Origin of the sequence: Klebsiella sp. MBT K-1 (assembly GCF_002556465.1) — a bacterium.
GTDB classification, from domain to species: domain Bacteria; phylum Pseudomonadota; class Gammaproteobacteria; order Enterobacterales; family Enterobacteriaceae; genus Klebsiella; species Klebsiella grimontii.
Genome location: NZ_PDEL01000017.1, coordinates 57,672 through 115,342, shown reverse-complemented (window position 1 = coordinate 115,342; position 57,671 = coordinate 57,672). Strand labels below are relative to the sequence as shown.

Sequence of the window (57,671 nt, the reverse complement as noted above, 5' to 3'; positions counted from 1 at the left end):
CAAGGCGGGGCGCAGTTTGGCGGCGGTTCGCAGCAGCAATCTTACGGGCAGCGCGGCGGTAACGCCGGCTGGCAGCAGGCGCAGCGCGGGCCAACCCTGGAAGACGCCTGCAATGTGCTGGGGGTTAAAGCGACCGACGATGCCGCCACCGTCAAGCGCGCCTATCGTAAGCTGATGAGCGAGCACCATCCGGATAAGCTGGTGGCGAAAGGGCTACCGCCGGAAATGATGGAGATGGCTAAGCAGAAAGCGCAGGAGATCCAGAAAGCCTGGGAGCTGATTAAAGAGCAGCGCGGCTTCTAAACGACCGGCCTCTCCCGAACGGGAGAGGCGTCACGATGCGCTGTCGGCGCGGCGGTACATGCGCCGCGGATGGCCTATCTTGCCGTACAGCATTTCCACCTGCAGAAAACCGATTTCCACGCAGTGCTCCAGATAGCGCCGGGCCGTGGTTTTGCTCAATCCAGCCTCGCTCACCACGTCATCCACCGAAAAGCAGCGTTCATCTTCGCCGGTAAACAGACTCTGCACCAGCGCCAGCGTTTTTTCTTCAATACCTTTACTGCCGCTATCGGCTCGGTAGTTTTTAGCCTGCAGCTGATACAGCGAATCCACGTTCTGCTGGTCGACAATCTTCCATTCGCGCTGCTGGTCGTAGAACTGTACGAACCGTTCAAGGGACTGGCTCAGGCGCTTCCACGACACCGGTTTGAGAATGTAGTCGAAGGCGCCGTTGCGAATTGCCTGGCTACAGGTTTCCATATCGCTGGCGGCGGTGATAAAGATCACCGAGCAGCCAGCGTGGCCCATAATAGGGTCGTTCATCAAGGTGACCCCTTTGCCGTCCGGCAGGTAGTTATCCAGCAGCACCAGCTGCGGCGGCCTGGCGTTGAGTATCTGCCGCGCCTGGGCGAGAGAAGCCGCCGTGCCCGCCAGCCGCATACGCGGATGTTTCTGGATAAGCTCGGCGTGCAGCCGCGCCAGTTCGCTTTCATCTTCAACGATCAGAACATCGACCAGGTCATGATGCATAGTGCTTCTCTTCTTGCGGATGGGCTGGCCCGTCGGCGGGAATAAACAGCGTGAAAATCGCCCCGCGCGGCGCGTTGTCGGCCACTTCAATCGTGCCGCCAGCCTGGGTGACATAGCGTTCAATAAGATACAGTCCTATACCGTGATCGCCGCGAGTTTTGGTGGTGACGCCGCGCTCAAAGATATGCTCGCGGATCTCCGGGCGAATACCGACGCCGCGATCGGCGACTTCAATCATTAATTCCCGGGCGTTGAGCTGAATCAGGATCTCGACCGGTTCGTGCGGCAGTTCGGCGCGCTGGGTGGCCTCAATGGCGTTATCCAGCAGATTACCGATGATAGAGATAAGCTCGGACTCCATCAACGACGGCAGCGGACGGTCGATGCGGCAGGCCGGGTCAAAGCTCAGTTCGACCCCTTTTTCCCGCGCGCGGGCGGCTTTGCCCAGCAGCAGGCCGCACAGCGTCGGCGAATTAAAGTGCGATGAGATAAAGTCCAGTAGCTCCTGGGCATGCTCCGACTGCGCCTGAATATAGCGAATCGCCTCATCATAGTGGCCCATATGCAGCAGGCCGGACAGGGTGGTCATCCGATTGAGCTGTTCATGGCGCATGATGCGCAGATTATCGACGTAGCGTTTCACCTGGCTGAGCTGGGCGCTCAGCGAGTTGATTTCATCGCGGTCGCGGAAGGTGATCACCCAGCCCTGGAGCGAATTCTCCAGCATGATACGCACCCGGCTGGCGAGCACGGTAAGCTGATTAAAACGGCATAGCTCATCGTGGGTATCGTTTTCGAGCATCTCACCGCTGGCGAAAAACGGCTGCGGGGTAATGACGCTATCGATCGACTTACCGCGCAGCTGGTGCGCGGGCTGGCTCAGTCCGAGCAGGCTGCGGGCGGCGTGGTTTATCACTTCGATACGCCGGTGATGGTCAATCACGATCACCCCTTCGTATATCGACTCCATCATCGCTTTTTGCTGACGCACCAGCAGGCCGATTTCGCGCGGCTCCAGCGAGAAAATTTGCTTTTTAATGCTGCGGGTGAAGTACCAGGAGAAGATAAACAGTGCGATAAGCAGCAGCACCGCGGCGACGAAGATGTTGATGACTTTTTCCAGCGTGATGCTGTCGAGATAGCTGGTGAGATAGCCGACGGAGACAATACCGACCACCCGGCCGGCGTCATTGAAAATCGGCGCTTTGCTGCGCAGGGAAATACCGAGCCCCCCTTTACGGATAGTGGTCGTGCTTTGCCCCTCGAGCACCGGCTGGTTATCGCCGCCAACCAGTCGCGTGCCGACCCACTCCGGGTGTACCGAGTGAAACAGATGCACGCCCCGCTTGTCGCCAATAACAATAAAGCTGGCGTCGCTGTGGGCGGCGATATTTTGCATAAAAGGCTTTATCGCCTGCGCATCTTCACGCGTCACCTGCTGACGTAAATTAGGCATCAGCGCGATTTCTTCCGCCTGTATTCTCGCGCGGGCGCTCATTTCCTGATAAAGCTGATGGCTGGCGTCGAAATAGTAATAGACTCCCAGGAGCGCGAACAGCACTGAGAAAAAAGCGACCAGCGAAATGAACAGCTTAAACTGAAATGAAACCTTCATAAGTATAATGCACAGTATCAGGGATGCGGCAGCGTATCATTTTTTCGCTACCGGCATCGTGGCTGAGGGGGACCGGTGGACGTCCACGCGGGCGTCAGGGAACCACAATTATCCGCTGGCGGGGAATTTATCAAGGTTAATCAGGCGCTGGATTTAAAAACCTTAAAAACCACGGCTATAAATCAGAGCGGTTTCACAATAATAATAGAAACCATAAAAACCATAGTGACCATTAAAACTTCGTTTTTAATCTGCCGATCCTCACATTAACTCTGTGCATGGCCCTCTAACCTGAAAAATAATAATAACCAGAGGGCTTAATTATGAGCACCACAGACAATGCATTCCCTGCAACCATCGACCCTATTAATACGCCAAAAGCGCCGCTTAAGCAGCGTTGGTGGCATATCCTCGATAACTGGAAAGTCGGTATTATCCCGCTGCCGCTCTTCCTGCTGGCCGGCGGCCTGATCGCGCTGGACTGTCTGGGCGGCAAGCTGCCGAGCGATATCGTCGTGATGGTGGCGACGCTGGCCTTTTTCGGCTTTGCCTGCGGCGAATTCGGTAAGCGCCTGCCGATACTCGGTAAACTCGGCGCGGCGGCCATCTGCGCGACCTTTATTCCTTCTGCGCTGGTTCACTACGGCCTGCTGCCGGATGTGGTGGTGGAGTCGACTACCAAATTCTATAAGTCGACCAACATTCTTTACCTTTATATCTGCTGCATTATCGTCGGCAGCATTATGAGCATGAACCGTACCACGCTGATTCAGGGCTTTATGCGGATTTTCTTCCCGATGCTGTGCGGAGAAATCGTCGGTATGGTGGTCGGCGTCGGCGTGGGTACCGCCCTGGGGCTGGAGCCGTTTCAGGTGTTTTTCTTTATCGTCCTGCCAATCATGGCCGGCGGCGTCGGCGAGGGGGCGATTCCGCTGTCGATTGGCTACGCCGCGCTGATGCATATGGATCAGGGCGTTGCGCTCGGTCGCGTGCTGCCGATGGTGATGTTGGGCAGCCTGACGGCGATTGTGATCGCCGGCGGTTTAAACCAGCTGGGCAAGCGTTTCCCGCATTTGACCGGCGAGGGGCAGCTGATGCCGAACCGCCGCAACGAGACGCACCGCGAAACGCCCGCCGAGGGCAAAATGGACGTGACGACGCTGGCCTCCGGCGCGCTGCTGGCGGTGCTGCTCTATATGCTGGGTATGCTTGGCCAGAAGACCATCGGCCTGCCCGCGCCGGTGGGAATGCTGTTTCTCGCGGTGCTGCTTAAGCTGGTAAACGGCGTCTCTCCGCGTCTGCAGGAGGGCTCGCAGATGGTATATAAGTTCTTCCGCACGGCGGTGACCTATCCGATTCTGTTTGCCGTCGGCGTGGCGATCACGCCGTGGCAGGAGCTGGTCAACGCCTTTACCCTTACCAATTTGCTGGTGATTATCAGCACCGTATCGGCGCTGGTGGCGACCGGCTTCCTGGTCGGCAAAAAGATTGGCATGCACCCGATTGACGTGGCGATTGTCTCCTGCTGCCAGAGCGGGCAGGGCGGCACCGGCGATGTGGCGATTCTGACTTCCGGCAACCGCATGAACCTGATGCCGTTCGCCCAGATCGCAACAAGAATCGGCGGCGCGATTAATGTATCGCTGGGATTGCTGTTCCTCAGTCACTTTCTGGCGTGATTTAACTTTTATATAACAGCTAAGTCTGCTTTTTCGTGCTAAATAGCGCAGAAAATTTCTGCGCCCCGTCTCCAAAACAGGGATCGTTTAGCGATACAATCAGCGCCATTATTCGCGACCGCGACGGCAGCCTGTCCGCTGCCTTTTATTAAGTGAGGAGAGAAACAAATGTCAGTGGATACTCTCGCCCGTGAGGGCGTAAGCATGGAAGCGCTGCTGGCGGCGAAAGAGCAGCGTTCGGCTCGCCAGGCCGACTGGTTAGCCCATTATCAACGGCCGCTGATTTCGCTGACCCTGGTGACGCCGGGCGCGGTGAAAGACAGCATTCGCTACCGTAATATGATGGGCGTGGCGCTGCAGGCCTGCGATCAGATGCTGTGGAAACATCGCTGGCAGACGCTGGATCGCCAGGTGCTGTGGCTGCCGACCGGGCCGGAAGCGCTGTGGTGCGTCGATCACGCCGCCAGCGAAATCAAAGCCTTCTGTACCGACCTTGAGCATACTCACCCGCTGGGCCGCCTGTGGGATATTGATGTGATTTGCCCGAAGAATGGCCTGGTGGGCCGTCAGTCTATGGGGGAGAACCAGCGCCGCTGCCTGCTGTGCGACGAGCCCGCGCATGCCTGCGCCCGCAGCCGCCGTCATGATACCGGGGAGGTTGTTGCCCGCGTCGAGCAGATGATTGATGCGTGGTTTGCCCGCGACTAACGCCTGTTTCCCGTTGCGATGATGAGCGACGGATAGCCCGGGTGAGCCGCTGGCGGCACGACCCGGGACAGAGATAAGCGATCAGAAGTCGATCGGCGCGCGGAAGGTCATCGAATTACCGAAAGCGGGATGGGTGATGGTCAGCGTTTCGGCGTGCAGTAGCAGACGCGGCGCCATCGCCAGCGCTTCCGGCGACGCATAAAAGCGGTCGCCGAGAATCGGATGGCCCAGCGCCAGCATATGCACGCGCAGCTGATGCGAACGCCCGGTAATCGGCTTCAGGCGTACGCGGGCGGTGTTGTCCGCCGCGAACTCCAGCACTTCATACTCGGTTTGCGCCGCTTTGCCGGTTTCGTAACACACCTTCTGCTTTGGCCGGTTCGGCCAGTCGCAAATCAGCGGTAAATCCACCAGACCTTCCGCTTTTTCCGGATGCCCCCAGACGCGGGCGACGTACTGCTTTTTCGGCTCGCGTTCGCGGAACTGCCGCTTTAGCTCGCGCTCTGCCGCTTTGGTCAGGGCCACCACAATCACGCCGCTGGTCGCCATATCCAGTCGGTGTACCGACTCGGCCTGCGGAAAGTCGCGCTGAATGCGCGTCATCACGCTGTCTTTGTGCTCAGCAAGCCGCCCCGGCACGGACAACAGGCCGCTCGGCTTGTTGACCACCATAATGTGCTCATCCTGGTAAAGAATAACCAGCCAGGGATCCTGCGGCGGATTGTAGTTTTCCATCGCCATATTCGCGTTCCGTTACTGGTGGGTGACGACGATTAAGCGCAGCGCATCAAGACGCCAGCCTGCCTGAGCCAGCGCGTCCATCACCTGCTGACGGTTGCTCTCGATAGCTGCCAGTTCATCATCGCGGATGTTCGGGTTCACGGCGCGCAGCGCTTCAAGGCGCGACAGCTCGGCCGTCAGCTTGTCGTCGGCTTCTTTACGCGCGGCGTCGATCAGCGCCTGGGCCGCTTTGGCGACCTGGCCTTCGCCCTGCTGTAAAATCGCGTGGACGTCCTGCTGGACGGCGTTAACCAGCTTGCTGCCGGTGTGGCGGTTAACCGCGCTCAGCTGACGGTTAAAGCTTTCGAACTCCACCTGACCGGCGAGGTTGTTGCCGTTTTTGTCGAGCAGCATACGCACCGGCGTCGGCGGCAGGAAGCGGTTGAGCTGCAGATGCTTCGGCGCCTGTGCTTCAACGACGTAAATCAGCTCCAGCAGCAGGGTTCCCACCGGCAGCGCTTTGTTCTTCAGCAGCGAAATGGTGCTGCTGCCGGTATCGCCGGAGAGGATCAGATCCAGACCGTTGATAATCAGCGGATGCTCCCAGGTGATGAACTGTGCGTCTTCGCGGGACAGGGCGACATCACGCTCAAAGGTAATAGTGCAGCCATCTTCCGGCAGACCCGGGAAATCCGGAACCAGCATATGGTCGGAGGGGGTCAGGACAATCAGGTTTTCACCGCGATCGTCCTGGTTGATGCCGACGATATCAAACAGGTTCATGGAGAAGGCGATCAGGCTGGTGTCGTCATCCTGTTCTTCAATGCTTTCCGCAAGCTGCTGGGCTTTTTCACCGCCGTTGGAGTGGATCTCCAGCAGGCGGTCGCGGCCCTGCTCCAGCTGCGCTTTCAGCGCGTCATGCTGCTGGCGGCAGGCTTTGATCAGCTCGTCGAAGCCGTCGGTATTTTCCGGGGCGGCGAGATAGTTAATCAGTTCGTTATGCACACTGTCGTAAACGGTACGGCCGGTCGGGCAGGTATGCTCGAACGCGTCCAGACCTTCGTGATACCAGCGTACCAGCACCGACTGGGCGGTTCTCTCCAGATAGGGAACGTGGATCTGAATATCGTGAGCCTGGCCGATACGGTCAAGACGGCCGATACGCTGCTCCAGCAGATCCGGGTTGAACGGCAGATCGAACATCACCAGATTGCTGGCGAACTGGAAGTTACGGCCTTCGGAGCCGATTTCAGAACACAGCAGCACCTGCGCGCCGGTATCTTCTTCGGCAAACCAGGCGGCGGCGCGGTCGCGTTCAATAATCGACATCCCTTCGTGGAACACCGCCGCGCGAATGCCTTCGCGCTCGCGCAGGACCTGCTCCAGCTGCAGCGCGGTGGCCGCTTTGGCGCAGATGACCAGCACTTTTTGCGAACGGTGGCTGGTGAGATGGCCCATCAGCCACTCAACGCGCGGGTCGAAGTTCCACCAGGTGCCGGTGTCGCCTTCAAACTCTTGATAAATCTGCTCCGGATAGAGCATATCGCGGGCGCGCTCTTCGGCGGTTTTACGGGCGCCCATAATCCCGGAAACCTTGATAGCCGTCTGGTACTGGGTCGGCAGCGGCAGGCGAATCGTGTGCAGCTCGCGTTTCGGGAAGCCTTTCACGCCGTTACGCGTGTTGCGGAACAGTACGCGGCTGGTGCCGTGACGGTCCATCAGCATGGAGACCAGCTCCTGGCGGGCGGCCTGGGCATCATCGCGATCGCTGTTGGCCGCCTGCAAGAGCGGTTCGATATCCTGTTCGCCGATCAGATCGCTCAGCGCGTTCAGCTCGGCGTCGTTCAGCTTATTCCCGGCCAGCAGCAGGGCGACGGCGTCGGCAACCGGACGGTAGTTCTGCTGTTCTTCAACAAACTGAGCGAAATCATGGAAACGGTTAGGGTCGAGCAGGCGCAGGCGGGCGAAGTGGCTCTCCATCCCGAGCTGTTCCGGCGTCGCGGTGAGCAGCAGAATGCCCGGCACGCGCTCGGCCAGCTGTTCAATAGCCTGATATTCGCGGCTTGGCGCGTCTTCGCTCCACACCAGATGGTGCGCTTCATCGACGACCATCAGGTCCCATTCGGCATCGCACAGGTGCTCCAGGCGCTGCTTGCTGCGGCGCACGAAGTCCAGCGAGCAGATAACCAGCTGTTCGGTTTCGAACGGGTTAATGGCGTCGTGCTGCGCTTCGGCGTAGCGCTCATCGTCAAACAGCGAAAAGCGCAGGTTAAAGCGGCGCAGCATTTCCACCAGCCACTGGTGCTGCAGAGTTTCCGGAACGACGATCAGAACGCGTTCGGCAGCGCCGGAGAGCAGTTGCTGATGCAGGATCATCCCGGCTTCAATGGTTTTACCTAAACCCACTTCGTCCGCCAGCAGGACGCGCGGCGCGTGGCGGCGGCCAACGTCGTGAGCGATATTCAGCTGATGCGGGATCAGGCTGGTGCGCTGGCCGCGCAGGCCGCTCCACGGCATGCGGTACTGTTCGCTCTGAAATTTGCGCGCGCGATAGCGCAGGGCGAAACGGTCCATGCGGTCGATCTGCCCGGCGAACAGACGGTCCTGCGGTTTGCTGAAGACCAGTTTGCTGTCGAGCAGCACTTCACGCAGGGTGACGTTGGCTTCCTGGGTATCGAGGCGGGTACCGGTGTAGGCCAGCAGACCGTTCTCTTCATTAACTTCGTCAACCTGGAGCTGCCAGCCTTCATGGCTGGTGATGGTATCGCCCGGGTTGAACATCACGCGGGTGATCGGGGAGTCGTTGCGTGCGTACAGACGGTTTTCGCCGATGGCGGGGAAAAGCAGAGTCACCATGCGCGCGTCCAGCGCAACGACCGTCCCTAATCCCAGTTCGCTCTCTGTGTCGCTAATCCAGCGTTGACCAAGTGTAAAAGGCATATATGTTCGGCTCTTTAGTTCTTTGATTGCAGGCAATAGTTGATCATCTCCATGGAGAATCGGAGATACGTCAAAATTGGGTCCAGGAATGGAAAGGGCGCTATATTACTGGATGGCGGAACGTTCGTCACGTCCTCCTCACCCTTCATTTTACGGCTTTTGCGCCAGCGGAATGGGTGAGGAAAAATCAAAATAGCCCCAGTTGTCCCGTCACTATTGTAGCAAAATCGTCGTCGACAAAGGGAAGTATTCCTTCGGCGACAGGCTCTAATTGCTTAGAAAGGTAGTGTTCATAATCCAGCGGCGATTGCTGATAGTCCACCGGCTCCGGCCCGCCGGTGGTCCAGACGTATTTAATGCTGCCGCGCTGCTGATACTGCTGCGGCCTGCCCAGCCTGACGTTTTGCTCATCAGCGAGCCTGGCCGCGCGCACGTGCGGCGGCACGTTGCGCTGATACTCCGCCAGCGGACGGCGCAGGCGTTTGCGGTAGACCAGCCGATCGTCAAGCTCGCCGTTCATCAGCTTATCGATGGTTTCGCGTACGTAATCGCGATAGGGCTGATGACGGAAAATGCGCAGATAAAGTTCCTGCTGAAACTGCTGGGCCAGCGGCGTCCAGTCGGTGCGCACCGTTTCCAGGCCTTTAAACACCATGCGCTGCTCATCCGCTTCCTGAATCATTCCGGCATAGCGTTTTTTACTGCCGGTATCCGCGCCGCGGATGGTGGGCATGAGAAAGCGGCAGAAGTGGGTTTCAAACTCCAGCTCCAGGGTGCTGGCCAGCCCATCTTTAGCGAGCTCCGCCGCCCACCATTCGTTGACGAAGGCCACCAGCGAGCGGCCGATGCTGCTGGCTTCCTCTTCGCTGTGGGCCCGCTTGAGCCACACGAAGGTGGAGTCGGTATCGCCGTAGATAACGTCGTAGCCCTGGGATTCAATCAGCGCTTTGGTCTGGCGCATAATCGCGTGGCCGCGCATGGTGATGGAGGAGGCCAGACGGGGATCGAAAAAGCGGCAGGCGCTGGTGCCGAGCACGCCGTAGAAGGCGTTCATAATGATCTTCAGCGCCTGCGACAGCGGCTTGTTTTTATGCTGCTTGGCCTCGTCGCGCCCGTGCCAGATCTGCCCGACAATCCCCGGCAGGCAGTGTTTTTCTCGCGAGAAGCGCGCGCCAAGAAAGCCTTCGGTGCTGTGAGCGTCATCGGGATGCGCCAGCCCTTCAACCAGCCCCACCGGATCGATCAGGAAGGTGCGGATAATCGACGGATACAGGCTTTTGTAGTCCAGTACCAGTACCGAGTCGTACAGGCCGGGGCGCGAGTCCATCACGTAGCCGCCGGGGCTGGCCTGCGGCGGTACTGCGCCAAGGTTCGGCGCAACGTAGCCGAGCCGGTGCATGCGCGGGAAATAGAGATGGCTGAAGGCGGCGACCGAACCGCCGTGGCGATCCGCTGGCAGGCCGTTGACCGTCGCGCGCTCCAGTAAAAAGGGCATGATCTCGGTTTTATGGAAGATGCGCGTAACCAGCTCGCAGTCCTGCAGGTTGTATGTCGCCAGCGCCGGTTTATCGTGATGAAAGCGGCGGTCGATTTCATCCATCCGATCCCAGGGGTTATCGATGGCTTTGCCCTCGCCGAGCAGTTCGCGGGCGACCGATTCCAGGGCAAAAGAGGAGAAATTCCAGAACGCGGATTTCAGCGCCTCGATGCCGTCGATAATCAGTCGGCCATTGGCCTGCGCAAAGAAGACGCCATTTTTAAAACCGTGCTCGCGCCACTCCAGTTCGCTGTTGCCGCGCCCGAGCATCAGCGGGATGCGATAGCGCTCAGCGTGCTTTTGCAGAACGCGTAAATCGAACTGCACCACGTTCCAGCCGATCAGCACGTCCGGGTCGTGAGCGGCAAACCAGGCGTTAAGCTTTTCCAGCAGCAGCGGGCGGCTGGCGACGTACTCTAGCTGGAAGTTGACGGCAGGGGGCGAGGCGGGCTCCGGACCTAACATATAGACGACCCGCTGGCCGCAGCCTTCAAGGCCGATGCAGTAGAGCTCGCCGTGGCGGCTGGTTTCGATATCCAGCGAAACCCATTTCAGCGGTGGGCGGTAGTGGGGGTTGGGCTTCATTCGCGCGTTGACCAGCTGCTGGCCGCGCGCCTCGCCTTCCACCCACACCGGGGCGGTAATAAAGCGCTCCATCAGATAGCGCTCCGGCGGGCGGATGTCGCCTTCATATACCGTGACGCCGTTTTCACGCAGCTTTTTTTCCAGCCGCATCAGCTGGCGGTGAGCGCGGCAGTAAAGGCCAAAAACCGGCTGGCGATGAAAATCTTGCAGATTGAGCGCAGCAAGGCGATGGCCGTTTTCCCCCTGCAGCAGGCGTTCAACCTGCGGACGCTGGGATTCGGCAATGAACGCTACGGATTCCTGCGGCGGCAGCGTAACCTCAAGCGGGCCGTCATCGGTCGCCAGCCAGAAAGTCAGTTCGGTGCCCTGTGGGGTATCCCGCCAGTGACGGGTGAGTAAAAAACCTGCTCGTGGCTGCGTCACGCCGTGCTCTCATGAGTGAAAACCAGGCCTGATTATAGCCTGGTTCACGGAATGATGCTGGGGTTTTATACAGGTATAGTCCGGAGGTTGGGTTGCGCGCTGTTTCCCGGATTGCGGCGTAAACGCCTTATCCGGGCTACCCGTCTACCCGTCCTGCAGACGGCTGTGCACCTGTAGCCCGGCTAAGCGTAGCGCGAGCCGGGAAACCGTGGCGCTACTGCCCGTAATAGGCTTTCGCGCCGTGCTTGCGCAAATAGTGTTTATCCAGCAGCGTTTGCTGCATCTCCGGCAGCTGCGGCGCCAGCTGGCGGCAGAAGATGCCCATATAGGCGATCTCTTCCAGCACGATAGCGTTATGCACCGCGTCTTCGGCGTTTTTCCCCCAGGCAAACGGGCCGTGCGAGTGCACCAGCACGCCGGGCATTTGCGCTGGATCGATGCCTTTTTCACGGAAGGTTTCGACGATCACCGCGCCGGTTTCCCATTCGTACTCGCCGTTGATCTCCTCGTCGGTCATCAGACGGGTACAGGGGACCGCGCCGTAGAAGTAGTCGGCGTGGGTGGTGCCGGTGGCGGGAATCGACTGTCCGGCCTGCGCCCAGATGGTGGCGTGACGCGAATGGGTATGAACAATGCCGCCCAGCGTCGGGAATGCCTGATACAGCAGGCGGTGGGTTGGGGCATCCGAAGAGGGTTTTTTCTGGCCTTCAACCACTTCGCCGGTCTCCAGGCTGACCACCACCATATCTTCGGCGCGCATTACGCTGTAGTCGACGCCGGAGGGTTTAATTACCAGCACCCCCCGTTCACGGTCGACGGCGCTGACGTTGCCCCAGGTGAGGGTAACCAGATTGTGCTTAGGCAGGGCCAGGTTGGCTTCGAGAACCTGGCGTTTGAGATCTTCTAACATACTGTGCTCCGAATTGCTGGCGAGTCAGTTCCCCTCACCCTCTCCCTTGGGGAGAGGGTGAGGGGACGGTCTCTTAGCGTTTTGAACCGTAATACACTTCGTTCCAGCGCAGCGCATCCTTGAAGGAGGGCAGACGGGTTTCGTTATCAATCACGGTCAGCTCGATATCCTGCAGCTCAGCAAACTGGCGCATATCGTCGAGGGTCAGCGCATGGCTGAAGACGGTGTGGTGCGCGCCGCCGGCGATGATCCAGGCTTCGGACGCGGTGCGCAGATCCGGATGCGCTTTCCACAGGGCGTTGGCGACCGGCAGTTTCGGCAGCTCGTGCGGCGTTTTCACCGTCTCAATGGTGTTCACCAGCAGACGATAGCGATCGCCGAGATCGATCAGGCTGGCAACGATCGCCGGGCCGGTCTGGGTGTTGAAGATGATGCGCGCCGGATCGGCTTTACCGCCGATGCCCAGAGGCTGGACGTCGAGAATCGGTTTCTCCGCGGTGGCGATGGTCGGGCAGACTTCCAGCATATGCGAGCCCAGCGCCAGATCGTTGCCTTTCTCGAAGTGATAGGTGTAATCCTCCATAAAAGAGGTGCCGCCCTGCAGACCAGTTGCCATCACCTTCATGATGCGAAGCAGAGCGGCGGTTTTCCAGTCGCCCTCGCCCGCAAAGCCGTAGCCCTGCTGCATCAGACGCTGCACGGCGAGACCCGGAAGCTGTTTCAGGCCGTGTAAATCTTCAAAGGTAGTGGTAAACGCGTGGAAGCCGCCCTGTTCCAGGAAGCGCTTCATCCCCAGCTCAATGCGCGCGGCGTCGAGGAGGTTCTGCCGCTTATCGCCGTGGATTTGCACCGCGGGCGTCAGACGATAGCTGCTTTCATACTCATCAATCAGCGCGCTGATTTCGCCGTCGCTGACCGCATTGACGACCTGCACCAGATCGCCCACCGCCCAGGTGTTAACCGAGAAGCCAAACTTGATCTGCGCGGCGACTTTATCCCCGTCGGTCACCGCCACTTCGCGCATGTTATCGCCGAAGCGGCAGACTTTCAGGTGGCGGGTATCTTGTTTAGAGACCGCCTGGCGCATCCACGCGCCGATGCGCTGATGCGCTTCTTTATCCTGCCAGTGGCCGGTCACCACGCTGTGCTGCTGACGCATGCGGGCGCCGATGAAGCCGAACTCGCGGCCGCCGTGCGCGGTCTGGTTCAGGTTCATAAAGTCCATATCGATGCTGTCCCACGGCAGGGCCGCGTTGAACTGGGTATGGAACTGCATCAGCGGTTTGTTGAGGATCGTAAGGCCGTTAATCCACATTTTCGCCGGTGAGAAGGTATGCAGCCACACCACCATCCCGGCGCACTTGTCATCGTAATTGGCGTCGCGGCAGATATGGGTGATCTCATCCGGGGTAGTACCCAGCGGCTTAAGCACCAGTTTGCACGGCAGTTTGGCTTCCGCATTCAGGCTGTTCACCACATGTTCTGCGTGCTTCGTAACCTGACGTAGCGCTTCAGGGCCATACAGATGCTGGCTACCGATGACGAACCACACTTCATAATTATTAAAAATAGTCATTTTTATATCCTTAATGGGTGAGAGCTGCCTGCGATTGCGGCGCGGTTTCCGCCTTTGCAGTCGAAGGAAGATAACGTTGTTCCGCGCTAAGCGACCACTGCTGGTAGCGCTGGTAGAGTTGTTCGAAGCGTTGCGCCTGGGCCGGGCGGGGCTGCAGGGTACTTTCCACCTGGCTGGCCATGTTTTCCTGCGCGGCGGGGATATCGCGATATACGCCCGCGGCGACGGCGGCGAAGATAGCCGCGCCCAGCGCGCAGCACTGATCGGAGGCGACGATTTGCAGCGGGCGATTCAGCACATCGCAGCAGGCCTGCATGATCACCGGGTTTTTCCGCGCGATGCCGCCGAGCGCCATCACGTTATTGACCGGGATACCCTGGTCGGTGAAGCACTCCATAATGGCGCGGGCGCCGAAGGCGGTGGCGGCAATCAGCCCGCCGAACAGCGCCGGGGCGTCGGTGGCGAGGTTGAGATCGGTAATGACCCCTTTTAGACGCTGGTTGGCATTCGGCGTACGGCGGCCGTTAAACCAGTCCAGCACTACCGGCAGGTGGTCGAGAGACGGGTTTTTCGCCCAGGCGTCGGTCAGCGCGGGAAGTAGCTGTTTCTGGCTGGCTTTGATCTGCTCTTTGAGTTCCGGGTGGGCCTGCGCCAGCTGCTCCAGCGGCCAGCCGAGGATGCGGCCAAACCAGGCGTAGATGTCGCCAAACGCGGATTGCCCCGCTTCCATACCGATAAAGTCAGGCACAACGCTACCGTCGACCTGGCCGCAAATACCCTTCACCGTACGCTCGCCGACGCTCTGTTTATCGGCGATCAGAATGTCGCAGGTGGAGGTGCCGATCACTTTGACCAGCGCGTTTGGCTGCGCCCCGGCACCGACGGCGCCCATATGGCAGTCGAAAGCGCCGCCGGAGATGGCGACGGTTTGCGGCAGGCCCAGGCGCGCGGCCCACTCGGCGGTCAGGGTGCCGACCGGGACATCCGCAGTCCAGGTCTCGCTGAACATCGGATAGGCCAGATTCTGGTTAATAATCGGGTCGAGTTCATCGAAGAAACCGGCTGGCGGCAGGCCGCCCCAGCTTTCGTGCCACAGCGATTTATGCCCGGCGCTGCAGCGGCCGCGACGAATATCCTGCGGGCGGGTGGTACCGGAAAGCAGCGCGGGTACCCAGTCGCATAGCTCAATCCACGACGCGGCGGCTTCGGCGACGGCGCTATCCTGGCGGGTAACGTGGAGGATTTTGGCCCAGAACCATTCGCTGGAGTAGATACCGCCGATATAGCGGGAGTAGTCCTCTTTGCCCGGCTGGTGGCAGAGGCGGGTAATCTCCTCCGCTTCTTCCACCGAGGTGTGGTCTTTCCACAGGACGAACATGGCGTTGGGGTTGCTGGCGAATTCGTCGCGCAGCGCCAGGACGTTGCCGTCGGCGTCGATGGGCGCGGGGGTTGAGCCGGTGCTATCCACGCCGATACCCACCACGGCAGCGCGCTGTTCGGCGCTAAGGGATGCGAGGACGCTTTTCAGCGCGGCTTCCATCGATTCGATATAGTCGCGTGGATGATGGCGGAACTGGTTGTTCGGGCCATCGCAGAATAGCCCCTCCTGCCAGCGCGGATACCACTCGACGCTTGCGGCGAGCTCTTCGCCCGTTGCGCACTCTACCGCCAGGGCGCGTACTGAATCACTGCCAAAATCGAGGCCAATCGCAATTGCCATGCTGTTACTCCATGCTAAAAATCATTCATGGTGAAACAGTAGATATCTGGGCTGAAAACCGTCAGGCTGTATTCGCTAATCTTATGGACTATATTGCTGTGACGTCGCAAAGTGTGACGCCGTGCAAATATTCAATGTGGACTTTCCTGCCGTCTTTATAGACACTTCAGTTATGCGCTAAAAGTGCCTGAATTGTGCGCTGTGCTCAGTTTTTGCCGAGAGGCGGCGGGTTTTAATTCAATTTATAACCCGCGTCGCAGCACGCGCTGTCAGCCAGAGGATAAAATGCAAGGTATGGACAATTGGTGTCCTTAATGTCTCCAGGAGAGCAGAGTTTATGGCCGAAACGCAAAACGATCCTTTGTTGCCGGGTTACTCTTTTAACGCCCATCTGGTGACGGGCCTGACGCCGATTGACGCCGATGGCTATCTGGATTTCTTTATTGACCGCCCGCTGGGGATGAAAGGCTATATCCTGAACCTGACGATTCGCGGCGAAGGGGTGATCAATAACCACGGGGAGCAGTTTATCTGCCGGCCCGGCGATATGCTGCTGTTTCCGCCGGGAGAGATTCACCATTATGGCCGTCACCCCGATGCCCGCGAGTGGTATCACCAGTGGGTCTATTTCCGGCCGCGCGCCTACTGGCATGAATGGCTAAACTGGCCGACGATTTTCGCCCAGACCGGTTTTTTTCGCCCGGATGAGCAGTGGCAGACGCGCTTTGGCGAACTGTTCGGGCAGATTGTGGAAGCCGGGCAGGGGGCCGGGCGTTACTCCGAACTGCTGGCGATCAATCTCATGGAACAGCTGCTGCTCAGGCGCATGGAGGCCATCAACGAATCGCTGCATCCGCCGCTGGATAACCGGGTGCGCGATGCCTGCCAGTACATCAGCGACCATCTGGCGGACAGCCATTTTGATATCGCCAGCGTCGCCCAGCACGTGTGCCTGTCGCCGTCGCGCCTGTCGCATCTGTTCCGCCAGCAGCTGGGGATCAGCGTGCTGGGGTGGCGGGAGGATCAGCGCATTAGCCAGGCCAAGCTGCTGCTGAGCACCACGCGGATGCCGATCGCCACCGTTGGCCGTAACGTCGGTTTTGAGGATCAGCTCTACTTTTCGCGCGTATTTAAGAAGTGTACCGGCGCCAGCCCGAGCGAGTTTCGCGCCGGGTGTGAATAAAAAGTAAAGAAAGTGAAATGATAGCCCGGGTTATTAACACAGCCAGTAAACTATACAAACAAATGATGGCTTGACGAAGTATTAACGGCTCCGGAGAATCCGTGCTTCGTTTTTAAACCGGGTACATTATGCAAGCATTGCTGGAACACTTTATTACTCAATCTACGGTCTATTCCCTGATAGCCGTTCTGCTGGTCGCCTTCCTCGAGTCGCTGGCGCTGGTGGGGCTTATCTTACCGGGAACGGTGATGATGGCCGGATTGGGGGCGCTGATCGGCAGCGGCGAGGTTAACTTCTGGCAGGCGTGGCTGGCGGGGATTATCGGCTGTTTGCTCGGTGACTGGATTTCGTTCTGGCTGGGCTGGCGCTTCAAAAAGCCGCTGCACCGCTGGTCTTTTTTGAAGAAAAATAAAGCGCTGCTGGATAAAACCGAACATGCGCTGCATCAGCACAGCATGTTGACCATTCTGATTGGCCGATTTGTCGGGCCGACGCGCCCGCTGGTGCCGATGGTCGCCGGAATGCTCGATCTGCCGGTCGCGAAATTCATCCCGCCCAATATCATTGGCTGCCTGCTGTGGCCGCCGCTCTACTTCTTACCGGGGATCCTCGCCGGGGCGGCCATTGATATCCCGGCCGATGAGAATAGCGCCAGCTTTAAGTGGCTGCTGCTGGGCGCGGCGCTGCTGGCGTGGCTGGCGGCGTGGCTGTGCTGGCGGCTGTGGCGCAGCGCTAAAAATTCCGCCGATCGGTTAACCCGCTTTCTGCCGCGTTCGCGTCTGCTGTGGCTCGCTCCGCTTTCGCTGTGCGCCGCCGGGGCCGCGCTGGTTTTCGCCTTCCGCCATCCGCTGATGCCGGTCTATCTCGAGATCCTGCAGAAGGTTATTTTGCGCTAATGCCCAGCAGCGCCGAGGCGCTGCTGTTGCCGCTGAGCAGCGAGGCGGTGTCGCCATCCCAGGCGATTCGTCCCTCGGCCACAACTATCGACCGCGGCGCGATGCGCGCCGCATCTTCCACGCTGTGCGATACCATTAATAGCGTCAGCCGCTGCTGCTGGCAGACGTCGGCAACCAGCGCCAGCATCTCCTGGCGCAGCGCGGGGTCGAGCGCCGAGAAGGGCTCATCCAGCAGCAGCACCGGCTGCTTGCGTACCAGACAGCGCGCCAGCGCCGCGCGCTGACGCTGGCCGCCGGAAAGCTCGCCCGGCAGCCGTTCTAACATCGCATCGATCCCCATCTGTTCGGCGATGGTCCGCAAATGGGCGGTTTGTTCCGCGTTCAGCTTGAGCCCCGGATGCATTCCCAGAGCAATGTTCTGGCGGATGGTGAGGTGGTTAAACAGGTTATTTTCCTGAAACAGCATCGATACCGGACGACGCGCGGGCGGCGTGTGGGTATGAGGCTGGCCGTCGATCTCGATACTGCCGCTGGCAGGCGGCAGAAAACCGGCAATCAGGTTCAGCAGCGTACTTTTCCCGGCGCCGCTGGGGCCAAGCACCGCGATGCGTTCTCCGCGTTCGACGGCAAGCGTAAAACGCATCGGTAGATGCTGGTAAAGCCAGGTCACATCATTCAGTTTTAGCATCGCGCCCCGGAAGTTTTTCAATCACGCTAAAGAGTAAAAAGCACAGCAGCAGGAGCAGAAGGGCGGTCACGGCGCCGTCCTGGCTACGATAAGAGCCGATCTGCTGATACAGGTAGAACGGCAGGGTACGAAAATCTTCGTTACCGAACAGCGCCACCACGCCGAAGTCGCCAATCGACAGCACGCAGGCGAAGGCCAGCGCCTGGGCCAGCGGGCGCTTTAACGCGCGAAGCTCAACCACCCTGAGACGGGTAAAGCCGTGCATCCCCAGCGACTGGCAGAGGGTACCGTAGCGGGCGGCGATATCGCGCATCGGGTTCTCCAGCACCTTCAGCGCGTAGGGGATCGCCATCAGCGCGTTGGTAAAAATCACGATACCGTCGGCGGACTCGGGCAGGCCCACGCTGTTATTGAGCAGCAGGAAGAAGCCGGTGGCCAGCACGATGCCGGGCATGGCGAGGATCAGCATCCCGCTTAGCTCCAGCGCCTGCCCGGCCAGCGGGCGACGGCGGGCGCGAAGCTCGCGGCTGCTCCATAGCAGCATCATGGTCAGGATAACGCTCAAGAGTCCGGCGGCAAGCGCGATGCGCAGCGACGTCCCGAGCGCCTGCCACAGCGCGGGCTGATGCAGCACGCGAAACAGATTGCTGTTCAGACCGTCGAGTATCACCGCCAGCAGCGGCGGCAGCAGTAGCAGCAGCGCTGCGGTAATCAACGCAAAGTCGCTTAATCGACTGTGCAGGCGATCGTCGGGATCGCGCCAGCCGTGAATGTTGCTGGCCCCGATGGCGAGGGCTTTGCTCAGCCGTTGGCTAAGCAGCACCAGCCCAAGGCAGCAGATCATCTGGATCAGCGCCAGCATCGCCGCGCGGCCCGGGTCGTAGTCGAAATTAAGGGCCTGGTAAATCGCCAGTTCGATGGTGGTTGCCCGCGGGCCGCCGCCCAGCGACAGCACGGTCGCAAAGCTGGCGAAACAGAGCATAAAGATCAGCGCCGCGACCGGAGCAATTTGCCGGCGCAGCCACGGCCACTCAACCAGGCGGAAGAAGACGTAGCCGCGCATGCCGAGCTGGGCGGCGATTTGCCGCTGCTCGCCGGGGATATTTTCCAGCGTTTGCAGCAGCAGGCGCGTGGCCATCGGCATATTAAAGAATACGTGCGCCAGCAGGATCCCCTGCAGCCCGTAGGGCGAGAACGACCACTGCCAGCCGAAAGCGTTAAATAATTCGGCCAGCCAGCCCTGACGGCCGTAGACGCTGAGGATGCCGAAGACCGCCACCAGCACCGGCAGAATTAAGGTCATTGCGCAAAGGCGCAGCAGCAGCGTTCGCCCGGGGAATCGACGCCGATAGAGGGCGCGGGCGAGAAATATCGCCGGCAGCACCGAAAAAAGCGCCGAAAGAAAGGCCTGCCAGAAAGAGAAGCGTACGACGTGCCAGAGATAGCTATCGCCGATCAGCACGCCCCAGGCCGCTTCCGGCGCGCTGAACCACAGCGCCAGAAAGGCGGCCAGCGCCACGACGACCAGAATGATGGCCGCCGTGACTCCCGGCAGGAGCCAGGCGAAAGCTAGCGGCTGACGGCGCGTTGCCATGCGCTGATCCAGTTCTGGCGTTCGGCGGCCACCTGCTGCGGGGTAAATTCGAGGGTCGTTTGCGGTTTCATCAGCGCGTCAAAGCCCGCCGGAAGCGCAACCTGGGTGACCGGATACATCCAGTTGCCGGTCGGGATCGCGTTCTGGAAGCCCGGCGAGACCATAAATTTGAGGAATTTTTCCGCCAGCTCCGGCTGCTTGCTGGCCGCGGTGCGGGCGGCGACTTCAACCTGTAAATAGTGACCTTCCGCGAAGTTCGCCGCGGCGTAGTTATCTTTCTTCTCTTCAATAATATGGTAGGCCGGGGAGGTGGTATAGCTCAGCACCAAATCGCTCTCGCCTTTCAGGAACAGGCCGTAGGCTTCGCTCCAGCCTTTGGTGACGGTGACGGTTTTCGCCGCCAGCTTCTGCCAGGCTTCCGGCGCTTTATCGCCGTACACTTTTTGCATCCACAGCAGCAGCCCCAGACCCGGCGTGCTGGTACGCGGATCTTCATAAATCACCCGCCATTTTTGCTCGCCCTCAACCAGCTCTTTCAGGCTTTTCGGCGGATTTTTCAGCTTGTTTTTATCGTAAACAAAAGCGAAGTAGCCGTAATCGAACGGGACGAAGGTGTCGTTGTCCCAGCCGCCGGGTACGCTGACCGCGCTGGCCGGTACGCCGCTTTTGGCGAACAGTTTGCTCTGCGAGGCGGCTTCCAGCAGGTTGTTATCCAGCCCAAGCACCACGTCGGCTTTGCTGTTTTTGCCTTCCATGCGCAGACGATTGAGCAGCGAGACGCCGTCTTCCAGCGCCACGAACTTCAGTTCGCAGCCGCAGTCGGCTTCAAAGGCTTTTTTAACCGCCGGGCCGGGGCCCCAGTCGGCGGAGAACGAGTCGTAGGTATAAACGGTGAGTAGCGGTTTGGCAAAAACGGGCGCGGCGACCAGCGCCAGCAGCGGGAGTAATTTTTTCAACACTTTGCACCTCAGAAAAAGGGGTGGCAAAGGATTTTGAGTGGGCCTCAAATCCCTTCGCCGGCGTTATCCGGATCAGGTTCGACGGGTATTTTCTCAGCCATAATTCAGCACCCCGTTGAGAACGGCAGTTAGTGTAATGATTTTGTCAGCGGACTGAAAGCATTACGGTTCCGGCGGCGCGAACCACGCGGATTTAAAGTCAAACCAGCCGAGCGTGTTCATGCGTACGCCGCGCATACTGCGCTGCCCCTGGATCATCAGCCAGTGGTGAATCAGCGGCACCACGGTTTGATTGGCCAGCAGCTGCTGGCTCCAGGTGGCGGGGTTAAGCTCTCCCGCGCGCCAGCGGCTTGCGTCTTCCTCCCAGTCGATGGGAATACAGTTGCGAATTAGCGGGACTTCATACAGCCAGGCAAACAGGGAAAAATCGATCGGCAAGGTAAAGTTGGCGCTGTTAAGCCACACGTCGCTGACCGCTTCACCGCGGTGCCACTCCTGGTATTCCAGTTCCTGAATCTCCAGCTTAACCTGATGCTCGGCCAGCAGCGTCGCCATGATCCCGCCGATCACGCGATGCTCGACATGGTCCTGGTAGTAGGTCAGCCTGACCGTTTCCAGGCCCGGCGGTTTTTCGCAGGCGTGGTTGCGCGCGTGATGCCAGCGGGGCAGCAGACCATAGGCCGGGAACCAGTTTCCCTGATAGTGCTCGCCGGCGTGGTAGAGCAGGCTGGCGGGCTGGAACAGATAGCTTAACCACTGGCGTACCGCCGCGTTGGCGCCGAGCGGGCTGCGGGCGTCGAACAGCAGGTAATAACAACCCTCTTCCAGACGGCTTTCTACCGCTTTCTCGCTTTGTGTGGTGCCCTGTAACGTTAACCCGCCGTTGGGCTCTTCGCTGATTTCCGGCAGGACCCAGACGTTCACTTCATCGATCAGCGCCCGGTAGCCGAAATAGTCGTCAAAGGCGTGAATTTTGAGCTGGTTCTGGTTATTGCGCACCACCGAGTAAGGCCCGGTGCCGACGGGGATGCTGGAGAAATTGTCCATCGACTGCCACTCGTGCGGCAGGATCATGGCCGGTACCTGGCTTAACAACCACGGTAGCCAGCGGTCGGGTTGGCTGAGATGAATGTCGAGAGTCCAGGCGGTAGGGGAGTCGATACGCTCGATATGAGAAAACAGCGGCAGCGCGTTGCTGCGCTGCAGGGAGGTGATGACATCCTCCATCTCCAGTTCGCGACCATGATGAAAATGAATCCCCGGACGCAGGAAAAAGCGCCAGTGGGTCGGGGTGATCTGCTGCCAATGGTGAGCAATATCGGCCTCCAGTTCCCCATTTTCCTCATTTACCCGGGTGAGAGCGCTAAAAATCTGCCGGGCGATATGGGTTTCCGAGCGGCGCAGCGCGCTGCCGGGCAGCAAATTTTTCATCGGCCGGTAGTAGAGCACGCGCAGGATATGCCGACCCTGGCGAAAGCTGCGGCCTAAATGGGAAACCAGCATTTGCCGGACGGCGGCTTTATCGCCCACCAGCTGTACCAGCTGATCGATTCTGTCCTGCTCCAGCAGATCTTCCGCCCTCTGCTGCTGCAGCGCGAGACCGGTATAGAGAAAAGCGAGCCGGGAACGCTTGCCGCGTCCGGCCTCCGCCTCCCAGGTCAGCCAGCCGCGCGCCTCCATCATGTTGAGTAAGGTACGCATATGACGACGCGAGCAGCTTAGCATCTCTGCCAGTTCATTCAGCGTTGTCTCCTGCGACTTGCCATCGCAGCACTGCCACAGGCGGATGAACTGCTGTTGTAAACGACCGGAAGACATAAAAGGGGAACTCCTGATAAAAACTCAGCAATTTATTACTTCCTATATTAAGGCAATAATCCACGTCGATGAAGCGAGGAGGTGGATATGATGAGGTCAACCGCAAAACAGTTCTACCAATGCTACTTTTCTGCGACGCAGGATGCGTCCTGGCTGGCCCGCCTGATGGCAGGAAGACAGCAGGAAATTCTCGGTGAACTGATGCAGTGGGGAGTTACGTCGCAGACCTCTGAACATTGACTTGCAGACATCATGTGTGACTGAGTATTGGTGTTATACTCGTCGTCTTTCAAGCTGCAGGTGCGTTGGCTGCGCCCGCTCGCCCGGGTCACATAGTTATCTATGTTCCCAGGGACTTACGTTCTGGCCGCCTGCCCGCAACTCGAAATCCATAGAGTATAGAATCACCCGCCAGCAGAAAACTTCTGCTGGCTTTTTTCGTTTTCTTCTTCGCGTGTTTAAGGATATTTCATGCTGTGGTTAATGACGATGGGGCGTCGGCTTAACGGCGTTTACGCCGCTTTTATGCTTGTCGCTTTCATGATGGGGATCGCAGGCGCGCTGCAGGCGCCGACGCTCAGCTTATTTCTTAGCCGCGAAGTCGGTGCGCAGCCTTTCTGGGTGGGGCTGTTCTATACCGTTAACGCCATTGCCGGGATTCTGGTCAGCCTGGCGCTGGCTAAACGCTCCGATAGTCGAGGCGATCGTCGACGGCTGATTATGTTTTGCTGCCTGATGGCGGTGGGAAACGCGCTGCTGTTTGCGTTCAATCGCCACTATCTGACGCTGATTACCTGCGGGGTTATGCTGGCCTCCGTGGCGAATGCCGCGATGCCGCAGCTCTTCGCTCTGGCGCGGGAATATGCCGATAGCTCGGCGCGCGAAGTGGTGATGTTCAGTTCGATAATGCGTGCGCAGCTCTCGCTAGCGTGGGTCATTGGCCCACCGCTGGCTTTTATGCTGGCGCTGAATTATGGCTTCACCACCATGTTCTCCATTGCCGCCGGGATCTTTGTCATTAGCCTGGCGCTGATCGCTTTTAAGCTACCGTCGGTCGCCCGCGTTGAACAACCCTCGGAAGGGGCCGAAGTGCTGGTGCAGGCCGGAGGGTGGCACGATAAAAACGTGCGGATGCTGTTTATCGCCTCCACGCTGATGTGGACCTGCAATACCATGTATATCATTGATATGCCTCTTTGGATCAGCAGCGATCTTGGCCTGCCGGACAGCCTTGCTGGGATCCTGATGGGCACCGCTGCCGGGCTGGAGATCCCGGCGATGATTCTGGCGGGCTACTACGTTAAGCGCTGGGGCAAGCGCAATATGATGGTGACGGCGGTTGCGGCGGGCGTGCTGTTTTATATCGGCCTGATTCTGTTTCACGACCGGGTTGCGCTGCTGATTTTACAGCTGTTTAATGCCGTCTTTATCGGCATTGTGGCCGGGATTGGCATGCTGTGGTTTCAGGATCTGATGCCCGGAAGGGCGGGGGCCGCGACGACGCTGTTTACCAACAGTATTTCCACCGGAGTCATTCTGGCCGGGGTCATTCAGGGCGCGCTGTCGCAAAGCTATGGCCACGCCAGCGTCTACTGGACGATTGCCGCGATTTCCCTGGTGACGCTGTTTATGACCAGCAGGGTGAAAGATATCTAAGCGTTTTCATTGCCCCGGCAGGAAGCCGGGGCAATGTCTGGGCCGGTTATTTCAATTCAATTCTTTTGATATCACCGATAATAAAAATATAGGCGATAACGCCAATTAGTGCGGTTAAACCGATATAAATTAGCGCGTAGAAAAAATTTCCAGTCATTGATATGATGACGCCAATAATTAATGGGGTGATAATTGACGCCATATTTGCGCAGAAGTTGAAGATCCCGCCGGTCAGGCCGCCCATATTTTTTGGTGCAATATCAGAAATAAGCGTCCAGCCGAGACCGACCATCCCCTGGCCGAAAAAAGCTACCGACATGATAATAATCACTGCGGTATTACTGTCGACCCAGTTAGCAAGGATGATGCAGCTCGAAAGCAGCAGTCCGGAAATAATAGGCAGCTTCCTGCTAATATTAACCGACTGGGTTTTCTTTAATATTTTATCGGATGCCCAGCCGCCGAAAAATATCCCGATAGCGGCGGCCAGGAACGGCCAGGAGGCGAAGAAACCCACGTGTAGCCACGGTAAGTGGCGTTCGTTGGCCAGATAAGTCGGGAACCATGTCAGGAAGAACACCAGCGTGGTGTTACCGGCAAATTGCCCAAGACTGGCGCCAATGATTTGTCGGCAGCAGAGTAGACGCTTCGCATCCGGCCAGTTGAAAGGGATGTTTTCATTGGCGGCAGCCGTATTTTCTACGCCGATATACTCCAGCTCTGCTTTATTTGCCGTTTTTGATTGATGCGGTTCGTGATAAAACTTCCACCATACAAAAGTAAACGCGATGCCCAGGCCGCCGGTCAGAATAAATAACGTTCGCCAGCCATGATGTTCAAGAATTAAAAAAAGTAGCGGGGAGAATGCGGCCAGGCCAATATATTCACCGACGGTGTAAGTTGCCGTCGCGCGGGCGCGTTCATGCTGGGGGAACCATTTACTGACGACCCGGCTATTAACCGGGAAGCAGGGGGCTTCGCTGATACCTAAGCCTAAACGCAGCAGCAGCAGAGACTTTAGCCCGACAGAAAAACTTTGTAATAAGGTAAATGTTGACCAGAAGAAAATAGCAAGCGCGTAGGTCAGTTTATTGCCAAAGCGATCTAAAAACATCCCGCCGGGAATTTGTGCCAGCGCGTAGGTCCAGGCGAAAGCAGAAAAAACGATCCCCATCATCGCCGGGTCAATATGTATTTCGCTTGTTAACTTGGGAGCAACAATACCTAAAATAGTACGATCGAGATAATTTATCATCGTCCCTATCGATAGTAACATTAAAATTACAATTCGCGTTTTAGTTCGCTTCTGCGCGGCCGACGGCAAAATCGACCGTTCCTGAGCATCGATCGTCCTCATAGTGATTTCCTTTAAAGTTTAAAATATTTTTGCATGTATTTATGCATGCAGAAATATTCTGCTTAAGTATTGACTCTATCGATGAGAAGTCATGCTTTGTTACGTAAAACAATATTTGATATAACGCCGGTATTTCTCCGTTTCGGCTCATCATAGATGGCTTGTATGGTATATTAGGGGCATTAGTTTTATTCTTATATTATACGAGCAAAAATAATGAACCTAAAGCAACTTTATTATTTTAAGCGGCTGGCAGAAACCGAGCACTACACTGAAGCCGCCTCCAGCCTTTTTATCACTCAACCCTCGCTGAGCCATGCCATATCTGAACTGGAGAAAGAGCTGGGCGTGGCGCTATTCGCCAGGCAGGGGCGCAATATCAAGATTACGCAGAACGGTAAGCGCTTTCTTCCCTACGTGGAAGATGCGCTGGCCTCGTTAGAAAATGGCCGCATGACGTTGCAAAAAAATAGCGCAGAGAACAAAGAGAATATACGCATCGCGTTTATTTATACCATGGGAGAGTATGTTGTTCCGCAGTTAATTAATAAGTATTCACTTTCACCATCTCGTCACAATGTGACATTTTCCTTTACGCAGGGTACGTCGTTAACGCTTCTGCAGGAACTCAAGGCCGGGAAAAGCGATCTGGCTATTTGTTCTTATATTGCGGATGAACCGGATATTGATTTTATTCCTATTATTCAGCAAGAACTGGTGGTGGTGACGGCAAAAGATCACCCTCTGGCCAGGCTCTATGAAAATGAAGTCGACCTGGTGGAGACAATCCACTATCCCTATATCTATTTTTCGGAAAATAGCGGGTTACGCCCCTTTATTGATAACGTATTTATGCAGCAAAAGCTGGTGCCGGATATTGCCTGCTACGTTGATGAGGATACGGCGATGGCGGGGCTGGTCAGTATTGATTATGGGATTGCGATTATGCCGCGAATTTCCGCGCTCTCGTATTACAACGTGCATATCCTGACGATCAAAAATGCGATTCCTCCACGTTATATCTACCTGGCAACGATGAAAGAGCGGGTACTTTCTCCAGCTATTCAGTCATTTAAAGATGTCATTATTAATGACAGTCAAAAAATCCGTTAGCATGATGCCCGGAGGAAGACCTCCGGGCGATGTTTTATCAGGAAAGGATATCCATCAGTTCACGCAGTTGGGTAATGGCAATTTGTCCCGGCGCAGAAGCCTGGCCTACGGTCCCGAAGGTCATCGCTGAACCGAACAAACGGCCGGTTACCCGGCTGACGCCGCCGGATTTACCCATCGACATGGTGATTAACGGTCGAGTGGCGTACTTCTCTTTCATGGTCAGCGTTGCCGAGAGCAGCGTCAGGACATCCTGCGGCGACTGCGGCATAACCGCGATCTTCGGCAGGTCAGCGCCGAGATCCTGCATGCGGCGCAGGCGGTAGATGATATCTTCCTGGGCCGGCGTTTTATGGAAATCATGATTGCTCATGATGACCTTTACGCCAGCAGCATGGGCATCATTCACCAGCGAGCGAATTTGCGCTTCGTCGTTAAACAGCTCGATATCAATCACGTCGGTCAGACCGCTGACGGCCGCCTGGCGATTTAGCTCAAAGTAGGCTTCATCGCTGATTTCCGTTTCGCCACCCTCTTTTTTGCTGCGGAAGGTGAACAGCAGCGGGATCGCATCCAACAGCTGGCGAATTTCACCCAGCGCCAGCAGGACCTGCTCAATTTCCCTGACCTGGGTGAAGTGATCGACGCGCCATTCGATAATGTCAGCTCCGGCGGTAGCCAGCGCGCGAGCGTTGGTCTGCAGCTCGGCAAGCGTTTTACCGATCAGCGGTACGCAAATTAAGGTTTCCCCTTCCTGGAAGGTGATGTTTTTTACTGTTACTGCTTGAGTCATGTTGGTATCCATTATTCTTTTTGTCATTGACCATCAGGCGGTTGCTGCAACATGGGATGTTCTGGCAGCGGCGCGAACCTGAAGCTGACGATAACCGATGTACAGGGCGATCACAAAGCCGACGATAGCGATCAGAAGATCGAACCACATAATGCTGGCGATACCTATCTTCGATAGTTTTGCCGTGATCAGCGGGATCGTAAAGCTGGCCAGACTGCCTGCGGTATAAAAGATCCCGGTGGCTTTGCCTTTCCCGTTCGGGAAGCTCATGGCCATAATGGTCGCGCCTATCTGCAGTACGCCGCCGGCGGCGGAGAAACCGATGATAAAGGCGAAGCCGGTAACCACCATTGGCGTCGGGAACAGGCAAACGATCAGCAATGCAATCATCGACAGGAAGGTGTAGACAATCATGGCGACGGCTGAACTAAATACCTCTTTGACAAAGGCGGCGGTGACGAATACGCACGTCAGGGAACCCGCAGTATAGACGCTCAGGAGTTTAATTGCCGACTCGTGAGGAATACCGGCAACGAACTCTCCATACTGCGCTAGCCACTGGCTGACCAGATAAAACGTCGCCATACCGATATAGCCGTACAGGGTAAAGATAACCATATCCAGTTTACTGGAGTCCGCCTGTGGGGCAGCGGCGGCAGCCGGCGATTTTTCTGCGCTCTCCTTTTTCGCCCGATGGTCCGGGAACGGCATTTTTATCAGGTAGACGGCGCTCAGGAGCATCAATGCCGCAGCGATAATAAACGACCATCCGTACCACATATTCGCCCAAATCAGCAGGCTGATAATGAACGGCAGCAGGAACTGCCCGGCAGAGACAAAGGCCTTAATCAGCACATTTGCGCGGCTGGCGGAGTTTGGGAAAGATTCCATCAGCGCCGGGTAGGTACCGGAGTCGAGGAAGCTGTTCGCCAGTCCCGCCATAATGCCGCAGCAGTAGGCCAGATAGATATTTTTCGTCAGCAGAATACCGAGAAAGAACACCACATAGCTGGCAATCCCGAGATAGATAAAGGGTTTACGGCCAAAACGATCGGACAGGAATCCGGTGACGATCGTGGCGAGCTTGCCAATCCCGAGCGACGAAATGACGATGGAGACGCCGGCCGCGTCGGTTCCCCACTGTTCCTGCAGATTCGCCATATTGAGGGTAATTAATAGCACCCCCATGCCGTGGATCAGGTAGTTTAGATAGAGCCCAGCTGCCGTTGGGACATATGGATTTTTCATCGCGCCCATCCTTAGAACAGGATACTTTTGATGTGTTCAACCGGCATTTCTTTGCCTGTCCAGATTTCAAAAGCGCGCGCGCCTTGCCAGAGCATCATCCCCAGACCGTTGATGGTGCGGCATCCTTTTTTCTCGGCCACTTCCAGCAGATAGGTTTTGCGCGGGTTATAGACCACGTCAGACACGATCAGGTCCGGGCGCAGGAAGCTGTCGTCAGGCAGCAGCATCTGGCCTTCAAACGGTTTCATGCCCACGCCGGTGGCGTTGGTGAGAATGACGCTGCTGTCGATCTCGGCGCGCAGTTTGTCATGATCGTCCAGATCGAACAGGTGGATCTCGCAGCGGGTGTTGTTACGGATTTTGGCGACGGTCTGTTCTGCATTGGCGAAGAATTTATCTTTGCGGTTGAAGATGGAGATCGCTTTGACGCCGTCCAGCGCGGCCTGAACGCAGAGGGCGGTTGCCGCGCCGCCGGCGCCCAGCACGGTCATCTTTTTGCCGATGATGTCGATGCCTTCTTCTTTGAGCGCGCGCATATATCCAGTGCCATCGGTGATGTGGCCGGTCAGTACGCCATTGTCGTTCACCACGGTATTCACCGCGCCAACCAGCTCTGCAGCCGGAGAGAGTTTGTCCAGATACTGGCAAATCTCCGTTTTGTTCGGCATCGAGACGTTACAGCCGCGCAGTTTTAACGCGCGAAAGCCCTGTACCACATCTTTCAGCTCTTCATTACCCACTTCGAACGCCAGGTAAACATAGTCCAGCCCCAGATGGGCAAAAGCTTCGTTGTGCATGGTCGGCGACATGCTGTGACGAATCGGGGTCGCAATCAGGCCAATCAGCTCGGTGTGTCCGGTAATACGTTCTGCCATGATAAAATCCTCAATATGTTAGAAATGGAATTTTTGTCGATTCGCGGTTGCCGAGAGCCCCCATATCTTCGAGGGTATCCAGCACGTTGCGCCCTTCGCGCACGCCATCAATAATTCGCCGGGCCATCAGGCTGTCGCCGATGTTCATTATTTTTACGTTATTGGCTCTGGCCCATTGCTCAATCTCATTGAGACCGGCGGTGTTGGCGCGCATTCCCAGGCAGACGAAGCCGTAATCAAAAGGAATGTCGAAGGCGCCATCCGTATTTTTAACGGTGAAATGCGTTGGGGTGACGGCAACCAGCTGCGTGCGCATGTGCTGTTCCACGTGATGTTCATCGAGCATGGTCAACATGGCATTTTTAGTAATGATGTCCAGATCGCGTCCCGGCGCGTCCTGCATCTCGATAAGCACGGCGCTGGCGCCGCGCGCGGAGAAGTATTCAATAACGTCCAGACCCACGGCGCCCGCGCCGACGACGGCGATGCGTTTACCCGTTGCATCGGCAAACTGGTCCAGATGATGAATCATGTTGGTAATGGAGAAGACGTTGCCGCCTTCGACATCGATGTTTTCACGCAGCCCTTCAATCGGCGGCAGCAGGGGAACTGAACCGGTGGCGTTGACGATTAAATTCGGGCGCAAAGCGGAAACGGACGCCACGGTGGCGCGCTTGCCGACCTGCAGCATCAGGTTATCGAGGGAGGCGATACGGTTTTTCATAAACTGCGGAAAATCAGCGATACGCTTTTTCTCCGGCAGCAGGGAGATCTCACTGGCCAGCCCGCCGATGCTGTGTTTTTCTTCCAGCAGCCAGGTATGGCAGCCGACTTCAGCCGCGGTGCATGCGGCTTCCATTCCCGCCGTACCCGCGCCGATAACCACGACGTTGGTATCACGGATCACGCGCTGCTGTTTGTAAGCGTCGCCGTGGATGATATCCGGGTTGATCGAGCAGCGCAGAGGGCGCGAGCGGGCGATACGGTGATCCGCGCAGCCAATGTTGCAGGAGATGCATTTCCGCATCAAACGTTCGTTACCGCTCTGAACTTTTTGCACCCACTCCGGCTCGGCGATCAGCCCGCGACCGATGGCAATCAGGTCGGCATCGCCGCTGGCGATAATATCTTCTGCGACTTTCGGGGTACGGATGTTGCCGGCAATCACCGTGGGTTTGTGGAATTTGTCACGTACCGCGCGGGAGAGGTAGCGCTTCCAGCCATCTTCCAGAGACATCTGGTCTATCTGGAAATTCAGGTTGTCGTTTTGCGCTGCGGAGACGTTGATAATATCTACTTTTTCCTCGCACAGTTCGAGGATCCGCAGTGAATCTTCGAGCGTATTCCCGCCCTCCAGGAAATCATCGGCGCTAATACGCAGGCTGACCGGGAAACGCGGACCTACGCAGGCGCGTACCTTATCGACGATTAAGGTTAATATTCTGGCGCGATTCTCTACGCTACCGCCAAATTCATCGGTGCGCTTATTAAACAGCGGTGATAAAAACTGGCTAATTAAATAAGAGTGGCCGGCGTGAATTTCCACGCAGTCGAATCCGGCGCGGCGTACGCGTTCCGCGGCATCACCAAATTTATCGACGGCATGATAAATCTCGTCGTGCGTCATCGGACGGGGAATATTACCGTTCTTTTTGGACGGGGTGCTTGAAGAAGAAAGCGGCATTTCACCATTCAGGCGATACGCATAGGCTGAAGCGCCAGCGTGGTTTAATTGAATACCGACGCAGGCACCGTGTTTATGTAAGGTTTCGGTTAATTTGAACAGGCGCGGAATATATTGATCGTTATCGATACGCAGCTGCGTGGTGCCGTTAGAGGCGAAAGGAAAATCGATACAAATATTCTCGATAGTGATGAGTCCTGTGCCGCCCCGCGCGCGTAGCTCATAGTAGTCAATCTGTTCCTGGGTGACTTCACCGTTCAGGCTCGCCAGGTTGGTCCCCATCGGCGGCATGATGATGCGGTTTTTTATCGTCATTCCGTTAATGGTCAACGGGGAAAAAAGATGGGGGTAGTGGCTCATATGCTCTCTCCACTGGATGCCTGATTGCCGCTTACGGCGATTCTGGCCTGTCCAAAGTTAATATTTCTCTGTGGGGAAAGATAACGAGGGGTCTAATAGAAAAATAATGCTTTTTTTTGCGTGGAGCTATAGCGGGATTCTATGGGATTAACAATCAATTTACATATTCATGTTTTTATCTTAAATATTTCAATCGATTTTTTACTTGTACTTGTGGAATGACACAAAAAGAGTGTGGGAATGATTGAATAGATGCCCAATTGATAATGATTTATATTTTTTACGGATAAAAATTTGTTTTGCCAGGGCGACCAATATTGATATATGTGCGCCAGATCTCATTTTCGCCCGACGAAAAAAAGCCCGAAGCGAAGTTCGGGCTGGGTTATAAACTGCGGGTCGCCTTAATTCATAAAGGCCGGTTGTTTTTGCTCATAGGCTGAAATCGCTTCTTCGTGCTGCAGAGTCAGGCCGATGCTGTCCAGACCGTTAAGCATGCAGTGACGACGGAAAGCGTCAATTTTAAAGCTATAGGATTTATCGCCAGCTTTAACCACCTCGGATTCCAGATCGACTTCAAATTTAATGCCGGGCTGAGAGTGGACCAGTTTAAACAGCTCATCGACCTGCGCTTCGCTCAGCGTGACCGGCAGCAGCTGATTGTTAAAGCTGTTGCCGTAGAAGATATCGGCGAAGCTGGGGGCGATAACGACTTTAAAGCCGTAATCGGTCAGCGCCCACGGTGCGTGCTCGCGCGAGGAGCCGCAGCCGAAGTTTTCCCGCGCCAGCAGGATAGAGGCGCCTTTATACTCCGGGAAGTTCAGCACGAATTCCGGGTTAGGCTGTTCGCCTTTGTCGTCCAGGAAGCGCCAGTCGTTAAACAGATGGGCGCCAAAACCGGTACGCGTGACTTTCTGCAGAAACTGCTTTGGAATAATTGCATCGGTATCGACGTTCGCGGCGTCCAGCGGAACCACCAGGCCGGTATGTTGGGTAAATTTCTCTGCCATGATGGTTTCCTTATTTCAAGCTACGGATATCGGCGAAATGACCGGTCACGGCCGCCGCTGCTGCCATTGCCGGGCTGACCAGGTGAGTGCGTCCGCCGCGGCCCTGACGGCCTTCAAAGTTACGGTTGCTGGTGGAGGCACAGCGCTCGCCCGGATTCAGACGGTCGTTGTTCATCGCCAGGCACATGGAGCAGCCCGGTAAACGCCACTCAAAACCGGCTTCAATAAAGATTTTATCCAGGCCTTCTGCTTCGGCCTGCGCTTTCACCGGACCGGAACCCGGTACGACCAGCGCCTGAACGCCCGGCGCGACTTTGCGGCCTTTAGCGATCTCGGCCGCCGCGCGTAAGTCTTCGATACGCGAGTTGGTGCAGGAACCGATAAAGACTTTATCAATGGCGACTTCGGTTAACGGCACGCCAGATTTCAGCCCCATATAGGCAAGCGCTTTCTCAGCGCTTGCGCGCTCTACCGGGTCGGAGAATGAGGCCGGATCCGGAATGATGTCGGTAACGGAGATCACCTGGCCCGGGTTAGTGCCCCAGGTGACCTGCGGGGCAATCTCTTCCGCCTGCAGGGTGACAACGCTATCAAACGTCGCGCCATCGTCGGTGGTCAGGGTTTTCCAGTAAGCGACGGCGTCGGCAAAATCTTCGCCTTTCGGCGCGTGCAGACGGCCTTTGACATAATCAAATGTGGTCTGGTCCGGCGCCACCAGGCCCGCTTTCGCGCCCATTTCGATCGCCATATTGCACAGGGTCATACGGCCTTCCATGCTTAAATCGCGAATGGCTTCACCGCAGAACTCCACGACGTGACCGGTCCCGCCGGCGCTGCCGGTTTTACCGATAATCGCCAGGACGATATCTTTGGCAGTGATGCCCGGCGCGGCTTTGCCTTTGACTTCGATCTTCATGGTTTTGGCGCGCCCCTGCTTCAGGGTCTGCGTCGCCAGAACGTGCTCGACTTCAGAGGTGCCGATACCGAAGGCCAGCGCGCCGAATGCGCCATGGGTTGCCGTGTGGGAGTCCCCGCAGACGATGGTCATACCCGGCAGGGTGACGCCCTGTTCCGGCCCCATCACGTGGACGATGCCCTGGAAAGGGTGGTTCAGGTCATACAGCTCAACGCCGAACTCTTTGCAGTTTTTAATTAACTCCTGCATCTGGATACGCGCCATCTCGCCGGACGCATTAATGTCTTTCGTCTGCGTCGAAACGTTGTGATCCATCGTGGCGAAGGTTTTACCCGGCTGACGCACCGGGCGTTTATGCGCGCGCAGGCCGTCAAACGCCTGCGGCGAGGTCACTTCGTGAACCAGATGGCGGTCAATGTACAGCAGCGGGGTTTCGTTTTGCGCTTCATAAACCACGTGAGCATCAAACAACTTTTCGTATAACGTCTTCGCCATGATTACACCCCTTCAGCGACATAGCGGGCAATGATATCGCCCATTTCATCGGTACTGACCGCCGCCGCGCCGCGCGCTAAATCGCCGGTACGCACGCCTTCTTCTAATGCACGGTTGATCGCATTTTCAATCGCTGTTGCCGCGCTATCGGCATCCAGGCTGTAGCGCAGCAGCAGCGCCAGCGAGAGGATCTGCGCGATCGGGTTCGCGATGTTCTTACCGGCGATGTCCGGCGCGGAGCCGCCTGCGGGCTCGTATAAGCCGAAGCCCTGCTCGTTGAGGCTGGCGGACGGCAGCATTCCCATTGAACCGGTGATCATGGCGCATTCGTCAGACAGAATGTCGCCGAAAAGGTTGGAACACAGCAGAACGTCAAACTGGGACGGATCTTTAATCAGCTGCATGGTAGCGTTGTCGATATACATATGCGACAGCTCAACGTCAGGATACTGTTTGCTGATTTCGCTGACGATTTCACGCCACAAAATAGAAGACTGCAGCACGTTCGCTTTATCAATTGAGGTCACTTTGTGGCGACGCTTGCGGGCGGACTCGAAGGCGATATGGGCGATACGCTCAATCTCAAAGCGATGATACACCTCGGTATCAAACGCTTTCTCGTGCTGGCCGCTGCCTTCGCGGCCTTTCGGCTGGCCGAAGTAGATGCCGCCGGTCAGTTCGCGGACGCATAAAATATCGAAGCCGTTGGCGGCGATATCGGCGCGCAGCGGGCAGAATTCTTCCAGACCCTGGTACAGCTTAGCCGGACGCAGGTTGCTAAATAATTTGAAGTGCTTACGCAGAGGCAGCAGCGCCCCGCGCTCCGGCTGTTCCGCGGGCGGCAGATGCTCCCATTTCGGTCCGCCAACGGAGCCGAACAGAATCGCGTCGGCCTGCTCGCAGCCTTCGACGGTAGACTGAGGCAGCGGAGTGCCCTGACGGTCAATGGCGATACCGCCCACGTCATGCTGGCTGGTGGTAATGCGCATATCAAAACGGTGGCGAACGGCTTCCAGTACTTTCAACGCCTGGTTCATCACTTCCGGGCCAATACCATCACCTGGTAAAACAGCAATATGGTAATTCTTCGACATTACACGGTTTCCTTATTGTTCTCTTTATTCTGAGCTTTGCGTTGCAACTCTTTTTCGACTTCAGCGGCGCGCCAGATGTTGTTCAGGACGTGAACCATGGCTTTCGCGGAAGACTCCACAATATCCGTCGCCAGACCCACGCCGTGGAAGCGGCGGCCGTTGTAGTTAGCCACGATGTCAACCTGACCCAGCGCGTCTTTACCCTGGCCTTTAGCGTTCAGGTCATATTTAACTAACTCAATCTCATAGCCGGTGATGCGGTTAATGGCCTGATAAATGGCGTCCACCGGGCCGTTACCGTTAGCGGCCTCAGCTTTTGTCTCATCGCCGCAGGCCAGCTTCACGGAGGCGGTTGCGATATCGCTGGAACCGGACTGCACGCTGAAGTAATCGAGGCGGAAATGCTCCGGTTCTTCCTGCTGTTTGTTAATGAAGGCTAACGCCTCCAGGTCATAGTCGAATACCTGGCCCTTCTTATCCGCCAGCTTCAGGAACGCATCATACAAATGGTCCATGTTGTAGTCGGTTTCTTTATAGCCCATCTCTTCCATACGGTGTTTCACCGCTGCGCGGCCGGAGCGGGAAGTCAGGTTCAGCTGTACCTGGTTCAGCCCGATAGATTCTGGCGTCATGATTTCGTAGTTTTCGCGATTCTTCAGCACGCCATCCTGGTGAATACCGGAAGAGTGGGCGAAGGCGCCGGTACCGACGATCGCTTTGTTGGCAGGAATCGGCATATTGCAGATCTGGCTCACGGTCTGGCTGGTACGCCAGATTTCCTGGTGATTAATGCGGGTGTGCACATTCATAATGTCTTTGCGCACTTTGATGGCCATGATCACCTCTTCCAGAGAGCAGTTACCGGCGCGTTCGCCGATACCGTTCATCGCGCCTTCCACCTGACGAGCGCCGGCGTGGACCGCGGCGAGGGCGTTACCGACCGCGATGCCCAGGTCGTCATGGGTATGGACGGAGATGATGGCTTTGTCGATATTGGGGACGTGTTCGTACAGACCGGTGATAATGTTGGCGAATTCGAACGGCATGGTGTAGCCGACGGTATCCGGAATATTGATGGTCGTTGCGCCTGCATTAATCGCGGCTTCAACAACGCGAGCCAGATCGGCGATCGGCGTACGGCCAGCGTCTTCACAGGAAAACTCGACATCGTCAGTGTAGTTACGCGCGCGTTTCACCATATAGATCGCCCGTTCGATAACTTCATCCAGGTTACTGCGCAGCTTGGTCGCGATATGCATCGGCGAGGTGGCGATAAAGGTGTGAATACGGAACGCTTCTGCGACTTTTAATGATTCCGCCGCAACGTCGATATCTTTTTCTACGCAGCGCGCCAGCGCGCAAACGCGGCTGTTTTTGATGGTGCGCGCAATGGTTTGTACGGACTCAAAGTCGCCAGGGGATGAGACCGGAAAACCGACTTCCATCACGTCAACGCCCATCCGCTCAAGGGCCATAGCAATCTGCAGTTTTTCTTTCACACTCAGGCTGGCTTGTAACGCTTGTTCACCGTCGCGTAAGGTCGTATCGAAAATAATGACTTGCTGGCTCATGGTTTAGATCCTTGTTCTCTGTCCTGGCGCCTTGCTTGCGAGCATAAAAAAACCCGCGCATTGGCGCGGGTTTTATAGTCTTGCTGGAAGATGACTTAACGATGAACGTCGCCCAACAGCCTACCGCGCAAAATGGATGCGTTTAGTAGTAGTAGGCTGAGAAAGCGAATGCTGCGAATCATTGCGTCATGCTCCAGATGAAATCGTTATGCTTTTAGAGTTACTGGATATGGGGTTTGATGTCAACCCTTGGGTGAAGAAAAGGCCTTTTTACCTGAGAGGGGAATTAGCTAATTGTGCTGACAATCGCGCTTTTTTGCCGATGATCCTTTTTAGGGTATCGGGACATGTTGAGATAATTTCACCATTTGATAATTTTCATTTTCAATTGCCGCTTCGTGGATATGGCGCATGATCAGCTTCATATCTTAATGAAAACGCTAAATTTATTTGTTTTGTGAATGTGTTCATACATATGAAAGTGAATTATCAATGATAATAAAATGTGAATTTTAGGGGAGGGTTAAATTGATATTGTAATAGCGCTTAAATTATAGTTAACCGTTGCTGTTATTGTTTATTTTTAATATTTATGGGTACACTTAATTCCATCAAGTAAACGATATGGTTTGGGTTGTCACGGGAAGGTTTAAAAGCCGATTTTCTGGTGCTACTCATAACCTTGATATATTCCTAAAATTCATCTTTGCTCTTTTGCAAATGTCATATGCATGATAAATGATATTTCAGAATTAATTACTGCACTTTGGCAAAGGGAATTTAGCGTGACAGTGGAGTTAAATATGTTAAAAGAAGATACTGAATATAAATCAACCTCTGAGGTAGAAAACACTAAACCTCAGCTGCGGATGGTCGACCTCAATCTGCTAACCGTATTCGATGCGGTTATGCAGGAACAAAATATCACCCGTGCGGCGCATTCCCTGGGCATGTCGCAGCCGGCGGTCAGCAATGCGGTATCACGGCTGAAAGTGATGTTTAATGATGAGCTGTTTGTTCGTTATGGACGCGGCATCCAGCCAACGGCGCGCGCTTATCAGCTATTTGGTTCTGTACGGCAGGCATTGCAATTAGTGCAGAACGAATTGCCGGGCTCGGGCTTTGAGCCGCTTAGCAGCGAGCGGGTGTTTAATTTATGCGTTTGCAGCCCGCTGGATAACGCGTTGACTTCGGTTATTTTCAATAAAGTTGGCGAGATCGCGCCCAACATTCATTTGGTCTTTAAATCGGCATTGAATCAAAACACGGAACATCAATTACGTTATCAGGAAATCGAATTCGTCGTTGGCTATGAAGAGTTTCGTCGCCCTGAGTTTGCCTGCGTGCCTTTATTTAAAGATGAAATGGTTTTGGTGGCGAGCCGTAAACATCCACGTATTTCTGGCCCGATGATGGAAAACGATATTTATCAGGAGGAGCACGCCGTTGTCGCTCTCGATCGTTACGCCTCATTTAGCCAGCCATGGTACGACACTGCTGATAAACAATCGCGTATTGCCTATCAGGGGAACGCGATGGTCAGCGTATTAAATGTGGTTTCTCAGACCAACATGGTCGCTATCGCACCGCGCTGGTTAGCCAGCGAGTTTGCCGATAAGCTGGATTTGCAAATATTACCTTTGCCGCTGAAAGTGAATAGCCGTACCTGCTATCTTTCCTGGCATGAGGCGGCGGGCCGTGATAAAGGCCATCAGTGGATGGAAGAATTGCTGGTGAATATCTGCAAGCGATAAACGGTCGCAATACAAACGGGGGCTTCGGCTCCTGCTTTGTGTGACAAAATTCACAAAATGTAGAATTTTATTCTGTTTGCATTTCTCAGCCTCTCGCGCTGTCAGTTAAAAAATGGATGATTTGCTGTAGTTGGTTATTTTCCCCGAGTATTGACTATCATATTTTCTTATCTCCGAAGTTTTTCACCGTGTTTTACCTGCGAACCTTTCTTTTATCCTTTTAATGCCTCTTATGCGCCGACGGTCGCCAATTGCCTGCCCGTTAGCGAGCAGTTATGGTAACGGCATGCAGTCTATTCACCTCACTACGAAGCCATTGCGCTTCGTCTTGTGCGAGCGCGCGGAAATCGGATTCCGCTGTCGTTAAAAACAATAAGCCGGGAGGCAAACCATGGAGATGTTGTCAGGAGCCGAAATGGTCGTCCAGTCGCTGGTCGATCAGGGCGTCAAGCAGGTATTCGGTTATCCCGGGGGCGCTGTCCTCGATATCTATGACGCGTTACACACCCTGGGCGGTATCGATCACGTTCTGGTCCGCCATGAGCAAGCTGCCGTTCATATGGCGGATGGCCTTGCCCGCGCAACCGGCGAAGTCGGGGTGGTGCTGGTCACTTCCGGTCCGGGGGCGACTAACGCGATAACCGGCATTGCGACGGCTTATATGGATTCCATTCCGCTGGTGATTCTTTCCGGCCAGGTCGCGACCTCCTTAATCGGCTACGATGCGTTCCAGGAGTGCGACATGGTTGGCATCTCCCGACCGGTGGTCAAACACAGCTTCCTGGTTAAGCAAACCGAAGATATTCCTGGCGTGCTGAAAAAGGCCTTTTGGCTGGCGGCCAGCGGGCGTCCCGGCCCGGTTGTCGTCGATTTACCGAAAGATATCCTCAATCCGGCCAAAAAACTGCCGTACGTCTGGCCGGATACGGTTAGCATGCGCTCGTATAACCCGACGACGTCGGGCCATAAAGGGCAGATTAAACGTGCGCTGCAGACGCTGGTAGCGGCAAAAAAACCGGTGGTGTATGTCGGCGGCGGGGCGATTAACGCCCAATGTGAACCGCAGCTGTATACACTGGTTGAGAAGCTGAAGCTGCCGGTGGCGTCTTCGCTGATGGGGCTCGGCGCCTTTCCGGCATCGCACCAGCAGGCGCTGGGGATGCTGGGCATGCATGGCACTTATGAAGCCAACATGACCATGCACAATTCCGACGTGATTTTCGCCGTTGGCGTGCGCTTCGACGATCGTACGACAAATAATCTGGCCAGGTACTGTCCGAACGCGACGGTACTGCATATCGATATCGATCCTACTTCTATATCCAAGACGGTGCCTGCCGACGTGCCTATCGTTGGCGACGCCCGCCTGGTGCTGGAACAGATGCTGGAGCTGCTCGAACACGAGGAGACCCAGCAGCCGCTGGATGAAATCCGCGACTGGTGGCAGCAGATTGAACAGTGGCGCGCGCGTCACTGCCTGCAATACGACACGCAAAGCGGCAAGATTAAACCGCAGGCGGTAATTGAAACCATCTGGCGGCTGACTCACGGCGATGCGTACGTGACGTCCGACGTCGGTCAGCATCAGATGTTCGCGGCGCTCTATTATCCTTTCGACAAACCGCGGCGTTGGATTAACTCCGGTGGTCTCGGGACCATGGGATTCGGCCTTCCCGCCGCGCTGGGCGTGAAGATGGCGCTGCCGGAGGAAACGGTGATTTGCGTGACCGGCGACGGCAGCATCCAGATGAATATTCAGGAGCTCTCCACCGCGCTGCAGTACGAGCTGCCGGTGCTGGTGCTGAATCTTAATAACCGCTATCTCGGGATGGTGAAGCAGTGGCAGGATATGCTCTACTCCGGCCGTCATTCGCAGTCCTATATGGAGTCATTGCCTGATTTTGCTCGCGTAGCGGAAGCCTACGGCCATGTGGGAATTCGTATTAGCGACCCGCAGGCGCTGGAAGCGAAGCTAGCCGAGGCGCTGGAGCAGGTACGTAACAATCGACTGGTTTTTGTCGATGTCACGGTTGACGGCAGTGAGCATGTATACCCCATGCAAATTCGTGGCGGCGGTATGGATGAGATGTGGCTGAGCAAAACGGAGAGGACCTGATTATGCGCCGGATATTATCAGTATTACTGGAGAACGAATCGGGCGCTTTATCCCGCGTGATCGGCCTCTTTTCACAGCGCGGTTATAATATTGAAAGCCTGACGGTAGCGCCGACGGACGATCCGACGTTATCCAGAATGACGATTCAGACCGTTGGCGATGAGAAAGCGATTGAGCAGATCGAAAAGCAGCTGCACAAGCTGGTGGACGTTCTGCGCGTTAACGAACTCGGGCAAGGCGCGCACGTAGAGCGCGAGATTATGCTGGTGAAAGTGCAGGCCAGCGGCTATGGGCGCGATGAGGTCAAGCGCAATACGGAAATCTTCCGCGGACAAATTATCGACGTCACGCCGTCTATCTATACCGTTCAGTTGGCGGGAACCAGCGACAAGCTTGATGCGTTTTTAGCGTCGCTGCGCGATGTGGCTCGTATTGTTGAGGTAGCCCGCTCCGGCGTTGTCGGATTGTCGCGTGGCGACAAAATCATGCGCTGAGCAGCGCAAACTGACGTAAAAATAGCCCGACACCCCCTGTCGGGCTATTTTTTTGCGAAATCGGTGGGAACTGTGGACTAAAGCGGTTGCTGCACTTACTTTTCTGCGCTTAGATGTTATAAAAACGAATCCATACCTGAAGAATGGTTATGTTCTGTACTTATTACCCAAGGGGAAATTGTGAAACTGGATGAAATCGCCCGGCTGGCCGGTGTCTCGCGAACTACCGCTAGCTATGTGATTAATGGTAAAGCGAAGCAGTATCGCGTCAGCGATAAAACTGTTGAAAAGGTGATGGCGGTTGTTCGTGAGCACAACTATCACCCGAATGCGGTTGCTGCAGGCTTGCGTGCAGGACGTACGCGTTCCATTGGCCTGGTTATCCCGGACCTGGAAAACACCAGCTATACGCGCATCGCAAATTACCTGGAGCGTCAGGCGCGCCAGCGCGGCTATCAGCTGCTGATCGCCTGTTCCGAAGATCAACCGGATAACGAAATGCGTTGCATTGAGCATCTGCTGCAGCGTCAGGTCGATGCGATTATCGTTTCCACCTCATTACCTCCTGAGCATCCGTTCTATCAGCGCTGGGCTAACGATCCGTTCCCGATTGTTGCCCTTGACCGCGCGCTCGATCGTGAGCACTTCACCAGCGTCGTCGGCGCCGATCAGGACGACGCTGAAATGCTTGGGGCGGAGTTACGTAAATTCCCTGCTGAAACGGTGCTGTACCTTGGCGCACTGCCGGAACTTTCGGTGAGCTTCCTGCGTGAGCAGGGATTCCGTACGGCGTGGAAGGACGATCCGCGAGAGGTGCATTTCCTCTACGCTAACAGCTACGAGCGCGAAGCCGCGGCCCAGCTTTTCGAAAAGTGGCTGGAAACTCATCCGATGCCTCAGGCGCTGTTTACAACTTCATTTCCGTTACTGCAGGGGGTGATGGACGTCACGCTGCGCCGGGAAGGGAAGCTGCCTTCGGAACTAGCGATTGCGACTTTTGGCGATAATGAGCTGCTGGATTTCCTCCAGTGCCCCGTTTTAGCCGTTGCTCAGCGTCATCGCGACGTTGCGGAACGCGTGCTGGAGATTGTGCTCGCCAGCCTTGATGAACCGCGGAAGCCGAAACCGGGGTTAAGCCGCATTCGGCGCAATCTTTATCGCCGCGGCAGTCTGAACCGCCGCTAGCGCGTTATCAGGATTATTCGTTACGCATTCGCCAGACGGTTACGCGTCTGGCGATAATTCGATGAGATGACGTAAAAATTGCAGGGTTAAGCATCTTTCAGACAAATCCTTAATCTTCCTGACATCTCTTTTAATTTTATTCTTAGCCTTCTTTATTTTGCGCTTTAATTAGCCCATTAAGGGATTAATGAATTTAGTTGTATTATTTTGTTACATTCGGCGGGTGAGTTGCTGAATTAACACCCGTTTCCTCGCTATTATGAAAGCCATAAGCGCTGTACTCCGCAGTAAGAGTGCCTCTCCTGCGAAAACTGGTACTGTTAACGGTCACCAGAATGGCCTAAAATGCCGCTCGCGTCGCAAACTGACACTTTATATTTTCCCCGCGAAGATATTTTGCTGCTTTAACTGTTACAAGTTTGTTGGTTGTTTTCTTACCGATATTCATAACGTTAATTTGCCTCGTTTGTTGGTTGATTTTTCCTCAGGGCGAATATCGGCTGTAAATAATGGGTTTTTGAGCTCTGTTGGCATTCGTGCTGGCTTGACAAGCTTTTCCTCCGCTCCGTAAACTCCTTCTTGTGGGAATTTGTGGGGTAAAGTGGCGAAAAGGGGTGAGGCTGGCATGTTCCGTGGGGCAACGTTAGTCAATCTCGACAGCAAAGGCCGTCTGGCCGTACCGACGCGCTACCGCGACGGGCTGATCGAGGATGCTTCCGGTCAATTGGTGTGCACCATTGACATCCATCACCCGTGCCTGCTGCTTTACCCTTTGCCTGAATGGGAAATCATTGAGCAAAAATTATCGCGTTTATCGAGCATGAACCCCACCGAGCGGCGCGTACAGCGTTTGCTTTTGGGACATGCCAGCGAATGTCAGATGGATAGCGCCGGGCGGCTATTAATAGCGCCGGTGCTGCGGCAACATGCCGGGCTGACAAAAGAAGTGATGCTGGTCGGGCAGTTCAATAAGTTTGAGCTGTGGGATGAAACGACCTGGTATCAACGGGTCAAGGAAGATATCGACGCTGAGCAGTCCGCTTCCGGGGAACTGTCGGAGCGCCTGCAGGATTTGTCTTTGTAAAATGATGGAAAATTATAAACACACTACGGTACTGCTGGATGAAGCCGTTAACGGCCTGAATATTCGTCCAAATGGTATCTACATTGATGGTACCTTTGGTCGCGGCGGCCACTCGCGCCTGATTCTCTCCCAGCTGGGAGCGGAGGGACGTCTGCTGGCGATCGATCGCGATCCGCAGGCTATCGCCGTCGCGAAAACTATCGATGATCCCCGCTTTTCCATCGTTCATGGTCCTTTTTCTCAGCTGGCCGACTATGTTGGCGAGCGCAATCTCACCGGTAAGATCGACGGTATTTTGCTCGATCTTGGCGTCTCCTCGCCGCAGCTGGATGACGCTGAACGTGGTTTTTCGTTTATGCGCGATGGCCCGCTGGATATGCGTATGGATCCGACGCGCGGTCAATCTGCCGCTGAATGGCTACAAACCGCCGACGAGGCGGACATCGCCTGGGTTATCAAAACCTTTGGCGAAGAGCGCTTTGGTAAACGCATCGCCCGCGCCATCGTCGAACGCAACCGCATCGAACCGATGACCCGCACCAAAGAGCTGGCGGAAGTCGTTGCGGCGGCGACGCCGGTGAAAGACAAATTCAAACATCCCGCGACCCGTACCTTCCAGGCGGTGCGCATTTGGGTGAACAGTGAACTGGAGGAGATAGAGCAGGCGCTAAAAAGCTCGCTCAGCGTGCTGGCCCCGGGCGGGCGGCTCTCAATCATCAGTTTCCACTCGCTGGAAGACCGTATTGTGAAGCGCTTTATGCGCGAGCAAAGCCGCGGTCCGCAGGTTCCGGCAGGGTTACCGATGACCGAAGAGCAGCTTAAAAAACTGGGCGGCCGTGAGCTAAGAGCATTAGGCAAGTTGATGCCGGGCGAAAAAGAGGTAGCTGAAAATCCTCGTGCCCGTAGTTCAGTTCTGCGTATTGCAGAGAGGACGAACGCATGATCGGCAGAGTGACAGAAGCCCTAAGCAAGGTGAAAGGGTCGATAGGAAGCAACGAGCGCCATGCTTTGCCTGGCGTGATCGGAGACGACCTTCTGCGGTTTGGGAAGCTGCCACTCTGCCTGTTCATTTGCATCATTATCACGGCGATTACGGTGGTGACAACGGCGCACCATACTCGCCTCTTAACCGCGCAGCGCGAACAGCTGGTGCTGGAACGCGACGCGCTGGATATTGAATGGCGCAACCTGATCCTCGAAGAGAACGCTCTCGGCGATCACAGTCGGGTTGAGCGGATCGCGACCGAGAAGCTGCAGATGCAGCACGTCGATCCATCACAAGAAAATATCGTTGTACAGAAATAAGGATTATTGCGACGCATGAAAGCAGCGCCGAAAACGCCAAAAGCAAAACGTCAGGAAGAACAGGCCAACTTTATCAGTTGGCGTTTTGCGTTGCTGTGCGGCTGTATTCTGCTGGCGCTGGGCTTCCTGCTGGGCCGCGTGGCCTGGCTACAGGTAATTAGCCCGGACATGCTGGTACGTCAGGGGGACATGCGTTCTCTGCGCGTGCAGGAGGTCTCCACCGCGCGCGGCATGATAACCGATCGTTCCGGCCGCCCGCTGGCGGTGAGCGTACCGGTAAAAGCCATCTGGGCTGACCCGAAAGAGCTGCATGAAGCCGGCGGCGTGACGCTCGACAACCGCTGGAAGGCGCTGGCCGATGCGCTGAATATGCCGCTGGATCAGCTGGCATCGCGTATCAATACCAATCCGCGGATGCGTTTTATCTATCTGGCGCGTCAGGTTAACCCTGATATGGCCGATTACATCCGCAAACTCAAGCTGCCGGGCATTCATCTGCGGGAAGAGTCGCGCCGCTACTATCCGTCGGGCGAAGTAACCGCTCACCTCATTGGCTTCACTAACGTCGATAGCCAGGGGATTGAGGGCGTTGAGAAGAGCTTTGATAAGTGGCTCACCGGCCAGCCCGGCGAGCGTATCGTGCGTAAAGACCGCTACGGGCGGGTCATCGAAGATATCTCGTCTACCGATAGCCAGGCCGCGCATAACCTGGCGCTGAGCATTGATGAGCGCCTGCAGGCGCTGGTGTATCGCGAGCTGAATAATGCGGTGGCGTTTAACAAAGCGGAGTCAGGTACTGCGGTTCTGGTTGACGTCAACACCGGCGAAGTGCTGGCGATGGCCAACAGCCCATCCTACAACCCGAACAATTTCGCGGGCACCTCCAAAGATACCATGCGTAACCGCGCCATTACCGACGTGTTTGAGCCAGGTTCAACGGTAAAACCGATGGTAGTGATGACGGCGCTTCAGCGCGGCATTGTTAACGAAAATACCGTACTGAACACCATTCCCTATCGAATTAACGGCCACGAAATCAAAGACGTGGCGCGCTACAGCGAATTGACCCTGACCGGGGTGCTACAGAAGTCGAGTAACGTCGGTGTTTCCAAGCTGGCGTTAGCGATGCCGTCCTCAGCGTTAGTAGACACTTACTCACGTTTTGGACTTGGAAAAGCGACCAATTTGGGGTTGGTCGGAGAACGCAGTGGCTTATACCCTCAAAAACAACGGTGGTCTGACATAGAGAGGGCCACCTTTTCTTTCGGCTATGGGCTAATGGTAACCCCGTTACAGTTAGCGCGAGTCTACGCAACGATCGGCAGCTACGGCATCTATCGCCCGCTGTCGATTACCAAAGTTGATCCACCGGTTCCGGGCGAGCGCGTCTTCCCGGAATCACTCGTTCGTACCGTTGTTCACATGATGGAAAGCGTAGCGCTGCCCGGCGGCGGCGGCGTGAAGGCGGCGATTAAAGGCTATCGCATCGCTATTAAAACCGGTACGGCGAAGAAAGTGGGGCCCGACGGCCGCTACATCAACAAATATATTGCTTACACCGCAGGCGTTGCGCCCGCCAGCCACCCGCGTTTTGCGCTGGTGGTGGTGATCAACGATCCGCAGGCGGGTAAATACTACGGCGGCGCCGTTTCCGCGCCGGTCTTCGGTGCCATCATGGGCGGCGTACTGCGTACCATGAACATTGAACCGGATGCGCTGGCAACGGCTGAAAAAAGTGAATTAGTGATTAATCAAGGCGAGGGAACAGGTGGCAGATCGTAATTTGCGCGACCTTCTCGCTCCGTGGGTGCCAAATGCGCCGGAGCGAATTCTGCGAGAAATGACGCTGGACAGCCGGGTGGCTGCTTCTGGCGATCTTTTTGTCGCGGTTTTAGGTCATCAGGCGGACGGGCGTCGTTATATCCCGCAGGCGATAGCGCAAGGTGTTGCTGCCATTATTGCTGAGGCCAAAGATGAGGCTCATGATGGCGAAATCCGTGAAATGCACGGTGTGCCGGTTATCTATCTGAGCCAACTCAACGAGCGCTTATCCGCGCTGGCCGGACGTTTTTACCATCAGCCTTCGGAACAACTGCGCCTGGTTGGCGTCACCGGGACTAACGGCAAGACCACCACCACCCAACTGCTGGCGCAATGGGCGCAGCTGCTGGGAGAAACCAGCGCGGTCATGGGAACCGTAGGCAATGGCCTGCTGGAGAAAGTTATCCCCACGGAAAACACCACCGGTTCGGCGGTTGATGTTCAACACGTACTCTCTGGCCTGGCAGGGCAGGGGGCGACGTTCGCCGCGATGGAAGTCTCTTCCCACGGGCTGGTGCAGCATCGCGTCGCCGCGCTGCAGTTTGCCGCGTCGGTCTTCACCAACCTGAGCCGCGATCACCTTGATTATCACGGTGATATGGAGCATTACGAAGCGGCGAAATGGCTGCTCTATTCAACCCATCATTGCGGTCAGGCGATTGTCAATGCGGACGATGAAGTCGGTCGCCGCTGGCTGGCGAAGCTGCCGGATGCGGTGGCCGTATCAATGGAAGACCACATTAACCCGAACTGCCGGGGGCGTTGGCTGAAAGCAACCGCCGTGAACTATCACGACAGCGGCGCCACCATTCAGTTTGCCTCCAGTTGGGGCAACGGCGAGATCGAAAGCCGCCTGATGGGCGCCTTCAACGTTAGCAACCTGCTGCTGGCGTTAGCCACTCTGCTGGCGCTGGGCTATCCGCTGGCCGAACTGCTGAAAACCGCCGCGCGCCTGCAGCCGGTTTGCGGGCGTATGGAAGTGTTCAGCGCGCCGGGTAAACCGACCGTCGTGGTTGATTATGCCCACACGCCCGACGCGCTGGAAAAAGCGCTGCAGGCGGCGCGTCTGCACTGCAACGGTAAACTGTGGTGCGTGTTCGGCTGCGGCGGAGATCGCGACAAAGGCAAGCGCCCGCTGATGGGGGCGATCGCCGAAGAGTTTGCCGATATCGTGGTTGTCACCGATGACAACCCGCGTACCGAAGAGCCGCGGGCGATTATCAACGATATCCTGGCCGGTATGCTCGATGCGGGCCATGCCAAAGCGGTGGAAGGGCGCGCGGAGGCGGTGACCAACGCGGTAATGCAGGCGAAAGAAAACGACGTCGTTCTGGTGGCGGGTAAAGGCCACGAGGATTATCAAATTGTCGGCAATCGCCGACTCGATTACTCCGATCGCGTCACCGTGGCGCGTCTGCTGGGGGCGGTAGCATGATTCGCTTGACTCTCAGCCAGCTTGCCGACATTACGCGCGGCGAGCTGCACGGCAGCGATGTGGCGATTGAAGACGTCACCACTGACACCCGTAAGGTCACGGCAGGCTGCCTGTTCGTGGCGCTAAAAGGCGAGCGCTTTGACGCACATGACTTTGCCGAACAGGCTAAGGCTGCCGGCGCGGGCGCATTGTTGGTCAGCCGGCGGCTGGCCTGCGATTTGCCGCAGGTGGTGGTGAAGGATACGCGTCTGGCGTTCGGCGAACTGGCCGCGTGGGTGCGTCAGCAGGTTCCGGCGCGCGTGGTCGCGCTGACCGGATCTTCAGGCAAGACCTCGGTCAAAGAGATGACCGCCGCGATTCTGAGCCAGTGCGGCAATACGCTGTATACCGCTGGCAACCTGAACAACGATATCGGCGTGCCGATGACGCTGCTGCGTCTCACCAAAGAATATGACTACGCGGTTATCGAACTAGGCGCCAATCACCAGGGCGAAATTGCCTGGACCGTCAGCCTGACGCGACCTGAAGCGGCGTTAGTGAATAACCTGGCCGCCGCGCACCTGGAAGGTTTTGGTTCCCTGGAAGGCGTGGCGAAAGCGAAGGGTGAAATTTACACCGGCCTGCCGCTCAACGGCATCGCGATTATGAACGCCGACAATAATGACTGGCTGAACTGGCAAAGCGTCATTGGCGATCGTAAAACCTGGCGCTTCTCGCCGAACGCCGCCAATAGCGACTTCACGGCAACCAACGTTCATGTGACTTCGCACGGGACCGAATTTACTCTGCAAACCCCAACCGGCAGCGTTGATGTGCTGCTGCCGCTGCCGGGGCGCCATAACATCGCCAACGCGCTGGCCGCAGCGGCGCTTTCCATGGCGGTAGGCGCGACGCATGAGGCAATTAAAGCGGGGCTGAAAGATCTGAAAGCTGTGCCGGGGCGTTTATTCCCGATTCAGCTGACCGATAGCCAGCTCCTGCTGGATGATTCCTATAACGCTAACGTCGGCTCGCTGACCGCCGCGGTGCAGGTGCTATCTGAGATGCCGGGCTACCGGGTGCTGGTGGTCGGCGATATGGCTGAACTCGGCGCGGAAAGCCAGGCGTGCCATCGCCAGGTGGGCGAAGCGGCAAAAGCAGCCGGGCTCGATCGCGTACTGAGCGTAGGTTCCTTGAGCGCGGAGATCAGCGGCGCCAGCGGCGTCGGTGAACACTTTAACGATAAAGCGCTGCTGGTAACGCGGCTGCAAGCGCTGCTGTCAGAACACAAAATTATGACCATTTTAGTGAAGGGTTCACGTAGTGCCGCCATGGAAGTGGTAGTACGCGCATTACAGGAGAACGGAACATGTTAGTATGGCTGGCCGAACATTTGGTCAAATATTATTCAGGCTTTAACGTCTTTTCCTACCTGACGTTTCGCGCCATCGTCAGCCTGCTGACCGCGCTGTTCATCTCTTTGTGGATGGGCCCGCGCATGATTGCCCGTCTGCAAAAACTCTCCTTTGGCCAGGTTGTGCGTAATGATGGCCCGGAATCTCACTTTAGTAAGCGCGGTACGCCAACGATGGGTGGGATTATGATCCTGACCGCCATTGTGGTCTCTGTTCTGTTGTGGGCTTACCCATCCAACCCCTACGTCTGGTGCGTACTGACGGTTCTGGTCGGCTACGGCATCATCGGCTTCGTCGATGACTATCGCAAAGTGGTGCGTAAAGATACCAAAGGCCTGATTGCCCGCTGGAAATACTTCTGGATGTCGGTGATTGCGCTGGGCGTTGCCTTTGCGCTGTACATGGCGGGGAAAGATACGCCGGCGACTCAGCTGGTGGTGCCGTTCTTCAAAGACGTCATGCCGCAGCTGGGCCTGTTCTACGTCCTGCTGGCCTACTTTGTCATCGTCGGAACCGGGAATGCGGTCAACCTGACCGACGGCCTCGATGGGCTGGCGATTATGCCGACCGTATTTGTTGCCGCCGGATTCGCGCTGGTCGCGTGGGCGACGGGTAACATGAATTTCGCCAACTACCTGCATATCCCTTATTTGCGTCATGCCGGTGAACTGGTGATCGTCTGTACGGCGATTGTCGGCGCGGGGCTGGGCTTCTTGTGGTTTAACACCTATCCGGCGCAGGTCTTTATGGGCGATGTGGGTTCTCTGGCGCTCGGTGGCGCGCTGGGTATTATCGCCGTGCTGCTGCGCCAGGAGTTTCTGCTGGTGATTATGGGCGGCGTATTCGTAGTGGAAACGCTCTCGGTGATTCTGCAGGTCGGCTCCTTCAAGCTGCGCGGTCAGCGCATTTTCCGCATGGCGCCGATCCACCATCACTATGAACTGAAAGGCTGGCCGGAACCGCGCGTGATCGTGCGCTTCTGGATTATTTCGCTGATGCTGGTGCTGATAGGCCTGGCGACGCTGAAGGTACGTTAATCATGGCAGATTATCAGGGTAAAAAAGTCGTCATTATTGGGCTGGGTATGACCGGCCTGTCATGCGTGGACTTTTTCATGGCCCGCGGCGTGACGCCGCGGGTGATGGATACCCGCGTTGCGCCTGCGGGGCTGGATAAACTGCCGGAAGCCGTTGAGCGCTATGTTGGCGGTCTGAACGAAGACTGGCTGTTGACGGCTGACCTGATTGTCGCCAGCCCGGGCATCGCGTTGGCGCATCCTTCCCTGAGCGCGGCGGCGGATGCAGGCGTAGAAATTGTCGGCGATATCGAACTGTTCTGCCGCGAGGCGCAGGCGCCGATTATTGCTATCACCGGGTCTAACGGTAAAAGCACCGTCACTTCGCTGGTAGGGGAAATGGCGAAGGCGGCGGGTCTGAACGTCGGCGTAGGCGGCAATATTGGCCTGCCGGCGCTGATGCTGCTGGATCCTGAGCGCGAACTCTATGTCCTGGAGTTTTCCAGCTTCCAGCTGGAAACCACTTCGAGCCTGCGGGCGGTAGCGGCGACGATCCTTAACGTCACCGAAGATCATATGGACCGCTATCCGCTGGGGCTCCAGCAGTACCGCGCCGCCAAACTGCGAGTTTACGAAAATGCGCGAGCCTGTATCGTCAACGCCGACGATGCGTTAACCATGCCGGTACGCGGCGCTGACGATCGTTGCATTAGCTTCGGCGTAGACGTTGGCGACTATCACCTGAATCGTCAGCAAGGGGAAACCTGGCTGCGCGTTAAAGGCGAGAAAGTGCTCAACGTCAAAGAGATGAAGATTAGCGGCCAGCACAACTACAGTAACGCCCTGGCTGCGCTGGCCCTGGCGGACGCCGCAGGTTTGCCGCGCGCCAGCAGCCTGAAAGCGCTGACGACATTTACCGGCCTGGCGCATCGTTTCCAGCAGGTGCTGGAGCACAACGGCGTGCGCTGGATCAACGATTCTAAAGCCACGAACGTCGGCAGTACTGAAGCGGCGCTCAATGGACTGCATCTTGACGGAACGCTGTATCTGCTGCTGGGCGGCGATGGGAAATCGGCTGATTTCACGCCGTTAAGCCGTTACCTGACCGGCGACCACGTCCGCCTGTACTGCTTTGGCCGCGACGGCGCGCAGTTGGCTGCCCTTCGCCCGGATGTCGCTGTGCAAACGGAAACCATGGAGCAGGCGATGCGCCAGATTGCGCCACAGGTTGTCCCGGGCGATATGGTTCTGCTATCCCCGGCGTGCGCCAGCCTCGATCAGTTTAAAAACTTTGAACAACGCGGCGACGTCTTTGCTCGCCTGGCGAAGGAGTTAGGTTGATGCGTTTATCACTCCCGCGCCTGAAAATGCCACGGCTGAGACTGCCACGGCTGAGACTGCCGCGTCTGCCGGGAATGTTTATTTTCGCATGGCTGTTCGCCGCGCTGAAAGGCTGGGTGATGGGCTCGCGGCAAAAAGATACCGATAGTCTGGTGATGTATGACCGGATGCTGCTGTGGCTGACCTTTGGCCTGGCCGCGATCGGCTTCATTATGGTGACCTCGGCGTCGATGCCGGTAGGCCAGCGTCTGGCTAACGACCCATTTCTGTTTGCCAAGCGCGATGGCTTATACATCCTGCTGGCTTTAGGGCTGGCGATGGTGACGCTGCGCCTGCCGATGGAGTTCTGGCAGCGCCATAGTACCGCGATGCTGATCGCCTCTATCGTCATGCTGCTGATTGTTCTGGTGGTCGGCAGCTCGGTCAACGGCGCATCGCGCTGGATTGCGCTGGGGCCGCTGCGTATCCAGCCTGCGGAGTTCACCAAGCTGTCGCTGTTCTGCTACATCGCCAACTACCTGGTGCGTAAAGGCGACGAAGTGCGTAACAACCTGCGCGGCTTTTTAAAGCCGATGGGCGTGATTTTCGTACTGGCGATTTTACTGCTGGCGCAGCCTGACCTCGGGACCGTCGTCGTGCTGTTTGTGACCACCCTGGCCATGTTGTTCCTGGCGGGGGCCAAGCTGTGGCAGTTCATCGCCATTATCGGGATGGGGATCTCAGCGGTTGTCCTGCTGATTCTCGCCGAGCCGTATCGTATTCGCCGCGTAACCTCTTTCTGGAACCCGTGGGAAGATCCGTTCGGCAGCGGCTATCAGCTGACCCAGTCGCTGATGGCTTTTGGTCGCGGCGAAATGTGGGGGCAAGGCCTGGGCAATTCGGTGCAGAAACTGGAGTATTTGCCGGAGGCGCATACCGATTTCATCTTCGCCATTATCGGCGAAGAGCTCGGTTATATCGGTGTGGTACTCGCTCTTTTAATGGTATTCTTCGTCGCTTTTCGCGCCATGTCCATTGGCCGTAAGGCGCTGGAGATTGACCACCGTTTCTCCGGATTTCTGGCCTGCGCCATTGGAATTTGGTTTAGCTTCCAGGCTTTGGTTAACGTCGGCGCGGCGGCGGGTATGCTGCCAACTAAAGGCCTGACGCTGCCGCTGATCAGCTACGGCGGGTCAAGCTTGCTGATTATGTCGACGGCCATCATGTTGCTGTTACGAATTGATTATGAAACGCGCCTGGAAAAAGCCCAGGCGTTTACACGGGGTGTTCGATGAGCGGTCAGGAAAAGCGGTTAATGGTGATGGCGGGCGGTACCGGCGGACATGTGTTCCCGGGACTGGCGGTTGCGCACCATTTAATGGACCAGGGCTGGCAGGTTCGCTGGCTGGGCACCGCGGATCGTATGGAAGCGGATTTAGTGCCGAAGAACGGCATTGAAATTGATTTCATTCAGATTTCCGGCCTGCGCGGCAAGGGCCTGAAGGCGCAGCTGCTGGCGCCGGTGCGTATTTTCAACGCCTGGCGTCAGGCGCGGGCGATTATGCAGCGCTTTCAGCCGGACGTGGTGCTGGGTATGGGCGGATACGTTTCCGGCCCCGGCGGTCTGGCGGCATGGTCGCTGGGGATCCCGGTTGTGCTGCATGAACAGAACGGTATTGCCGGCCTGACGAATAAATGGCTGGCGAAAATCGCTAAAAAAGTGATGCAGGCGTTCCCCGGCGCTTTCCCGCATGCTGATGTTGTGGGTAACCCGGTTCGCACCGATGTGCTGGCGCTGGCGCTGCCGGAGCAGCGGTTAGCCGGACGTCAGGGACCGATTCGCGTATTGGTGGTGGGTGGTTCGCAGGGCGCGCGCGTGCTCAATCAGACGATGCCGCAGGTGGCGGCGAAGCTCGGTGTTTCTGTCACCATCTGGCACCAGAGCGGTAAAGGCGGTCAGAAAACCGTGCAGCAGGCCTATTGCGATGCCGGGCAGCCTCAGCACAAAGTTACCGAGTTTATTGACGACATGGCGGCGGCATATGCCTGGGCCGATGTTGTTGTGTGTCGTTCCGGAGCGCTGACGGTGAGCGAAATTGCCGCCGCTGGTTTACCGGCGCTGTTTGTGCCTTTTCAGCACAAAGATCGTCAGCAGTACTGGAATGCGCTGCCGCTGGAGAAAGCCGGGGCAGCGAAGATCCTTGAGCAGCCGCAGTTTACCGTGGAGGCCGTCGCGCAAACCCTGGCAAGTTGGGATCGCGAAACGCTGCTGGATATGGCGGAGCGAGCGCGTAGAGCCTCGATTCCGGACGCTACCGAACGGGTAGCAGAAGAAGTGAGCGCCGCAGCACTGGCGCGCTAATCGCGGTGATGATCACCGTCCGAATAAAGAAGTTGATGGCGTAAAGAATGAATACACAAGATCTGGCAAAACTGCGTTCCATAGTGCCCGAGATGCGTCGCGTCCGGCACATTCACTTTGTTGGCATTGGCGGTGCCGGCATGGGCGGTATTGCCGAAGTTCTGGCCAACGAAGGTTATCAGATTAGCGGCTCCGATCTGGCGCCGAATCCGGTGACTCAGCAGCTGGCTCAGCTTGGCGCCACGATTTATTTCAACCATCGCCCTGAGAATGTGCGCGATGCGAGCGTTGTCGTCGTTTCCAGCGCAATTTCTGCGGATAACCCGGAGATTGTCGCCGCCCACGAAGCGCGTATTCCGGTTATTCGTCGCGCCGAGATGCTGGCGGAGCTGATGCGTTTTCGTCACGGCATTGCCATTGCTGGCACGCACGGAAAAACCACGACCACGGCGATGGTATCGAGCATTTATGCTGAAGCGGGACTTGATCCAACCTTCGTAAACGGCGGTCTGGTGAAAGCCGCTGGCGTCCACGCCCGTCTTGGCCACAGCCGCTACCTGATTGCCGAAGCGGACGAGAGCGACGCTTCGTTCCTGCATTTACAACCGATGGTTGCTATCGTGACCAATATCGAAGCCGATCATATGGATACCTACCATGGCGACTTCGAAAACCTGAAGCAGACGTTTATTAACTTCCTGCACAATCTGCCGTTCTACGGTCGTGCGGTGATGTGCGTGGACGATCCGGTTATCCGTGAACTGCTGCCGCGCGTTGGCCGCCAGATAACCACCTACGGCTTCAGCGATGATGCCGACGTTCGCGTGGAAGAGTATCGTCAGGTCGGCGCCCAGGGGCATTTCCGTCTGGTACGTCAGGATAAAGATGTTATTCAGGTAACGCTGAACGCTCCAGGTCGCCACAATGCGCTGAATGCGGCGGCGGCGGTGGCCGTTGCGACGGAAGAGGGTATTGATGATGAAGCTATCCTGCGCGCGCTGGAAAGCTTCCAGGGTACCGGCCGTCGTTTTGATTTCCTTGGCGAATACCCGTTAGCTGAGGTTAACGGTAAAAGCGGCACCGCGATGCTGATCGATGATTATGGCCATCATCCTACGGAAGTGGATGCCACCATCAAAGCGGCGCGGGCGGGCTGGCCGGATAAAAATCTGGTTATGCTGTTTCAGCCGCATCGTTTTACCCGTACGCGCGATCTGTACGACGATTTCGCCAACGTGCTGACCCAGGTTGACGCGCTGCTGATGCTGGACGTTTATTCCGCTGGCGAAGCCGCCATTCCTGGCGCCGATAGCCGCTCGCTGTGCCGTACGATTCGCGGGCGCGGTAAAGTCGACCCGATCCTGGTTTCCGACCCGGCGCAAGCGGCGGAAATGTTGGCTTCGGTATTGACCGGCAACGATCTGGTGCTGGTTCAGGGGGCGGGAAATATCGGAAAAATCGCTCGTCACCTGGCGGAAATCAAATTGCAACCGCAAACAACGCAGGAGGAACGCCATGGCTGATAAAATCGCGGTCCTCTTCGGCGGAACCTCCGCTGAACGTGAAGTCTCGCTCAATTCAGGTTCGGCGGTGCTTGCCGGTCTGCGTGAAGCTGGTGTCGATGCGCATCCTGTCGACCCGCGCGATACCGATATTACCCAATTGAAAAATATGGGTTTTCAGAAAGCGTTTATTGCGTTGCACGGCCGCGGCGGCGAAGATGGTACGTTGCAGGGGCTGCTGGAGCTCATTCAACTCCCCTACACGGGCAGCGGCGTGATGGCTTCGGCTATCTCAATGGATAAGCTGCGCAGTAAATTACTGTGGCAGGGCGCGGGGTTACCCGTTGCGCCATGGGTTGCGCTAACGCGTAAACAGTTCGACGCGGGGCTTTCTGCTGAAGTTGAACAGCAAATCTCGGCCCTCGGACTGCCATTAATTATAAAACCGAGCCGGGAAGGCTCCAGCGTCGGTATGTCCAAAGTCAACGAAAGTTGTGCATTACAAAATGCACTGGCGCTGGCTTTTCAGCATGATGATGAAGTTCTGATTGAAAAATGGCTCAGTGGGCCGGAATTTACTGTCGCCATCGTCGGAGAAGAAATTTTACCGTCAATACGTATCCAGGCGGCTGGAACCTTCTATGATTATGAAGCAAAGTATCTCTCTGATGAAACGCAATATTTCTGCCCAGGTTTTGAAGATCCCGCGCGCGAGTCGGAAATCCAGGCTCTGGTACAAAAAGCCTGGGAGAGTCTTGGCTGTTACGGCTGGGGACGAATTGATGTGATGCTGGACAGCGATGGCCAGTTTTATCTGCTGGAAGCAAACACCTCTCCTGGCATGACCAGCCATAGCCTGGTGCCAATGGCGGCGCGTCAGGCCGGGATGAGCTTCTCGCAGCTTGTTGTACGAATTCTGGACCTGGCGGGGTGATATGTCGCAGGCTGCGCTGAATACGCGGAACCACGAAGAGGAAGAAGAAACTTCTTCGCGTCGAAGTAATGGCTCTCGTCTGGCTGGTATTTTCTTCCTGCTGGCGGTGCTCTGTACCGTGCTGGTCAGCGGATGGATGGTTCTGGGCTGGATGGAGGATGCACAGCGATTACCGCTGTCAAAGATGGTGGTCACCGGTGAGCGTCACTACACGCGCAACGATGATATCCGTCAGGCGATTCTGGCATTAGGGTCGCCGGGCACCTTTATGACGCAGGACGTCAATATAATTCAAAGCCAGATTGAACGTCTGCCGTGGATTAAGCAGGCGAGCGTCAGAAAGCAGTGGCCGGACGAATTGAAGATTCATCTGGTTGAATATGTGCCGATTGCGCGCTGGAATGATCAGCATATGGTAGACGTGGACGGAAATTCTTTCAGCGTGCCGTCAGATCGCACCAGTAAACAGAATTTACCGATGTTGTACGGCCCGGAAGGCAGCGAGAACGAAGTTCTTCAGGGATACCGCGACATGGGGCAGGTGCTGGCAAAGGATAAGTTCACGTTGAAAGTGGCGGCAATGACCGCGCGTCGTTCCTGGCAGTTGACGCTGAATAACGATATTAAGCTCAACCTTGGCCGGGGTGACACCATGAAACGGCTTCAGCGCTTTATGGAACTCTACCCGGTTCTTCAGCAGCAGGCGCAGACCGACGGCAAACGGATAAGCTACGTTGATTTGCGTTATGACTCGGGAGCGGCAGTCGGTTGGGTACCGGCTCCCGTAGAGGAAACTCAACAACAACAGAATCAGGCACAGGCAGAACAACAATGATCAAGGCGACGGACAGAAAACTGGTAGTTGGACTGGAGATTGGCACCGCTAAGGTTGCCGCTTTAGTAGGGGAAGTTCTGCCCGACGGTATGATTAATATCATTGGCGTGGGCAGTTGCCCATCGCGTGGTATGGATAAAGGCGGAGTGAACGACCTGGAATCCGTGGTGAAATGCGTACAGCGCGCCATTGACCAGGCCGAACTGATGGCGGATTGCCAGATCTCGTCAGTCTATCTGGCGCTTTCAGGCAAACATATCAGCTGTCAAAATGAAATTGGCATGGTGCCGATTTCAGAAGAAGAAGTGACGCAGGACGACGTTGAAAACGTGGTACATACCGCGAAATCGGTTCGCGTGC

Annotated in this window: 49 protein-coding genes and 1 riboswitch (2 of these 50 cut by a window edge); of the genes, 27 read left to right on the top strand and 22 right to left on the bottom strand. The window is 56.5% G+C overall.

Annotated elements, in window-relative coordinates; translation table 11 throughout:
- Positions 1-303, top strand: partial view of a co-chaperone DjlA gene (djlA, locus tag CMQ96_RS23240; protein ID WP_024360292.1) — the 3' end only. It extends 525 nt beyond the left edge of the window; 303 of the gene's 828 nt are visible here — the last part of the coding sequence; the start codon falls outside the window, past its left edge; the stop codon is at positions 301-303.
- Positions 304-333: 30 nt separating this feature from the next.
- Here the strand turns inward: djlA and CMQ96_RS23235 are convergent, their stop codons facing one another.
- Both CMQ96_RS23235 and CMQ96_RS23230 read right to left on the bottom strand, forming a co-directional pair.
- A complete protein-coding gene (locus CMQ96_RS23235; RefSeq protein WP_098067385.1) occupies positions 334-1,032 on the bottom strand; it encodes a response regulator in 699 nt (232 codons plus the stop codon).
- Entirely contained in the window at positions 1,022-2,647 is a 1,626-nt protein-coding gene (locus tag CMQ96_RS23230; RefSeq protein WP_004872236.1) for a sensor histidine kinase, read from the bottom strand. The genes CMQ96_RS23235 and CMQ96_RS23230 overlap by 11 nt, the downstream gene beginning before the upstream one ends.
- A 323-nt stretch (positions 2,648-2,970) precedes the next feature.
- On the opposite strand from CMQ96_RS23230, the gene CMQ96_RS23225 reads away from it, so the two are divergent.
- Complete coding sequence (locus CMQ96_RS23225) at positions 2,971-4,326, top strand: 2-hydroxycarboxylate transporter family protein (protein ID WP_004872233.1); 1,356 nt, start codon at positions 2,971-2,973, stop codon at positions 4,324-4,326.
- 168 nt (positions 4,327-4,494) lie between these two features.
- Positions 4,495-5,034 (top strand): citrate lyase holo-[acyl-carrier protein] synthase, encoded by a 540-nt coding sequence (citX, locus tag CMQ96_RS23220; RefSeq protein ID WP_024360295.1) that lies wholly within the window; start codon positions 4,495-4,497, stop codon positions 5,032-5,034.
- A gap of 81 nt (positions 5,035-5,115) precedes the next feature.
- Here the strand turns inward: citX and rluA are convergent, their stop codons facing one another.
- The 6 genes from rluA to araB all read right to left on the bottom strand — a co-directional run bounded on the left by rluA (position 5,116) and on the right by araB (position 15,445).
- On the bottom strand, positions 5,116-5,775 hold the full coding sequence (gene rluA, locus CMQ96_RS23215; RefSeq protein WP_004872228.1) for a bifunctional tRNA pseudouridine(32) synthase/23S rRNA pseudouridine(746) synthase RluA: 660 nt from the start codon (positions 5,773-5,775) through the stop codon (positions 5,116-5,118).
- Between the two features lie 12 nt (positions 5,776-5,787).
- Positions 5,788-8,694 (bottom strand): RNA polymerase-associated protein RapA, encoded by a 2,907-nt coding sequence (rapA, locus tag CMQ96_RS23210; RefSeq protein WP_004128858.1) that lies wholly within the window; start codon positions 8,692-8,694, stop codon positions 5,788-5,790.
- Between the two features lie 187 nt (positions 8,695-8,881).
- The gene (polB, locus tag CMQ96_RS23205) at positions 8,882-11,239 is read right to left on the bottom strand and encodes a DNA polymerase II (protein WP_049085645.1); all 2,358 of its coding nucleotides are present in this window, start codon (positions 11,237-11,239) and stop codon (positions 8,882-8,884) included.
- 214 nt (positions 11,240-11,453) lie between these two features.
- Positions 11,454-12,149 (bottom strand): L-ribulose-5-phosphate 4-epimerase, encoded by a 696-nt coding sequence (gene araD / locus CMQ96_RS23200; protein ID WP_098067384.1) that lies wholly within the window; start codon positions 12,147-12,149, stop codon positions 11,454-11,456.
- 73 nt (positions 12,150-12,222) lie between these two features.
- Positions 12,223-13,725, bottom strand: a complete 1,503-nt coding sequence (gene araA, locus CMQ96_RS23195; RefSeq protein WP_004872220.1) for an L-arabinose isomerase — start codon at positions 13,723-13,725, stop codon at positions 12,223-12,225.
- A 10-nt stretch (positions 13,726-13,735) separates the two neighbouring features.
- Entirely contained in the window at positions 13,736-15,445 is a 1,710-nt protein-coding gene (gene araB, locus CMQ96_RS23190; protein WP_024360298.1) for a ribulokinase, read from the bottom strand.
- Positions 15,446-15,782: 337 nt separating this feature from the next.
- Here araB and araC point away from each other — a divergent pair, with 337 nt between their 5' ends.
- Both araC and CMQ96_RS23180 read left to right on the top strand, forming a co-directional pair.
- Entirely contained in the window at positions 15,783-16,628 is an 846-nt protein-coding gene (gene araC, locus CMQ96_RS23185) for an arabinose operon transcriptional regulator AraC (RefSeq protein ID WP_004128863.1), read from the top strand.
- 128 nt (positions 16,629-16,756) lie between these two features.
- A complete protein-coding gene (locus tag CMQ96_RS23180; RefSeq protein WP_004872217.1) occupies positions 16,757-17,524 on the top strand; it encodes a DedA family protein in 768 nt (255 codons plus the stop codon).
- On the opposite strand, the gene thiQ is transcribed toward CMQ96_RS23180, so the two are convergent.
- The 4 genes from thiQ to sgrR all read right to left on the bottom strand — a co-directional run bounded on the left by thiQ (position 17,511) and on the right by sgrR (position 22,583).
- Positions 17,511-18,212 carry a thiamine ABC transporter ATP-binding protein ThiQ gene (gene thiQ, locus CMQ96_RS23175; protein WP_098067383.1) on the bottom strand — a complete coding sequence of 234 codons (702 nt, stop codon included), beginning with the start codon at positions 18,210-18,212 and terminating at the stop codon, positions 17,511-17,513. The genes CMQ96_RS23180 and thiQ overlap by 14 nt on opposite strands.
- On the bottom strand, positions 18,196-19,806 hold the full coding sequence (gene thiP / locus CMQ96_RS23170; RefSeq protein ID WP_098067382.1) for a thiamine/thiamine pyrophosphate ABC transporter permease ThiP: 1,611 nt from the start codon (positions 19,804-19,806) through the stop codon (positions 18,196-18,198). Before thiP ends, thiQ begins: the two co-directional genes overlap by 17 nt.
- Positions 19,782-20,765 (bottom strand): thiamine ABC transporter substrate binding subunit, encoded by a 984-nt coding sequence (gene thiB / locus CMQ96_RS23165; RefSeq protein ID WP_004872211.1) that lies wholly within the window; start codon positions 20,763-20,765, stop codon positions 19,782-19,784. Before thiB ends, thiP begins: the two co-directional genes overlap by 25 nt.
- Positions 20,766-20,796: 31 nt before the next feature.
- Positions 20,797-20,890, bottom strand: a riboswitch (TPP riboswitch).
- 37 nt (positions 20,891-20,927) lie between these two features.
- The gene (gene sgrR, locus CMQ96_RS23160) at positions 20,928-22,583 is read right to left on the bottom strand and encodes an HTH-type transcriptional regulator SgrR (protein ID WP_098067381.1); all 1,656 of its coding nucleotides are present in this window, start codon (positions 22,581-22,583) and stop codon (positions 20,928-20,930) included.
- Positions 22,584-22,670: 87 nt separating this feature from the next.
- On the opposite strand from sgrR, the gene sgrT reads away from it, so the two are divergent.
- Complete coding sequence (sgrT, locus tag CMQ96_RS23155) at positions 22,671-22,823, top strand: glucose uptake inhibitor SgrT (RefSeq protein WP_071830630.1); 153 nt, start codon at positions 22,671-22,673, stop codon at positions 22,821-22,823.
- Positions 22,824-23,054: 231 nt separating this feature from the next.
- On the top strand, positions 23,055-24,239 hold the full coding sequence (locus CMQ96_RS23150; RefSeq protein ID WP_004872206.1) for a sugar efflux transporter: 1,185 nt from the start codon (positions 23,055-23,057) through the stop codon (positions 24,237-24,239).
- A 46-nt stretch (positions 24,240-24,285) separates the two neighbouring features.
- Here the strand turns inward: CMQ96_RS23150 and CMQ96_RS23145 are convergent, their stop codons facing one another.
- Positions 24,286-25,596: an MFS transporter gene (locus CMQ96_RS23145; RefSeq protein ID WP_024360301.1), complete on the bottom strand. Its 1,311-nt coding sequence runs from the start codon at positions 25,594-25,596 to the stop codon at positions 24,286-24,288.
- A gap of 216 nt (positions 25,597-25,812) precedes the next feature.
- On the opposite strand from CMQ96_RS23145, the gene CMQ96_RS23140 reads away from it, so the two are divergent.
- Positions 25,813-26,709 (top strand): LysR family transcriptional regulator, encoded by an 897-nt coding sequence (locus CMQ96_RS23140; RefSeq protein WP_004872203.1) that lies wholly within the window; start codon positions 25,813-25,815, stop codon positions 26,707-26,709.
- A gap of 37 nt (positions 26,710-26,746) precedes the next feature.
- Here the strand turns inward: CMQ96_RS23140 and aroD are convergent, their stop codons facing one another.
- The 9 genes from aroD to leuL all read right to left on the bottom strand — a co-directional run bounded on the left by aroD (position 26,747) and on the right by leuL (position 36,937).
- Positions 26,747-27,502, bottom strand: a complete 756-nt coding sequence (gene aroD, locus CMQ96_RS23135) for a type I 3-dehydroquinate dehydratase (RefSeq protein WP_024360302.1) — start codon at positions 27,500-27,502, stop codon at positions 26,747-26,749.
- 33 nt (positions 27,503-27,535) lie between these two features.
- Positions 27,536-28,750 (bottom strand): MFS transporter, encoded by a 1,215-nt coding sequence (locus CMQ96_RS23130; protein WP_024360303.1) that lies wholly within the window; start codon positions 28,748-28,750, stop codon positions 27,536-27,538.
- 11 nt (positions 28,751-28,761) lie between these two features.
- A complete protein-coding gene (locus CMQ96_RS23125; protein ID WP_024360304.1) occupies positions 28,762-29,625 on the bottom strand; it encodes a shikimate dehydrogenase in 864 nt (287 codons plus the stop codon).
- A gap of 10 nt (positions 29,626-29,635) precedes the next feature.
- On the bottom strand, positions 29,636-31,669 hold the full coding sequence (locus tag CMQ96_RS23120) for an FAD-dependent oxidoreductase (RefSeq protein WP_064342165.1): 2,034 nt from the start codon (positions 31,667-31,669) through the stop codon (positions 29,636-29,638).
- A gap of 404 nt (positions 31,670-32,073) precedes the next feature.
- Positions 32,074-32,679, bottom strand: coding sequence for a 3-isopropylmalate dehydratase small subunit (gene leuD / locus CMQ96_RS23115; RefSeq protein ID WP_024360306.1), 606 nt, complete (start codon positions 32,677-32,679; stop codon positions 32,074-32,076).
- 10 nt (positions 32,680-32,689) lie between these two features.
- Complete coding sequence (gene leuC, locus CMQ96_RS23110) at positions 32,690-34,090, bottom strand: 3-isopropylmalate dehydratase large subunit (RefSeq protein WP_004128917.1); 1,401 nt, start codon at positions 34,088-34,090, stop codon at positions 32,690-32,692.
- A 2-nt stretch (positions 34,091-34,092) separates the two neighbouring features.
- Entirely contained in the window at positions 34,093-35,184 is a 1,092-nt protein-coding gene (gene leuB / locus CMQ96_RS23105; protein ID WP_004872190.1) for a 3-isopropylmalate dehydrogenase, read from the bottom strand.
- Complete coding sequence (gene leuA, locus CMQ96_RS23100; protein ID WP_004128923.1) at positions 35,184-36,755, bottom strand: 2-isopropylmalate synthase; 1,572 nt, start codon at positions 36,753-36,755, stop codon at positions 35,184-35,186. The genes leuB and leuA overlap by 1 nt, the downstream gene beginning before the upstream one ends.
- Before the next feature lie 95 nt (positions 36,756-36,850).
- Positions 36,851-36,937 carry a leu operon leader peptide gene (gene leuL / locus CMQ96_RS29055; RefSeq protein ID WP_009654551.1) on the bottom strand — a complete coding sequence of 29 codons (87 nt, stop codon included), beginning with the start codon at positions 36,935-36,937 and terminating at the stop codon, positions 36,851-36,853.
- A gap of 26 nt (positions 36,938-36,963) precedes the next feature.
- Here leuL and CMQ96_RS28710 point away from each other — a divergent pair, with 26 nt between their 5' ends.
- The 19 genes from CMQ96_RS28710 to ftsA form a co-directional block, all read left to right on the top strand.
- Positions 36,964-37,170: a hypothetical protein gene (locus tag CMQ96_RS28710; protein ID WP_128805007.1), complete on the top strand. Its 207-nt coding sequence runs from the start codon at positions 36,964-36,966 to the stop codon at positions 37,168-37,170.
- A 370-nt stretch (positions 37,171-37,540) separates the two neighbouring features.
- Entirely contained in the window at positions 37,541-38,509 is a 969-nt protein-coding gene (gene leuO / locus CMQ96_RS23090; protein ID WP_098067380.1) for a transcriptional regulator LeuO, read from the top strand.
- 391 nt (positions 38,510-38,900) lie between these two features.
- Positions 38,901-40,625, top strand: a complete 1,725-nt coding sequence (gene ilvI / locus CMQ96_RS23085; RefSeq protein WP_098067379.1) for an acetolactate synthase 3 large subunit — start codon at positions 38,901-38,903, stop codon at positions 40,623-40,625.
- A 2-nt stretch (positions 40,626-40,627) separates the two neighbouring features.
- On the top strand, positions 40,628-41,119 hold the full coding sequence (gene ilvN, locus CMQ96_RS23080) for an acetolactate synthase small subunit (RefSeq protein ID WP_004098573.1): 492 nt from the start codon (positions 40,628-40,630) through the stop codon (positions 41,117-41,119).
- A 180-nt stretch (positions 41,120-41,299) separates the two neighbouring features.
- Positions 41,300-42,304, top strand: coding sequence for a catabolite repressor/activator (gene cra / locus CMQ96_RS23075; protein WP_004098577.1), 1,005 nt, complete (start codon positions 41,300-41,302; stop codon positions 42,302-42,304).
- A gap of 625 nt (positions 42,305-42,929) precedes the next feature.
- Complete coding sequence (gene mraZ, locus CMQ96_RS23065) at positions 42,930-43,388, top strand: division/cell wall cluster transcriptional repressor MraZ (RefSeq protein ID WP_004108122.1); 459 nt, start codon at positions 42,930-42,932, stop codon at positions 43,386-43,388.
- Between the two features lies 1 nt (position 43,389).
- Positions 43,390-44,331: a 16S rRNA (cytosine(1402)-N(4))-methyltransferase RsmH gene (rsmH, locus tag CMQ96_RS23060; RefSeq protein WP_004128935.1), complete on the top strand. Its 942-nt coding sequence runs from the start codon at positions 43,390-43,392 to the stop codon at positions 44,329-44,331.
- Positions 44,328-44,693: a cell division protein FtsL gene (ftsL, locus tag CMQ96_RS23055; RefSeq protein WP_002888550.1), complete on the top strand. Its 366-nt coding sequence runs from the start codon at positions 44,328-44,330 to the stop codon at positions 44,691-44,693. The genes rsmH and ftsL overlap by 4 nt, the downstream gene beginning before the upstream one ends.
- A 15-nt stretch (positions 44,694-44,708) precedes the next feature.
- Positions 44,709-46,475 carry a peptidoglycan glycosyltransferase FtsI gene (locus CMQ96_RS23050; RefSeq protein ID WP_004098582.1) on the top strand — a complete coding sequence of 589 codons (1,767 nt, stop codon included), beginning with the start codon at positions 44,709-44,711 and terminating at the stop codon, positions 46,473-46,475.
- On the top strand, positions 46,462-47,949 hold the full coding sequence (gene murE, locus CMQ96_RS23045; RefSeq protein WP_004872180.1) for a UDP-N-acetylmuramoyl-L-alanyl-D-glutamate--2,6-diaminopimelate ligase: 1,488 nt from the start codon (positions 46,462-46,464) through the stop codon (positions 47,947-47,949). Before CMQ96_RS23050 ends, murE begins: the two co-directional genes overlap by 14 nt.
- On the top strand, positions 47,946-49,304 hold the full coding sequence (gene murF / locus CMQ96_RS23040; protein WP_024360309.1) for a UDP-N-acetylmuramoyl-tripeptide--D-alanyl-D-alanine ligase: 1,359 nt from the start codon (positions 47,946-47,948) through the stop codon (positions 49,302-49,304). The genes murE and murF overlap by 4 nt, the downstream gene beginning before the upstream one ends.
- A complete protein-coding gene (gene mraY / locus CMQ96_RS23035) occupies positions 49,298-50,380 on the top strand; it encodes a phospho-N-acetylmuramoyl-pentapeptide-transferase (RefSeq protein WP_004098585.1) in 1,083 nt (360 codons plus the stop codon). The genes murF and mraY overlap by 7 nt, the downstream gene beginning before the upstream one ends.
- A gap of 2 nt (positions 50,381-50,382) precedes the next feature.
- On the top strand, positions 50,383-51,699 hold the full coding sequence (gene murD, locus CMQ96_RS23030) for a UDP-N-acetylmuramoyl-L-alanine--D-glutamate ligase (protein ID WP_098067378.1): 1,317 nt from the start codon (positions 50,383-50,385) through the stop codon (positions 51,697-51,699).
- Positions 51,699-52,973, top strand: coding sequence for a cell division protein FtsW (ftsW, locus tag CMQ96_RS23025; RefSeq protein ID WP_098067377.1), 1,275 nt, complete (start codon positions 51,699-51,701; stop codon positions 52,971-52,973). Before murD ends, ftsW begins: the two co-directional genes overlap by 1 nt.
- A complete protein-coding gene (murG, locus tag CMQ96_RS23020; protein ID WP_098067376.1) occupies positions 52,970-54,040 on the top strand; it encodes an undecaprenyldiphospho-muramoylpentapeptide beta-N-acetylglucosaminyltransferase in 1,071 nt (356 codons plus the stop codon). The genes ftsW and murG overlap by 4 nt, the downstream gene beginning before the upstream one ends.
- 47 nt (positions 54,041-54,087) lie before the next feature.
- Positions 54,088-55,563 (top strand): UDP-N-acetylmuramate--L-alanine ligase, encoded by a 1,476-nt coding sequence (gene murC, locus CMQ96_RS23015; protein WP_024360312.1) that lies wholly within the window; start codon positions 54,088-54,090, stop codon positions 55,561-55,563.
- The gene (locus tag CMQ96_RS23010) at positions 55,556-56,476 is read left to right on the top strand and encodes a D-alanine--D-alanine ligase (protein ID WP_004872176.1); all 921 of its coding nucleotides are present in this window, start codon (positions 55,556-55,558) and stop codon (positions 56,474-56,476) included. The genes murC and CMQ96_RS23010 overlap by 8 nt, the downstream gene beginning before the upstream one ends.
- A 1-nt stretch (position 56,477) precedes the next feature.
- Positions 56,478-57,311, top strand: coding sequence for a cell division protein FtsQ (ftsQ, locus tag CMQ96_RS23005; protein ID WP_024360314.1), 834 nt, complete (start codon positions 56,478-56,480; stop codon positions 57,309-57,311).
- Positions 57,308-57,671: the 5' portion of a cell division protein FtsA gene (ftsA, locus tag CMQ96_RS23000; protein WP_004098594.1), read on the top strand. It continues 893 nt past the right edge of the window; 364 of the gene's 1,257 nt are visible here — the first part of the coding sequence; its start codon is at positions 57,308-57,310; the stop codon falls past the right edge of the window. Before ftsQ ends, ftsA begins: the two co-directional genes overlap by 4 nt.

Bases quoted from the DNA above. Each gene is read 5' to 3' on its own strand.
- CMQ96_RS23235 (WP_098067385.1), bottom strand. From the start codon at position 1,032: ATGCATCATGACCTGGTCGATGTTCTGATCGTTGAAGATGAAAGCGAA.
- CMQ96_RS23230 (WP_004872236.1), bottom strand. From the start codon at position 2,647: ATGAAGGTTTCATTTCAGTTTAAGCTGTTCATTTCGCTGGTCGCTTTT.
- CMQ96_RS23225 (WP_004872233.1), top strand. From the start codon at position 2,971: ATGAGCACCACAGACAATGCATTCCCTGCAACCATCGACCCTATTAAT.
- citX (WP_024360295.1), top strand. From the start codon at position 4,495: ATGTCAGTGGATACTCTCGCCCGTGAGGGCGTAAGCATGGAAGCGCTG.
- rluA (WP_004872228.1), bottom strand. From the start codon at position 5,775: ATGGCGATGGAAAACTACAATCCGCCGCAGGATCCCTGGCTGGTTATT.
- rapA (WP_004128858.1), bottom strand. From the start codon at position 8,694: ATGCCTTTTACACTTGGTCAACGCTGGATTAGCGACACAGAGAGCGAA.
- araD (WP_098067384.1), bottom strand. From the start codon at position 12,149: ATGTTAGAAGATCTCAAACGCCAGGTTCTCGAAGCCAACCTGGCCCTG.
- araA (WP_004872220.1), bottom strand. From the start codon at position 13,725: ATGACTATTTTTAATAATTATGAAGTGTGGTTCGTCATCGGTAGCCAG.
- araB (WP_024360298.1), bottom strand. From the start codon at position 15,445: ATGGCAATTGCGATTGGCCTCGATTTTGGCAGTGATTCAGTACGCGCC.
- araC (WP_004128863.1), top strand. From the start codon at position 15,783: ATGGCCGAAACGCAAAACGATCCTTTGTTGCCGGGTTACTCTTTTAAC.
- CMQ96_RS23180 (WP_004872217.1), top strand. From the start codon at position 16,757: ATGCAAGCATTGCTGGAACACTTTATTACTCAATCTACGGTCTATTCC.
- thiQ (WP_098067383.1), bottom strand. From the start codon at position 18,212: ATGCTAAAACTGAATGATGTGACCTGGCTTTACCAGCATCTACCGATG.
- thiP (WP_098067382.1), bottom strand. From the start codon at position 19,806: ATGGCAACGCGCCGTCAGCCGCTAGCTTTCGCCTGGCTCCTGCCGGGA.
- sgrR (WP_098067381.1), bottom strand. From the start codon at position 22,583: ATGTCTTCCGGTCGTTTACAACAGCAGTTCATCCGCCTGTGGCAGTGC.
- sgrT (WP_071830630.1), top strand. From the start codon at position 22,671: ATGATGAGGTCAACCGCAAAACAGTTCTACCAATGCTACTTTTCTGCG.
- CMQ96_RS23150 (WP_004872206.1), top strand. From the start codon at position 23,055: ATGCTGTGGTTAATGACGATGGGGCGTCGGCTTAACGGCGTTTACGCC.
- CMQ96_RS23145 (WP_024360301.1), bottom strand. From the start codon at position 25,596: ATGAGGACGATCGATGCTCAGGAACGGTCGATTTTGCCGTCGGCCGCG.
- CMQ96_RS23140 (WP_004872203.1), top strand. From the start codon at position 25,813: ATGAACCTAAAGCAACTTTATTATTTTAAGCGGCTGGCAGAAACCGAG.
- aroD (WP_024360302.1), bottom strand. From the start codon at position 27,502: ATGACTCAAGCAGTAACAGTAAAAAACATCACCTTCCAGGAAGGGGAA.
- CMQ96_RS23130 (WP_024360303.1), bottom strand. From the start codon at position 28,750: ATGAAAAATCCATATGTCCCAACGGCAGCTGGGCTCTATCTAAACTAC.
- CMQ96_RS23125 (WP_024360304.1), bottom strand. From the start codon at position 29,625: ATGGCAGAACGTATTACCGGACACACCGAGCTGATTGGCCTGATTGCG.
- CMQ96_RS23120 (WP_064342165.1), bottom strand. From the start codon at position 31,669: ATGAGCCACTACCCCCATCTTTTTTCCCCGTTGACCATTAACGGAATG.
- leuD (WP_024360306.1), bottom strand. From the start codon at position 32,679: ATGGCAGAGAAATTTACCCAACATACCGGCCTGGTGGTTCCGCTGGAC.
- leuC (WP_004128917.1), bottom strand. From the start codon at position 34,090: ATGGCGAAGACGTTATACGAAAAGTTGTTTGATGCTCACGTGGTTTAT.
- leuB (WP_004872190.1), bottom strand. From the start codon at position 35,184: ATGTCGAAGAATTACCATATTGCTGTTTTACCAGGTGATGGTATTGGC.
- leuA (WP_004128923.1), bottom strand. From the start codon at position 36,755: ATGAGCCAGCAAGTCATTATTTTCGATACGACCTTACGCGACGGTGAA.
- leuL (WP_009654551.1), bottom strand. From the start codon at position 36,937: ATGATTCGCAGCATTCGCTTTCTCAGCCTACTACTACTAAACGCATCC.
- CMQ96_RS28710 (WP_128805007.1), top strand. From the start codon at position 36,964: ATGCTTTTAGAGTTACTGGATATGGGGTTTGATGTCAACCCTTGGGTG.
- ilvI (WP_098067379.1), top strand. From the start codon at position 38,901: ATGGAGATGTTGTCAGGAGCCGAAATGGTCGTCCAGTCGCTGGTCGAT.
- ilvN (WP_004098573.1), top strand. From the start codon at position 40,628: ATGCGCCGGATATTATCAGTATTACTGGAGAACGAATCGGGCGCTTTA.
- mraZ (WP_004108122.1), top strand. From the start codon at position 42,930: ATGTTCCGTGGGGCAACGTTAGTCAATCTCGACAGCAAAGGCCGTCTG.
- rsmH (WP_004128935.1), top strand. From the start codon at position 43,390: ATGATGGAAAATTATAAACACACTACGGTACTGCTGGATGAAGCCGTT.
- ftsL (WP_002888550.1), top strand. From the start codon at position 44,328: ATGATCGGCAGAGTGACAGAAGCCCTAAGCAAGGTGAAAGGGTCGATA.
- CMQ96_RS23050 (WP_004098582.1), top strand. From the start codon at position 44,709: ATGAAAGCAGCGCCGAAAACGCCAAAAGCAAAACGTCAGGAAGAACAG.
- murF (WP_024360309.1), top strand. From the start codon at position 47,946: ATGATTCGCTTGACTCTCAGCCAGCTTGCCGACATTACGCGCGGCGAG.
- mraY (WP_004098585.1), top strand. From the start codon at position 49,298: ATGTTAGTATGGCTGGCCGAACATTTGGTCAAATATTATTCAGGCTTT.
- murD (WP_098067378.1), top strand. From the start codon at position 50,383: ATGGCAGATTATCAGGGTAAAAAAGTCGTCATTATTGGGCTGGGTATG.
- ftsW (WP_098067377.1), top strand. From the start codon at position 51,699: ATGCGTTTATCACTCCCGCGCCTGAAAATGCCACGGCTGAGACTGCCA.
- murG (WP_098067376.1), top strand. From the start codon at position 52,970: ATGAGCGGTCAGGAAAAGCGGTTAATGGTGATGGCGGGCGGTACCGGC.
- murC (WP_024360312.1), top strand. From the start codon at position 54,088: ATGAATACACAAGATCTGGCAAAACTGCGTTCCATAGTGCCCGAGATG.
- CMQ96_RS23010 (WP_004872176.1), top strand. From the start codon at position 55,556: ATGGCTGATAAAATCGCGGTCCTCTTCGGCGGAACCTCCGCTGAACGT.
- ftsQ (WP_024360314.1), top strand. From the start codon at position 56,478: ATGTCGCAGGCTGCGCTGAATACGCGGAACCACGAAGAGGAAGAAGAA.